We start from the raw sequence: 47,723 nt of genomic DNA on the forward strand, positions 1-47,723 counted from the left end.
CCACCCACGGACCCCTATGTGACGATTTGTGTGCAGGAGTAAATGTGAACGTAACCCACCCACTCACGTTGGTTGTGCTCAACAGTGAGCAGCTTGATATCAATTCTCAGGTGCAGCACCAGTTCGATCACCGCGGTGGCACGCTGGGCGCATCGGAAAAAGACCAGTGGCAACTGCGGGATCGGCTGGGCTCTGTCGTCCCGGCACATGCTCGTATCGACATGACCGATGGCTATTTCAGCCTGTGCGATCTGAGCGGACAGTCTTTTATTAACGGTTCTCTGTCGCCGATTGGGCGAGATCGCAAAGTCATTCTGTCGCACGGCGATGAGCTGGTGATTGGGCCTTTCCGGCTGGGGGTGTATATCGGCGATCCCACAACGGAACAGGATATTGATCAGGTTTTAGGACAGCGCACGGACGATGTGTTGGGCGGCTGGTTAAGTGAAGATAAAAAAAGGCGTTCTGCGGATCTTACCGATCCTACCGTTGTGTTGAATGACCCGCTGTGGGCGCTACAAAAAGAACAGAGCCAGTCACTTTTGCTATCAGACAATGAGACGGTCGGCGAATCACTTACGGCCTCTCTTTCTTCTTTTTCTTCTGCTGAGGACACCATGGATCAGAAATTTGTCGAATTACCGACTATCAACACACGCTATGCGGAAGATGGGCTAGAAGGGTACAGCGACGGTACTTCGTTGGCGCCACTGATGCGTGGGCTGGGGCTGTCGCTTCAGCCGGGCGATGATGCACAACTACGTGAAATGCTGGAAGAGATGGGAAAAAGTTTGCGCGCCATGGTTGAGGGTTTGCTGGCATTGCAGACAGAACAGGCGGCACTGGCGGACACGCACTTACGCCCGATTGAAGATAACCCGTTACGTCTGGGGCTGGGCTATACGGATACGCTGTCGGTGCTGTTTGCCGAAGGGAAAAGCCCGGTTCACCTGTCTGCGCCAGCCGCGGTGGAAGAGGTATTAAACAATGTACGGGTGCATCACATCGCGAACCAGCAGGCGATTGCCGTGGCGTTGGAAAATATTCTTCAGGCCTTTTCGCCAGCCGCACTGCTTAGCCGTTTTGAACACTATCGTCGCAGTGGCGAACCACTGGCGGCAGATGACGGCTGGGCGTGGCAGATGTATCAGCACTACTACCGAGAATTGACGTCACCCCGCCAGCAGGGTTTTCAGAAACTGTTCCATCAGGTGTATGCGCAGGCATATGACCGTGCCGTGCGTCAGCAGCAGGAGCAAAAATAATGCTGCGAGCATTGTGCTTATGTTCCCTGATGTTTCTGCTATCGGGGTGTACCACGCTGGGCAAGATGGCGCAGGTGGCGGCGAATCCTGATATTCAGGTAGGTAGTAATAATCATCAGCCTTCTACCGTGGGTTTTAGCCTGCTGGCGGAACCGGACGTTAACCCGAACGACAGCGGTGAAGCCGCCCCTATTGAATTCCAACTGGTTATGCTGGCGGAAGATTCGCGTCTGTTAGCGACCGATTACGACCAGATCACCACGGATATCGAAAAAGCGTTAGCCAAGAATTACATCAATCATCAGGACTACACGCTATTGCCGGGGCAGTTCAAATATCTGCCGCCAGAAGCGCTGGATGAAAAGGTGCACTACCTCGGTGTGGTGGCGCGATATGCAGATTCAGAAAGCGCGGAGTGGCGCAAAGTCATCAAGCTAAAGAATACCGGACAGACGTATCAGATCCTCGTGCACCTGCGCCGGGATGAAGTCGAAATCCAAAAAGACCAAGAAGAAGAATAATTATGTCGAGTCGCAATCGCATTATCTGGCGGGAAGGTTTGTTCATTAAACCGCAGCATTTTCAACAGCAGCAAAGACACACCGATTACGCACTGCATGCACGTCTCAGCGCTCTCAGTGATTATTTCTATGGTTTGCAGTCGCTGGCGATTAATGAGGAATACCTCAATTTTGGCCGTATCGCGCTGGTTAACGCCAGCGGCGTGATGCCTGACGGCACCGTGTTCAATATTCCGGGCGATGATGCCCTTCCGCTGCCTTTGGAGATCACCGACGTCGCGCTGGCAAACCAGAAAGTGTATCTGGCATTGCCGCTGGCGGTAAATGGCGTCAGTGAAGTCGGTCAGCCGGGGCAGGGGATCGCCAGCCGTCTGCAATCGCACCGGCATGACGTGCGCGATCTGCACAGCGACGGCGGTGATATCGTTTCTCTGGAGGTCGGCAAGGTCAGCCTGCGCCTGATGCTCGATCGAGACGATCGCAGCGCCTATGCCTCGTTGGCGATTGCCAACATTCTGGATAAGCGTCCTGACGGCGGATTGATTCTGGATCCTAACTTTATGCCGTGCAGCATCAGCGTTACCGCGATCCCTGCCTTAAAACGCTTTTTGGGCGAATCTGCGGGTCTGGTTGCTGAACGCGCACGCAGTCTGTCGCAGCGTATTGCTGCACCGGGACAACAGGGCGTGGCGGACGTGGCCGAATTCATGATGCTGCAATTGCTTAACCGTGCTCAGCCTAAGCTGTCGCATTTGGCGCGCCTCGGCACGTTGCACCCTGAACGCCTGCACGAAACGTTAGTTGAGCTATGCGGCGAACTGATGACGTTTACCGATGAATCGCGTCTGCCGCCGGAGTTCCCCGCCTATCGCCATGAACACCAGCAGACCAGTTTTGAGCCACTGATGATGTCGCTGCGTCAAGCTCTGAGCACCGTGCTGTCGCCGCGTGCCGTCTCCATCCAACTGAAGAAACAGCCGTATGGCGTGATGGTGGCGATGGTTGGCGATGCGGAATTGATGATCAGCGCCGAGTTTGTGCTGGCAGTGCGCGCGCGTATGCCGCAGGAGCATCTGCGCAAACAGTTGCTGCAACAAACGAAGATTGCCTCCAGCGAGAAGATCCGCGAACTGATCAGCCTGCAATTGCCGGGCATCCCGCTGCTGCCGCTGCCGGTTGCACCGCGTCAGTTGCCTTATCACGCGGGGTACAGTTATTTCCAACTGGACAGGCAAAGCCCTGCCTGGCAGGTGCTGGTGTCTGGTAATACGCTGGCGTTCCACATTGCTGGCGAATTCCCGGAACTGGATATGCAGCTTTGGGCCATCCGCGGCCAGTAGTCAGGAGAGGAAAAGATGAGCATCGAGGTTATTAAAAATGGTCAACTGGGCGATCTGCTTTTTGATCACGCCCGACAGCTGGATATGGATTCCGACTACTGGTTTCGCCTGCGTGGACAAAGCATTAACCCGATGGTTGATGCGGTCACACCGCTGCTGGGCATGGTGGAGCGAGTTCGCCAGCTCTCTGCCTATGACGGCGTGGAGGATCTTTATCAGCGCGTGGTATCTGAAATTCAGGCTATTGAGCAGGAACTGCATTCTCATGGCTATGAAAACGGCGTGATTTTGTCCTTCCGCTACATCCTCTGCACCTTCATTGATGAAGCCGTGATGGGACGGGAGTGGGGCGGGCAAAGCATGTGGTCGGCACATTCCCTACTGACCCGTTTTCACAATGAAACCTGGGGGGGCGAAAAGGTATTTGTCCTGCTGGAGAAGCTACTGGACGATCCCACCCGCTATCGTGACATCCTGGAGTTTATCTACCTTTGCCTCTGTCTGGGCTTTGAAGGGCGCTATCGGGTGATGACACAGGGGCGTGAGGAGTTGAACCGCGTCGTGAGTAAGTTGCATGACACGCTGCGCCCTGAGCCTGCTCATTCGCCGACAGTATTTCACCTGAATCTGGGGCAACAAGCCTCGCGTTATCAACTGCGCAGGCAGGTGTCATTACGCACGCTGTTTATCGGTGTGTGTGTCGTTCTGGTCGCCGCATTCGGCCTGTACCGTTACGAGCTAACTCATCAAACCCAGGACGTACTGCGTCAACTGGGAGAATTATTACAATAACAGGAGCTACACCGTGATTCGAATTGAACTGCCGACACTGGTTGAACGACTCAACCCAGTGTGCCGTCATATGCTGGAAGAAGCGGCAGCACTCTGTATTCAACATCAGGGTGCGGAAATCCGCATTGAGCACCTGTTGATGAAAATGCTGGAAACGCCGCTGTGTGATGTGCGCCAGATTCTCAAGCGTGCTGGCGTCGATGCGGATGAGCTGTCTTCGTTGCTGCTACCTTCCTCCGTAGATAAAGAATTTGATGCGGGCTATCCCTCATTCTCTCCTCTGCTGGTGGAATGGTTACAGGACAGCTGGCTGCTGGCCTCGGCTGAATTCCAACATGTGCGCCTGCGCAGCGGCATCTTGCTGCTGGTTTTGCTGCTGACGCCAAATCGCTATGTGGCAGGCGCGATTTCCCGCCCGCTGGCACAGATTAACCGTGAGCTTTTACGTCAGCAGTTTGATGAGTGGGTGAAGGACTCTGTTGAAACGGAAGTCGCGGTGCAGTCTGCCACGGCGGAACAGGCTGTCGCGGCAAGCACACAGCTGTCTCGCTATACCCAAAACGTTACTGAGTCCGCCCGACAGGGGCAGTTGGATCCGGTGCTGTGCCGCGATCATGAAATCGATCTAATGATCGATATTCTCTCTCGTCGCCGTAAAAACAACCCGATTGTAGTGGGGGAAGCGGGCGTCGGTAAAAGCGCGCTGATCGAAGGGCTGGCGCTGCGTATTGTGGCGGGTGCTGTACCGGAAAGATTACGTGATGTAGAGCTGCTTACGCTCGATCTGGGGGCGATGCAGGCTGGTGCATCAGTTAAAGGCGAATTTGAGAAACGCTTCAAAGGTGTGATGCAGGAAGTGAAGGATGCGCCACGCCCGATCATTCTGTTTATCGATGAAGCGCATACGCTAATCGGCGCTGGGAATCAGGCGGGCGGGCTGGATGTATCCAACTTGCTCAAGCCAGCGCTGGCGCGTGGTGAACTGCGTACCATCGCGGCGACCACCTGGAGCGAGTATAAAAAATACGTCGAGAAAGATGCGGCGCTTTCCCGTCGCTTCCAGCTTGTCAAAGTCGGCGAACCGAATGCGGAAGAAGCCACGATTATTCTGCGTGGGCTGCGTGGCATCTATGAAAAAGCGCACGGCGTTCTGATTGATGAAGATGCGCTTCAGGCGGCGGCGCAGTTGTCGGCGCGCTATATCTCTGGTCGCCAACTGCCCGATAAGGCGATTGACGTGCTGGATACCGCGAGTGCGCGCGTGGCGATTAACCTGACGACACCACCGCGTGCGGTCAGCCAGCTACAGACTCGCCTGCGCCAGCAGGAAATGGAAATCACCCAGCTTGAGCGTCAGGCGCGCATCGGTCTGGGCAATACCGAAGAGCGGTTAGTCGAACTGCGCGACGCCCGCGAAGCGGGGGCGGCATCGCTGGCACAACTGGAAGCCGATTGGCAGCAGCAAAAAACACAGGTTCAGCGCGTGATTGAATTGCGCACGGCGCTGTTGGATGACGAGCAAACCGTCGACTTTGATGCGGTATCGGCAGCGGCAGAACTGGCTACCTGTGAGCAAGCGTTGGAAATACTTCAGCAAGCTTCCGTACTGGTCTCTCCCCACGTCGATAAAATGCAGATTGCGGCAGTGATTGCCGAATGGACGGGCGTGCCGCTGAACCGAATTTCACAGGGTGAAATGGATGTCGTCACGCGCCTGCCTGAATTCCTGGGTGAGTCGATTAAAGGGCAGCAGTTGGCGATTGCTCAATTGCATAAACACCTGCTTACTGCGCGTGCGGATCTCCGTCGTCCGGGGCGTCCGCTAGGCGCTTTCCTGCTGGTAGGGCCGAGCGGAGTCGGTAAAACGGAAACGGTGGTTCAGATTGCCGACCTGATGTTTGGCGGACGTAACTATCTGACTACCATCAACATGTCGGAATATCAGGAAAAGCACACGGTTTCACGCTTGATCGGTTCACCTCCGGGCTACGTCGGATTTGGCGAAGGGGGCGTGTTGACCGAAGCCATCCGTCAGAAGCCGTACTCCGTGGTACTGCTGGATGAAGTAGAGAAAGCGCACCCGGATGTTCTGAATTTGTTCTATCAGGCGTTTGATAAAGGTGAACTGGCCGATGGTGAAGGCCGGGTTATCGACTGCCGCAACGTAGTGTTCTTCCTGACGTCCAACCTCGGGTTCCAGACGATTGTTAACTACGCTGAACAGCCAGAGGTGTTGCTGGATGCGCTCTATCCCGAACTGGCGGCTTTCTTCAAACCTGCGCTGTTAGCACGTATGGAAGTCATCCCTTATCTGCCGCTGGCACATGACACCATGGTCGAGATCGTACAGGGCAAATTGTCGCGTCTGGTTTCTCTGCTGCAACAGCGCTTTGGTGCGGAAGTCATCATCGAAGACGAGGTGCCGGAAGAAATTCTACGGTTGGCAAACCGCAGCGAAAACGGAGCGCGTATGCTCGAATCGGTGATTGATGGAGCCTTGCTGCCACCCGTTTCGCTACAGTTGCTGCAACGTATGTCGGCGGGTGAACCCGTCAGCCGTATTCATTTCCGCGTCGAAGCCGGCCAGTTCCAGACTGAGGTGGAGGGCTGAGTATGCAACATGCCCTCGAACTGGCGCTGGCACTCACCCGACAGCATGATGAAGCCAGTCTGTGTGACTGGCTGCTGGAGACGATGCAGGCTGCCTGGCAGCCGCAAGGAATGCTGTTGGGGATGGTGGATGTCAGCGGCAGGTTACTGACCTGTCAGGGCCGGGTGCATGAGACGCCAGTGGCGCTGAGTCTGGGGGTGGATGATTTTAGCCACCCGCTGGCTTATGCGCTGCATAAGAATCAGGCACGCACCTGGGATTCTCTCTATGGCGGTGCCCGCATTGAGCACCATGAGTTTCGGCAGATGCTGGTTTCTGTTGGGACGAATTGCGGGCTTCACGCGTTGCCGCTGCTGTCGGACAGCGGTAAGCCGCTGGCGGTATTGGCGCTGTTGGATACGCCGACACGCCTGCGAACGCTGCATCAGCAAGGGGAATGCGAGCGGCTGGCGCAGGTGTTTTGCCGGCAGCTTATGCTGTTGCGTGAGCTGCTACACACCCGACGGGAACAGGCCGCGTTAAGAGATTCACTCCGCCAGATTAAGCATGAGGGACAGAGTCGCCGCGAACAGGAAACGCGGGTGGAAGCCACTCTGATTGGCCAGTCTGTGGTGATTAAAGAGCTGCATCAGCAAATTTATCAGGCGGCAAAACACCGCCTTTCGGTGCTAATTCAGGGCGAAACCGGTTCAGGGAAGGATGTCGTGGCGCGCTTGCTTCATGAGTGTTCCGAACGTGCCGACAAACCTTTTATTGCTATCAACTGTGCCGCAATTCCCGAAAATCTGATTGAAAGCGAACTGTTTGGCTACCAGAAAGGCGCGTTCTCCGGCGCACAAAGTAACAAGATTGGTCTGGTCGAGCAGGCTAACGGCGGAACCCTGTTTTTGGATGAAGTCGGCGATATGCCGCAATCCATGCAGGCCAAGCTGTTAAGGGTATTGGAGACGCACAGCTTCCGTCCTCTGGGAGCGGAGAAAGAAGTACATTCCGATTTCCGCCTGATTGCCGCGACCCATCAGCCGCTGGAACAGCAGGTGTCTGACGGCGTATTTCGGCAGGATCTCTATCATCGCCTTTGCCAGTGCCTGTTGCAGGTCGCCCCGCTGCGCGAGCGGCCGGACGATATTCGTCTGCTGTGCGAGCACTTCATCGGTCAATTTGCAGATAAACAGCAAAAGCACGTTGGGCCATTGAACCGCGCTTTCCTACGCCAACTGGTGGGGTATGACTTTCCCGGTAATGTGCGAGAGCTACGTAACCTGCTGGAAGTCGCCTGCGCACATACGCCGGACGGTGAAGCGCTGTCTCTGACATCGCTGCCACCTGAACTGCGCGATCGGCTGACGAGCAGTTCGGCTGAAGACCAGGATTGTTATCAGCACATCCACGATTTGCGTATAGCCACACAGCGGTATGAAGCCGCTGTGATTGAGGCTCGCCTGCGCCAGTTTCAGGGCAACCGTCTGCTGGTGGCCGACAGCCTCAATATCCCTAAACGTACTCTTGACCACAAATGCCAGAAGCTGGAGGTAAATTGATGTTTCTGACGATGGCTCCCCTACTGTTGGCAACGGCCGCGACGCCCGATCCTGCCTGGCAGTCGTTGTGGGAACAGTGCCGCAATGAGAAGGCTACAGAGCTCCGGCTGGCCTGCTATGACGCGCTGGGGCGGGAAGTTGAACGCAGCGGCACGCTGTCTCCGCAGAGCGATAAAACAGCGGCTGGCGGAATGTTTCAACTGGGACGAGAAGCGGACAGCGGCGATATGACGCTCACCCGTGTGCTGGCTGATGGCAATACGCTGGTGATTAGCTGTGCCAGCAATATTACACACCTGCGCATTACCCTCGGCACCCCCTGGGCTGGTGAGTCCGTCACGTCGCAGCTTGATGGTGTAGCGGTGTCTGATAGCTGGTTTATCCGTAACCGCGGGCTGCTGCTGGAGTCAGGGCGCGGCCTGCCAGCGATTGATGCGTTAAAGCGCTGGATTGGGCATCGTGAGCTGGTACTTAACGGCACTGACGGTCACGTGCTGCGTATCGAACTTGCTGGGTTAGGCGAAGCAGTAGCACCGCTGCGTCAGCAGTGTCACTGGTAAAGGAGGTGTTCATGCATGCACATCCCTGGTGTAAACGTCTGCAAACCTCATTGCCGGATGAGATGTTGCGCGCGGCGGTATTGGCTGACGATCCGCTCTGGGAAAAGGTAGAAACGGAGTTGGTCAAGCTAGGATCGCTGGCTCATAACCAGGTCGATCTCAACGTGGTGGCGGGTTATTGCCTGACGTTACTGGAAAGCAAAACCAAGGACATGCGGGTGCTGGTGCAGCTATTGCGCTGCTTACAGCACCCGGCTAAAGCGGCATCGTTGTCTACCGCGCTGATGCTGCTGGATAGCTGGCTGGAGAGTTACTGGGTCACCGCCTGGCCTGCCAGTCTGGTGCAGAAACAGAAGTTGATGATCCAGATTGTTCGCCGTTTTGAGAGCGCGATCCCTCGCATTGCAGAAAGTGCATCCAGCACCGAATTGGAGCAATTACAGCAGTTAATGGAGCAGGTAGCGACCCGTTGGGGCGAACTGGCCAGCGACAAAGCGGCGCTGATGGAGGAACTGGTACAGGGCTTTAAGCGTGCCAGACAGCGGCAGCAGGCGCAGGAACAGGCGAATCAGACGGCGAAACCGACTCCGATAGTCAGCGGTAGTGGTAGCTCAGGCGGTAGTGAAACCAGCGGCGGTACTGCCTCGACGCCAGCCAGTTCGGTGGAGATTAATTCATCCGATGAGCGCAGTTGGCGACAAACCCAGTTGAATGTCGCGGCGCTGCTGGTTGAACGTCATCCTGATTCACCGATGGGCTATCGTCTGCGCCGCCATGCTATCTGGTCCGGTATTGCTACACCGCCGATGTCGTCGAAGGGGCATAAAACGCAACTGGCACCCGTCTCGTCAGACCGCGTGGATGAATACCAAAGCGCGCTGGCACAGGCTGATTTGGCGCTGTGGGAACGTATAGAGCAGAGCCTGATGCTGGCACCTTACTGGTTTGATGGGCACATGCTGTCTGCTTCTGTGGCCACCAGACTGGGATATACCTCTGTTGCCACCGCGATAGCTGAAGAGCTGTCTGCGTTTATTCAGCGTTTACCGGAACTGCGTGAACTGGCGTTCAGCGATGGCGCGCCATTTTTGACCGGAAAGTGTAGTCAGTGGTTGCAGTCCAGCCAGCCCGTTCGCGGCGGTGGCGGCGCGCGGCAGGACGATTTGGCGACGGAGGCAGCCGCCTGTCGGGATGAGAACGGTATCGGTGCGGCCATGCTGTTGCTGGATGAACGAATGCGCCGGCTGAAAGAACCACGCGATCGCTTTTATGCCGAGTTGGTACTGGCGGATTTACTCGCCGAAGAAGGGATGAAATCACTGGCAGCACAGCACTATCAGCACATGTGGCAGGAAAGCCAGCAATTGGGCCTGATGCAATGGGAACCGGGAATGGTCAGCCGCGTGGAGCGGTTGGCTGCATCCCGCAAAAAATAAGACATTCGGAGTGAATGGTCACTTATGTTTAAAACAATCATAACCTTTCTACGCAAGCAGTTGCCTAAACTGAAACCCTCCTGGCTGCTTTTGGGGGCGGTACTGTGGATCGTGGTGTTGGTTCTGGCCTGGTGGCTGGGACCACGTTTGACCGTGGGCGAGTCACGTCCGTTACAGGGAATCTGGGGCCGCGTGGTGTTCACGTTGATCTGGCTATGGCTGGTTTTCTCCTATAGTGCCTGGCTGGTCTGGCGTCGCGTACAGCAGATGCGAACGGAACGTCATGAACAGCAGGTGATTGAACAGGATCCCTTGCAGGTGTATGTCGACAGCCAGCAGACGTTTCTCGATCGCTGGCTGGAGGCGTTTCAGACCCAATTGGGTAAAAAAGCGCTGTATGCGATGCCCTGGTATCTGACGATTGGCTTGGCTGGCAGCGGCAAAAGCAGCCTGATTCATCGTGCTAATCCAGCAAACAAAATGAATCCGAAGCTAGATGCAGAGCTGCGAGACGTGGCGGCAGGTCAGCAGGTGAGTAGTTGGGTCGGGGAATCCGCCGTCATTTGGGATCCTAGTGGACAGCTACTTGCGCAACCTGAGCTGGAGGGCGATTCGCTCGGACAGCGTCATGCCCGACTGTGGCAGCACCTGCTACAGTGGCTCAGTGAAAATCGCCGCCGCCAGCCGCTCAATGGGCTGGTTCTCACGCTGGATATTTCATGGCTGGCACAGGCCGGTGTCGCGGATCGTAAAGCTTATGCGCAGGTCATGCGCGCGCGGTTGCAGGAAATTTCGGTGAACATCAATACGCGCTTACCGGTGTATATCGCGCTGACCCGGCTGGATATGCTAAGCGGCTTCGACAAGGTCTATCGCCAGTTAAACCGCGACGCGCGTCAGGCCGTTTTAGGCGTGACGTTTACGCCGCAAGCCAGCAACAGCAAAGGTTGGCTGGAAGAACTGGAGCGTTTCTGGGACGAATGGGTCACTAATCTGAATGACAACCTGCCAGATATGCTGCTGACGCAATCGGACAGAAGCGTGCGCAATTCGCTGTTCTCGTTTGTCCGCCAGTTAGCAGGGGTGAAAGACTACGTGATGGAAGTGCTGACGGAAACGTTAGCGACCGGTGAAGATCGCGCATTCATGATCCGTGGTGTCTACGTCAGTTCTGTCTATCAGCAAGGGGTGCCGTTTGATGCCTTTGCGCAGTCGGCTTCCAGACGCTATCAACTGCCAGAGCCGATTAACGCTGCGCTGCGCGGTGAATCGAATACGTTCTTTGTGCAACGTCTTTTCCCTGACGTCATTTTCCCTGAGGCCAGTCTGGCGGGGGAGAATCGGCTGCATAGCCTTTATCGTCGGCGTCGGCTCAGTATCGGCGTGGGCTGCATGCTGCTCGCCAGTCTGGCGCTGGTCGGCAGTTGGCACCATTTCTATCGAGTCAATGAAGAGGCTGGGCGCAACGTACTGACGAAAGCACAGGCATTTATCGGCACCAATGAGCTGGAAGGGCAGCCAGGCTACGGCTATCAGCAATTGCCGCGTCTGAATTTGATTCGCGATGCGACCTTGTCCTTTGGTAATTACCGCGAACGTACACCGCTGCTGGCCGACTTAGGTTTGTATCAGGGCGATAAGATTGGCCCTTATGTGGAAGGCACCTATCTGCAAATGCTGAACCAGCGCTTTCTTCCTGCGGTGATGCAGGGGCTGCTGGAGGACTTGAATCAGGCACCTGCCAATAGCGAGCAAAAGCTGACGATTCTGCGCGTAATGCGGATGCTCGATGATGTGTCAGGACGTAATAAAGCGCTGGTCGAACAGTTTATGGCGCAGCGCTGGCAGAAGGCGTTTCCTGCACAGGGCAATGTGCAGGAACAACTGATGCAGCATCTGGATTACGCCCTTGAACATACTGACTGGCATAAGGCTCGTGAGCAAAAAGATGCGGTGGCAATCAGTACCTTTGCGCCATTTAATCAGCCGATTACGCTCGCTCAGCAAGAACTGAGCAAGCTGCCAATGTATCAGCGCGTTTATCAGAGTCTGGTGATGAAGGCGACGCAGGTGCTGCCTCCGGATTTAGCGATTCGTGATGAAGTTGGGCCGACGTTTGATCCTGTGTTTTCTCTGCGTAATGACAAAGCGGGAAGCGTGCCGCGGCTGCTGACGTATCCCGGTTTCAGTGATTACTATCTAAAGCAGGACAAAGCGCTGTTAGAGCTGACGGCGCTGGATGCCTGGGTGCTGGGGCAGCGTGAGCGTGCGCAGTTCAGTGAGGCCGATCGGCGGGAAATTCTGCGTCAGGTAAACGATCGTTATATTACGGATTACATCAACCAGTGGCAGAAAGTGTTGGCGAACATTGATGTGCAGACGCTCGATACGCCGGAACAGGCACTCGACATTCTCACGGATATTACCGGCAACGATCAGCCCTTCCAGCGTGTGCTAACGACGGTCAGTGATAATACCCGCATCCGTAAGCTGGGCGATGATGATAACGATACGGCACAGAATATCAACACGCGGATTGGTCGTCCGTTTATGACCATCAATGCGGCGTTGAGCGGACGTGGTGAGCAGGGGCCGCTGGTGCAAGAGGTCAATCAGAAGCTGACCGATCTCTATCACTACCTCGATCAGATCGTTAATGCGACCGATCCGGGACAGGCGGCATTGAAGGCGGTGCAGGCGCGGCAGGGAAATAAATTTTCCGATCCGGTGTTCGCCTTACAGCAATACGCTCGCAGCCTCCCCGCGCCGCTGGATCGCTGGGTAGGACAGTTAGCCGGAGAAAGTGCCAGTCTGGTAACCGGCCTTGCGATGTCGTCGCTAAATCAAGAGTGGCTGGATAAGGTCGTGACGCCATTCAATGAGAAACTGGCGGATCGTTACCCCTTCGACCCTTCATCGAACAAGGATGTGCCGTTATCGGAAATGGAAAGGTTCTTTATGACTGGCGGGACGCTGGACAGCTTCTATCAAACCAACCTCAAGGCGATGATGGAAAGCGGCATGCTGGAAGAAGGCATGGCCTCGCCGTTGCAGGCTGAATTGGTGAAGCAGCTTGAGCGCGCTACCCGCATCCGTCAAACCCTGTTCAATGCGCAGGGTAGCCTGGAAGTGCACTTTGTTCTGGAACCGCTGGAATTGACGGCGAATAAGCGTCGCAGCGTACTGAATCTGGATGGACAACTGCTGGAATATAGCCACGGTCGTCGCCAGAAAACGCCGCTGGTATGGCCAAACAGCATGCGCGACGGGGCTGAGAGCAAGCTGACGCTGGTGCCGGACGATCGTGAGCGTTCACCACGTAGCCTGAGCTTTAGCGGTCCGTGGGCGATGTTCCGGTTAATCAACAGCGACCAACTGACGCAGGTTAATGAGAATACCTTCGACGTGCGCTTCTCGCTGGAGAACGGGGCGATGACCTATCGCGTGTATACCGATGCCAGCCACAACCCGTTTGCTGGTGGTCTGTTCAGCCAATTCACGCTGCCTGACTCGCTTTATTAATTAACTCTCGGGAGTCCGTTCAGGCTAATGCAGGTCACTTAGGTATGGATTTAGGGGGAAACACGGTGATGAGGTTCTCGCAGAGATGCCTCACACCGTGGTCGCCCCCGGTATCTCGCTCTTAAACGATCGACATTACCCACTCAGGCTCCCTATTGCTGGATGATGTGATATGCAAGATGCACAACAAGCCCTGAAAGTGGGCCGGGATCCACGGACGCTGCCGGAGTTTGATGCACTTCGGGCGGAAATTAACAAGCTGAGTCACGCGTCTCGTCCCGATGTGGATTGGAAACTGGTGCACGATATGGCCACTACCATCTTTGAAAAGCAGGGCGTTGATCTCCAGACCGCAATCTACTTTACGCTGGCGCGTTCACGGCTGGCCGGATTGACGGGTTTCACGGAAAGCTGTGAGTTTCTGGCAAACCTGATCGTGACGCAGTGGGATAACTTCTGGCCACCGGTGCATCAGGAACGGGCGCGTATCGAGATGTTGGACTGGTTCATTGCCCGCATCAGCGAAGTGGTGCGGCAGTACGCCATCAGCCATGAACATAAGCGGCTGGTTTACCGTTGCGAACGCGCGCTGCAATTGATGAGTGAAAAGCTGCACAACTCGGGGCTGAGCCGCATTCCTCGCGTCGAGAATCTGCTGCACTTCGTCGAAGGCTATACCCATTTGTTTGATGAAACCGAGATTGTCATTGTGTCGGACGATCAGGAACTGAAAAAGCAGGATATGCAGATTCCCCCTATGGTGTTCTTTCATTCAGATATGGAGCCCGGTGCGACGGTGCAAAGCGATAGTTCATCAGGCTCGGGTCAGGCTGCATTGCCCGCGGGTAGCATTCTCATCGGACGGGAGAAAGGGCAAATGAAACCGACGGTATTGAAAATTGAGGCGCATAAAAAGCCGAAGCCAGCCTGGTTCTGGTTTGTCTCCGGTCTGCTGACTTGCGCGTTACCTGTCGCAGCTATTACCGGCTGGCAGTATTGGCAGGAACAGAAAGCCGATGCGCTGGCATTACTGCAACAGCCTGCGTACGCCTTGCCTACCGCTCCTGACCATAATGACATTCGTCGGGTACGTATTGTCCTGGGTGAGCAGAAATTGCAGGGCATGGAAGGCGAACTGATCAACCGCTATCAGGCACAGCTGGAACAGGTGAAAAATGCGTCACCGTTCTACCTGTATCAGTACGGTAATGGGTTGAAAAACGTGATGCAGCAGCTCTATCCCGATTCGCTGGCAGTGAAAGAGATGGAACGCCAATGGCAAATTGCGTTTGAACGTCAGCAGGGTGATGAACCGAAAACGCTGGGTTACGAACAGGCTCGTGCCAGAGTCAATGAGACGTTGCAGCAGCTGCTGGAACTGGAGCGTCAGCGCCGGACGGTGACGATCTCCTACCTGAAATCAAAACTCTACGATATGCAAAAAGATCTGATGTCAGATGTCCCTTTCGGGATACGTTTACGTGAACTTGAGGCGCGCAAGATCAAGAACCAGTCGCTGACGCCAGCAGAGCTACGTGGTATGGAAGATGAACTGCGCGCCTTCAATATTCGCTTGTACCGTTTGCAGCAGGGTAATTCTGCCAGCTGATTATCGTGAAGGGAAAACCGCTGAGCACATGATGAAATACAAAAAATTATTGGTGGTTCTGTCGGCCTGTTGGCTGGCGTCATGTCAGGCACCGGTCACGTCGCTGTCTGAACCGGAATTAGTCGCGTCAGCAAACCGGGGAAACGGTGAGGCGCAATATCAACTGGCAAAGACGCTAGCCGCGCGTGAGCAGTACACCGAGGCGATGCAATGGATGCAGAAGGCGTCTGGGCTGTCTGAACTTCCGGGCAATCGGGAAATGCGCGCTGCTGCTGCGCTTCAGGTCGGCGATTGGTATCAGGCCGGGTTAGGCGCGCCAAAGAACAGCCCGTCTGCCCGTCAGTGGTGGGCAACATCCTCACGTCTGGGAAATGGTGAAGCAGGGCATCGGCTCGGCATGGATTGTCGGGTTCAACATCAGGGAAAACTGGTGGCGGCCTGCCTGAGTGCGTTTGAATCTTCGGCGGCAAATGGCTATTCCCCCGCTCAACTGATTGTTGCTCAGTGGCACGCAACGTATGCGGGCGGTGAAAAAGAGGCAGTAGCGTGGTTGCTGAAGGCTTCTGAACTCGGTAATCGAGATGCGCAGTATCAACTGGCGCAGCGCTATGAACAAGGTAGTGGTGTGGTGATTCGTCGCGATCTGGCCGAACGCTGGTATTTCCGTGCGGCGACGTTAGGTCAGGCACAGGCGCAACTGTGGATGGCTCGACACGAAGACGGCGAGAATGCGTTGGGTTGGTATCAAAAATCTGCGTCATCAGGTGATGCGGAAGCCCAGCTTTGGCTGGGCAAAGCATACCGAGAAGGTAAGCGCTTACCTTGGGATGAACAGAAGGCGCGTTACTGGCTGGAGCGTGCCGCTGCTGGAGGATCGGGCGAGGCCGATTATTTACTTAGTCAGAGTCAGACAATTCATGAAAAGCGCGAACATTATCTGGTTCAGGCGTCCTCTGCTGGCTATATCCGTGCGCAACGTGAACTGGGTGAACGGCTATTTAAAGCGAACGAATTCGTGCGTGCGCGTGAAGAATATGCCAAAGCGGCAGCGGCAGGAGACAATGAATCCCAACTGGCCTATGGCGAGATGCTGCGGCTGGGGCAAGGTGGCAAAGAGGATTATGTCGAAGCAATGAAGCAGTATCGTCTGGCGGCTAATAACGGTAACCGTATGGCTCAGTACCGTATGGGGGTGATGCGTCAGGATGGACTGGGCGCATCCCGCAATCGTATTCATGCTTACGCCTGGTATGCCATGGCGGCGACGGAGGGGATGCCCGAAGCCATTCATGCGCGTAACGATCTGGAAGCGACAATGCAGCCGGATGAAATCAAAGCTGGACAACGGTTGGCGATGCACTGGTCATCGGGGAAAACAGAGTAATCTGCGTCGATGCGTTGGTGGTAAATTGCTGATAGTGAGTTATTAGGTTGAATCGACAGATCATCACGTTTTAATCAGATAACAATAGCAATAAACAGGCGGGTGTTGCGTGATAGCAGCCCCCGCTTTTTTGTTGTCGGCAAGCGGTAGTAACGGATAGATCGTCAAAGACGCTGTGAATACACCCTTGTACGCTCGGCTTGCGCAGATATGAGCCTCATCCCTGAGATTCACCCTTTTTGTCCCTGGCGCAAACGCTTTACTCTTCTATTCCGTTACTCCCGTTTTCATTTAGGAAATAGGTTTGTCAATGGTCTGAGGCTCCCTAGAAGGGAGCCTCACTTTAAAGCCACCTCTTCAAGAGGTGGATTTTTACTGTTATAGCCTTTTATCGGTCAACAACGCGACCTTGCTGGCTGTTGATACGCGCTCAAGATACGCACGGACGTTAGGGCCGAACTCCACGTCTTTCACAATCGTGAGCGACAGTAAAATAGGGAATAGAATAAAGTCGGTGGTGGAAATGGTATTGACGTTTGCCAAGAGCGCTTCCAATTCTTTGAGTTTCTGCTCCACTTCTGCAATTAGCTCTGGTGTTTTTGCTATCAGCGCATCCAGGTCGCCGAAGGCTTTTTCTTCACGAAGAATGTAGGCATGGCGCGCCTCTGGTGTGGAAAGCTCTTTGAAATCGGCCTTTGTGAAGCGAGGAACCGCAAGGTTAAATACCGCGCTGGAAACGGACTTACACCAGGCTTCAATCTCAGCATCAACCGGTTTATCGGCGATTAACGGCGCTTGCTTACTGTCTACATAGTGGACGATATCCATGCTTTCCGGCATAAAGCTGCCATCTTCTTTCTGAAGGATTGGCACCACTTTACGACCCACCATGCGCGTTGGCGTGTCAACATCTCCTTCCATAATGACGGATTGCTCAACAGACAGATCTTTCAGGCCAAAAATCATTCTGGCTCTAACACAGAATGGGCAGTGTTCGTAAACGAAAAGTTTCATGCATCGCCTCGTAATATTTTGAAAAAGTAGGCAAAAGTTTGCCAGTCCGGTCATGACAATTCATGCCACCAGAGTAATACTGGACGCAGTCGGCGGCAAAGTGAATGTGGCTCACCTCTGCGGATTGCTTGCTGCGCTGATGAACACCAAAAAAGTGGAATTATGTTCGGAAAAGCAGGCTGGAATAGCCATATATTGCAGTAAGGCAATAGCGCCAATGTTGTTTTACAACCGACAAATTAACCTTACTTGCTGATGACAATACTATACATTTGGCTTGCTATAGTCCCTGCATCCCTTGTCAGTACCTCACATCTCTGTGAGTGTTGTGTAGTTAACCATCCCTGTCATTAGAATGACCTTACCCGCCTTGTGCGGGTTTTTTTTGGTGTGCCGAGCATTGCACAGCAGCTCGCGAGATCAGCCTCTATCCCGATCTATGTATCAGCTTGTTGAATTAGCGCAGAAGCGTAGCTTAAACGTACCGTTCTTAGTTTAATGGCCGGACACTGTTACAGCCGAGGCCTGATTTTTGCTTTCATTTTAGCCTGTAAAGGGCGTTATCCGCAGTTTTCATGGCTCGTTCACATTGTGATAGCCGCGAACTCGTGTTGAATTTCCGCACCTTCAGATCAATGGAGAGAATGCACGATCTCCAGTGTGCCGTTAATAATGAACTGCACACCCATGCAAACCAGCAAAAATCCCATCAGTCGTGAAATGGCTTCAATACCACTTTTTCCGATCAGACGCATAATCAGGCCAGAACTTTTCAGACTGAGCCAGACGATCAGGCTGATCAACATAAAAGTGAGTACGGGGGCAACGGTAATAACCCATGGCGTGATGTCTACACCGCTCTTGATTTGTGATGCAGAACTGATGATGAGGGCAATGGTTCCGGGGCCTGCGGTGCTAGGCATTGCCAGTGGAACAAAGGCGATATTGACTTCATTGGCGGAGAAGCTGTCGTTAATTTCTTCTTTCTTACTTTTGACTTCAGGTGCATGTTCTGGCTTTTGCTGAGGAAAAAGCATGCGAAAACCAATGAAAACCACAATAAGTCCACCGGCAATACGCAATCCGGGAATGGAAATCCCGAAGGTATTCATAACGATTTGGCCCGCGTAGTACGCAACAGTCATAATGATGAACACATAGAGCGAGGCCTGAAAGATCTGACGATTTCGCTCCCCCTGACTCATATTGCCGGACATCGCCAAAAATACTGCTACCGTGGTCAGTGGGTTCGCGAGTGGCAGGATTAACACCAGACCAAGACCAATGGTTTGAATCAATTCCAGCATTCTACGTTCCTTTATATTAGGGCGCTTTTATCAGTTCAGGAAAACGGTTAATGACGATCTGTCGCGATGGTATCTGGCGTAGTTTAGGCCAGCCCATCCTCCGCTAATTTCTTAAAACGATGGAGTGTTTTTATCAGCATGTCGCGAGAAAACATATCAAACATTTGTCCGATTTTTTTCCCGATCAACCCCCCTGGAGGATTGTAGCGGATCGTTAGTGTCACGATCGTGCCTGCTTCCGACGTAGCAGGTTGAAAAGAAAGCCTGCCTTCATTGGGAACCCGTGCTCCTTCCAGAGAACGCCAGTGGATGTACTCTGCCGGTTTTTCGTCAATAATACGAGCCTGCCACTCAATGAGCGCGCCAATCGGTGTGTTTATTCGCCAATTGGAATCGGTATGGTTCAGTATCTCAATACTGGCGAAATGGCCCATCAGAATCGGCAACGTTTCCGGTTTACGCCAAAGATCAAACAAGCGTTCTGCTGGGCGATTAATAGTAATGCTGCTGCTGATTTCATTGGCATAACTGCCATTTTTCGCTGCGGTTCTTCTTAAGAAAGAGGGAAACACCCGTCATTCTCCCTAATGGATTGTTACCCTTTAATGGGCATATGCACGCCATTCTGACCGATATCGACCAGCGAAGCAAAGTTGGAGATGGTGGCGACAGTGTTAGTACAGGCTATCACAGCAATAGGCAGAACTTTTACACGCCTGTTAATGTTCGTTTGATACTGTAAGTATCAGACAGAAGCCAAATGAATTGCCGCAAAACACCAGGGTTTTTACATAACGATAATAGTAGTACCCCGCCCCCTATTTTTAGTGGGCTTTTTTTATTTGTATTTCTCTGGTTAGGTATTTTATTTTTATATGAATTGATGTTTGTCAATTTATCGTTAGCCGGCCTGTACTTATTAAAATGTAATATACCCCAAATAATTCGAGTTGCAGGAAGGCGGCAAGAGAAGGACAAATTTGTCGGGAACGAATTTGACCAGCCAGCGGCTGGCCTTCGGTGAGAGACAGGATGTCTCTCATTTCATCCCGATGAGCTTACTCAGGTAAGTGATTCGGGTGAGTGAACGTAGCCAACACACATGCAGCTTGAAGTATTACAGGTATAGGTATTTATCCACATATTCTGGGTTGTAAATAACGTGCTAATGGTGGGTGATTTACTTTATAGATATGTCTGATACGTTTATAGCCAGCTTTTATGCTGGCAGGAATAAAAACGAATAACCATTTATTGCCAAGTTGTCATTATTAATTCTTTCCAAACGATCATCTATTAAGCTAGAGCTGTTCTCTGCCAGATTATTTGATAGCGTTTTATAGAATCTTTCTCGCTTTTCATTTCTTTTTAATCGTCTTTGCTATACGCCTCGCATACTGTGCAGCGGGGCGTCTTTTTTAGGGAAAAGTGTTACCCTGACTAAACAATCCTTGATTAAGATGAGGCGGTAATGACGGAAACTGACATTCTGCGGTTGAGTGCTTTGGTGGGTGAGAAACTGAAAGCGCGTGGTGCCACGTTGACGTGTGCAGAATCCTGCACCGGAGGCTGGCTGGCTAAGTCTATTACTGATATCGCTGGGAGCTCTGGCTGGTTTGACTATGGCTTTGTGACGTACAGCAATCTGGCTAAGCAGCGTCTGGTGAATGTGAGTGCCGAGACATTGGAAAGACATGGTGCGGTAAGTGAAAATGTCGTCAATGAAATGGCCGCAGGAGCTTTGTTAGCCGCCAGCGCAGATTTTGCCGTATCGGTAAGCGGTGTTGCCGGGCCAGATGGTGGGACGGAAGAGAAACCAGTCGGCACGGTGTGGTTCGGCTTCACCGACAAGCAGGGCGGGGCATTCGCACAGACAATGCGGTTCAGCGGAGACCGAAATGCGGTTCGCCTGCAATCGGTCCATTTTGCGCTGCAAACGCTTCTCGACGCGTTTCTGAAAAAATAACCTTGATGCTGTATGTGTATACAGTATAATGTCAGTGATTATTCAGCAATTCATGATTAAGCCGCCGCGTAGAGACAGTTGCTTTACGCCGCATGACAGGAGCAGAAATGGCTATTGATGAGAACAAACAAAAGGCACTTGCGGCAGCACTGGGCCAAATCGAAAAGCAATTTGGTAAAGGTTCTATCATGCGGTTGGGCGAAGATCGCTCAATGGATGTTGAAACCATTTCTACAGGCTCTTTGTCCCTTGATATTGCTTTGGGGGCTGGCGGTTTACCTATGGGGCGCATCGTTGAGATTTATGGCCCTGAATCTTCTGGTAAAACTACGCTGACTTTACAGGTGATTGCTGCCGCCCAGCGCGAAGGCAAAACCTGTGCGTTTATCGATGCTGAACATGCACTGGATCCAATTTATGCGAAAAAGCTTGGCGTAGATATTGATAATCTGCTGTGTTCTCAGCCAGATACAGGTGAACAAGCACTGGAGATCTGTGATGCGTTAACACGCTCTGGTGCGGTTGACGTTATCATCGTTGACTCCGTTGCAGCCCTGACGCCGAAAGCCGAAATTGAAGGCGAGATCGGCGACTCCCACATGGGACTGGCTGCACGTATGATGAGCCAGGCTATGCGTAAACTGGCGGGTAACCTTAAGCAGGCCAATACGCTGCTGATCTTCATCAACCAGATCCGTATGAAAATTGGTGTGATGTTTGGTAACCCTGAAACCACTACTGGTGGTAACGCCCTGAAATTTTACGCCTCTGTTCGTCTGGATATTCGCCGTACCGGTGCAATTAAGGAAGGCGAAGAAGTCGTTGGTAGCGAAACCCGTGTTAAAGTCGTGAAGAATAAAGTCGCAGCACCGTTCAAACAGGCTGAATTCCAAATTCTGTACGGTGAAGGCATCAATATCCACGGCGAGCTGGTTGATCTAGGTGTTAAGCACAAGCTGATCGAAAAAGCGGGAGCCTGGTATAGCTATAACGGCGACAAGATCGGTCAGGGTAAAGCGAATGCCTGTAATTTCTTGAAAGAGAATCCAACGATTGCTGCTGAACTGGATAAGAAATTGCGTGAAATGCTGTTGCATAAAGGTAATGAACTGACACCTGCCGCAGCGGGAAATAGCCATGACGAAGGTGAATTCGCTGGTGAAGGCAACGAAGAGTTTTAATGGTGGTTGAATTATCTGTGGCAGAACACTATCAGCGGATAGGTAGATGAATAAACCATTACGCTATGCGATGAATGTGCTTTCTGTTCGCGATTATAGTGAAACCGAAATACGCCGCAAATGTGCGGCGTATTTATATAAGTCAGAAAGTACGGAAAGTGAAGCAGATGAAGCGACTGCCCGCGTTGCGGCAGAAGACGTAGAAGCCGCCATTGCCTACTGTAAAGAACACGGTTGGCTGGATGATGCACGTTATGCACGCCGCTATATCAGCAGCCGGAGCCGCAAAGGCTATGGTGTCCAACGGATCAGAGTGGAGTTAAGCCAGAAAGGAATCGATAAGACAACGTTAGCCACGGCATTGAACGAAAGTGATATCGACTGGTGCGCGCTGGCGAAATCTGTTGTGGAACGAAAATTCGGGTATCCTCTGTCCGATGAATGGAAAGACAAAGTCAAATATCAACGATATCTGCTCTATCGTGGCTTTTTTCATGAAGAAATCCAGTCAATTTACACGAATTTTTCAGATTGAACGCACACGGGATTTTACTTCCCATCGAAGAAAATTTATCTTATTCCCACTTTTTTGTTCGTGAGTTGCTCGGTAACGTCAGCATGCTGGACTAACCTTGCCCGCGATCTGTTCTTCTAGCTTGATTCCAGGACAATTATGAGCAAGAGCACCGCTGAGATCCGTCAAGCGTTTCTCGATTTTTTCAACAGTAAGGGACACCAGGTTGTTGATAGCAGCTCTCTGGTGCCGAACAACGATCCGACATTGTTATTCACCAATGCGGGTATGAACCAGTTCAAAGATGTGTTCCTCGGGCTGGATAAACGCAGCTATGTTCGAGCGACGACCTCACAGCGCTGTGTGCGTGCCGGCGGTAAACATAATGACCTGGAAAACGTAGGTTATACCGCTCGTCATCACACTTTCTTTGAAATGTTGGGTAACTTCAGCTTCGGTGATTACTTCAAGCATGATGCGATCCGCTATGCGTGGGAATTGCTGACCTCCCCTCAGTGGTTCAATTTACCGAAAGAAAAACTGTGGGTGACGGTATATGCAACGGATGATGAAGCCTATGGTATTTGGGCTGATGAAGTTGGTGTACCGCGCGAAAGAATTATTCGTATTGGTGATAACAAAGGCGGACCTTACGCGTCTGATAACTTCTGGCAGATGGGTGAAACGGGGCCGTGTGGTCCATGTACCGAGATTTTCTACGATCACGGTGACCACATCGCGGGGGGCCCGCCGGGAAGCCCTGATGAAGACGGCGATCGTTATATCGAAATTTGGAACCTGGTGTTTATGCAGTTTAACCGTCAGGTTGATGGCACAATGCTGCCGCTGCCGAAGCCTTCCGTCGATACCGGTATGGGGTTAGAGCGTATTTCTGCCGTGTTGCAGCACGTCAATTCAAACTATGACATTGATTTGTTTAAAACGCTGATTGATGCGGTAGCGAAAGCAGTCGGTACGACGGATTTAGCCAATAAATCGTTGCGCGTTATCGCCGACCATATCCGTTCTTGCGCGTTTCTGATCGCGGATGGTGTTATGCCATCTAATGAAAACCGCGGTTATGTTCTGCGCCGTATTATCCGCCGCGCTGCGCGTCACGGTAATATGTTGGGCGCTACGGATGCCTTCTTCTACAAACTGGTCGCGCCGCTGATTGAAGTCATGGGCCCGGCGGCTGAAGAGTTGAAAAAGCAGCAGTCTGTAGTTGAGCTGGCGCTGAAGACGGAAGAAGAGCAGTTTGCCCGCACACTTGAACGCGGTTTGTCTCTGTTAGACGAAGAAATTAAAAATCTGAAAGGGGATACGTTGGATGGTGAAACTGCCTTCCGTCTGTATGACACCTACGGTTTCCCTGTCGACCTCACTGCGGATGTGTGCCGCGAGCGTGGTCTGAAAGTCGATGAAGACGGTTTTGAAGCAGCGATGACGGCTCAGCGGCAGCGCGCACGTGATGCCAGCGGATTTGGCGTGGATTACAACAGCCTCATCCGTGTGGATGAAAATACGCCATTCTGCGGCTATGAAAAAACGCAGCAGCAAGCCAAAGTCATTGCGCTTTATCACAATGGGAACGCGGTTGATCAGATCGCGGCAGGTGATGAAGCCGTGGTGATTCTGAACGAGACTCCGTTCTATGGTGAATCCGGCGGTCAGGTTGGCGATCAGGGCGAACTGACAAATGCGGACGTCAGCTTTGCCGTTCAGGATACTCAGAAATACGGTCAGGCAATCGGCCACGTTGGTAAACTGACTCAGGGGACGCTGCGTGTTAACGACAGCGTTGATGCTAATGTTGATAACCAGCGCCGCGAGCGTATTCGCCTTAACCACTCTGCGACGCACCTGCTGCATGCCGCGCTGCGTCAAGTGCTGGGCGAGCATGTCGCACAGAAAGGTTCTCTGGTTAATGACAGCTATCTGCGCTTTGACTTCTCACATACTGAGGCGATGAAGCCTGAGCAGATTCGTCAGGTTGAAGATATCGTCAACGCACAAATCCGCCGTAACCTTACCGTACAAACGGATGTCATGGCGCTGGATGATGCGAGAGCGAAGGGCGCGATGGCGCTGTTCGGTGAGAAGTATGACGACCATGTCCGTGTTCTGACGATGGGTGATTTCTCCATTGAGCTTTGTGGGGGAACGCACGCAAGTCGTACTGGTGATATCGGCCTGTTCCAAATCATTTCTGAATCAGGCACTGCTGCTGGGGTGCGTCGTATTGAAGCGACCACGGGTGAGAATGCGTTATCCGCGCTGCATCGCCAGAGCGACGTTTTGCAAGACATCGCGCAACTGCTGAAAGGGGATAGTCACAACCTGACGGATAAGGTACGCTCTGTTTTAGATCGTGCCCGCGTGTTGGAGAAAGAGCTTCAGCAGTTGAAAGCTCAGCAAGCGGCGCAGGAAAGCTCATCACTGTCCGGTAAGGCAAAAGAGATTAACGGTGTGAAGTTGTTGGTTACGCAACTGGACAACGTGGATCCTAAGCTGCTGCGTACGATGGTTGATGACCTGAAGAATCAGCTTGGGTCGGCTGTTATCGTTCTCGGAACGGCGTCAGAAGGTCGGGTTAGCTTGATTTCTGGTGTAACGAAAGATCTGACTGACCGCGTCAAAGCCGGTGAGCTGATTGGGTTTGTTGCTCAGCAGGTTGGTGGCAAAGGCGGTGGTCGTCCAGATATGGCTCAGGCCGGTGGCTCAGACGTATCTGCGTTGCCTGCTGCGCTGGCAAGCGTTGAATCTTGGGTTGCAGCTAAGCTATAAACGATAGATAACGTTTTTTCGCGTTATCCAACAAAACGCCATAACTTCCTGGTTGTGGCGTTTTTGTCTGCGGAAAAGGATCCGGCAAACAGGAGATAAAGTGTGTTACCTTCAGATATTCTGAAGCTTTATATGCTCAGTCCTGTTGTTGTGATAACAAAAGCACAAGCTACTGATATCGACTAAACTAACAAGTAGTGACACCGGAGTGTGACGGTGGTGGTTATACCATCGTCTAGGTTTACGTTTTCACGGCACATGATGGATAATGGCGGGGAGACAGAGAGACCCGACTCTTTATAATCTTTCAAGGAGCAAAGAATGCTTATTTTGACTCGTCGAGTTGGCGAAACCCTCATGATCGGCGATGAGGTAACGGTTACCGTATTAGGAGTGAAAGGCAACCAGGTGCGTATTGGTGTTAATGCGCCTAAAGAGGTTTCTGTCCACCGTGAAGAGATCTATCAGCGTATTCAGGCCGAAAAATCTCAACCGACGTCATATTGATTGACAATGCGTCTCGTGTTCGCGGGACGCAATTGTTATTTCCTGCTTTTCCCCACACATTTATCGATGCATCTGCTTTTACTATGCGCTTCTTGTCGCAAGGTAACCGCCTGTTTTTCTGTCGATAAAACAGACTTTTTGTTGTGAAAACGTGCGTCTTGGATGCGAATTGTTCAAACGAACGCAAGGTGGGAAAAATTGTTTGACTTATAAGTCTGGGAAAGTAATATGTGCGCCACGCAGTACCGGTGAGCACTAACAAGAAGTACTTAGTAGCGAAACAGGTAATGTAAGGTGAGGTGGCCGAGAGGCTGAAGGCGCTCCCCTGCTAAGGGAGTATGCGGTCAAAAGCTGCATCGAGGGTTCGAATCCCTCCCTCACCGCCATTTAATATGCATCCGTAGCTCAGCTGGATAGAGTACTCGGCTACGAACCGAGCGGTCGGAGGTTCGAATCCTCCCGGATGCACCATTAAATAATGCCTTTGCGAGGCAAGCAGTATGAGTTAAAGCAAGTTTGTCGTAGATGAAGAATTAGTAATGCATCCGTAGCTCAGCTGGATAGAGTACTCGGCTACGAACCGAGCGGTCGGAGGTTCGAATCCTCCCGGATGCACCATTCTTAAGTCTCTCGTTTAATTGCTCTCCCCTTGTTTTTCTGCACCACACTCTGCATCCGTAGCTCAGCTGGATAGAGTACTCGGCTACGAACCGAGCGGTCGGAGGTTCGAATCCTCCCGGATGCACCATATTCTGATATAGTAAAAATCTTTTCCTTAGTTTTATAATCCACCATCTTGGTTTGTAAAAACGAGGGAGGAAAACGTTGCTTTAGCAACGGCCCGCAGGGCGAGGCAAGTCAGACAATTCCTTCAGCCGCCTCATCTTTGTTTTACCACTCGCTTTCTACCATACTTTTTAGTGCTACAGTGACATTGTTCTCTGTTCTGCCAATTCAGACTGATATTTTTCTAAGCACGCCCGTGCATGAGTTTTTATCCTCTCCTCCTATCTATATATTGAGATTTAACCTGCGAATAAATGAAGGTTACCTTACTACTATGGTGGTAATAACCTGTTTTTTATAAGGTTATTGAGTAAGCGACAACGTTTTAACTTTGCGATAAAGTAAGCTCTCTTTTCAGTGGTCATGGAGTCATGATGTACGATCGCTATCAAGGGCTGATCTTTGATATGGATGGCACCCTACTTGATACGGAGCCGACGCACCATAAAGCGTGGGATCTGGTTCTTGCCCGATATGGTATGCGTTATGATGCCAGTGCCATGACCGCATTGAACGGTTCGCCTACCTGGCGTATTGCGCAGCGTATTATCGACAGCCATCAGGCTGATATTGATGCTCACCAACTGGCCGCTGAAAAAAACGCCATTGTTGAGGAAATGCTGCTGGATACGGTTAAACCACTACCGCTGATTGATGTTGTTAAACATTATCGCGGGCGTCGTCCTATGGCAGTCGGCACGGGTAGCACGCATGGTATGGCTGACAGATTACTAACGCATTTGGGTCTGCATAATTATTTTGATGCGATCGTTGGGGCTGATGATGTCACGCAGCATAAGCCTTTCCCCGATACTTTTCTGCGTTGTGCGGCGTTGATTTCTGTCGCTCCGGAACACTGTATCGTGTTTGAAGATGCTGACTACGGTGTTGAAGCCGCTAAGCGAGCCAATATGGCCGTGGTTGATGTCCGAACATTGTGAGTGAGTTCTGGGCTGTTTTTTCTCTTTTCTGGAGTAGCCTGCTCAGTGCAACATTGTTGCCCGGCAGTTCGGAAGTACTGCTGGTGACATTATTGCTGGCTGACAGCGCAAAACCCTACCTCTTGATTGCAATCGCAACGGTAGGAAATACGCTGGGTGGGTTAACAAATATTTTTATAGGGCGCTTACTCCCTCAGCCAAAAAAACAAGCTGGGTATACAGTGGCCATGCGCTGGTTACAGCGCTATGGTTGCGTTGCGCTGTTATTTAGCTGGGTGCCGGTAGTTGGCGATTTATTGTGCGTGTTAGCGGGTTGGCTACGTATGCCTTGGATGAAATCGGCGGTTTTTATCGGAATTGGAAAAGCGCTGCGATATATCGTATTGGCAGGTATAACGTTACAGGGTATGGCGTGGTGGTCTTAGCCAGATTGCAATGCAAACTGGTGAGTGCTGCTGAGTTTCAATTATGCTTACAACCATTACATTTTAACAACGGGAGGTCGATTTGATCCCGGACATTTCAGAAGCACTTTCTTGGCTGGAAAAACACCCACAGGCGGTGAAGGGGATTCAGCGTGGAATTGAACGCGAAACATTGCGCGTAACGGCAAATGGACATCTTGCTGCGACAGGGCACCCTGAAATATTGGGCTCAGCGTTAGCACATCCGTGGATTACGACGGACTTTGCAGAAGCGTTATTGGAGTTCATTACGCCGGTCGACAAAGATGTCGATCACTTGCTGACGTTCCTGCGCGATATTCATCGTCACGTTTCCCGTAACCTGGGCGATGAACGGATGTGGCCATTGAGCATGCCGTGTTTTATCGACAGCGAGCAAAATATAGAGCTGGCGCAATATGGCTCTTCGAATGTCGGGCGCTTCAAAACGCTTTACCGCGAAGGGCTAAAAAACCGCTATGGTGCGTTGATGCAGACCATTTCCGGTGTGCATTATAACTTCTCTCTTCCGCTGTCATTCTGGCAGGCGCGAGAAGGCGTTGCTGACGCAGAAAGCGGTAAAAAGGCTATATCTGCGGGATACTTCAGACTGATTCGCAACTATTACCGCTTTGGCTGGGTGATCCCTTATCTGTTTGGTGCGTCTCCGGCGATCTGTTCGTCTTTCCTGAGAGGGCGGGAAACTGCACTGCCGTTTGAGCGTACGGAAAAAGGCATGCTTTACCTGCCTTATGCGACCTCTCTACGGCTCAGTGATTTAGGCTATACCAATAAATCACAGAGCAATCTGGGGATTACGTTTAACGATCTGGATACCTATGTCGCCGCGTTAAAACGAGCGATAAAAACGCCGTCTGAGGAATATGCTCAGGTTGGTATGAAGAAGGATGGTCGTTATCTACAATTGAATACGAACGTCTTGCAGATTGAGAACGAGCTCTATGCGCCGATTCGTCCTAAGCGTGTGACGCGTGCGGGTGAAACGCCATCTGATGCTTTGCTGCGTGGAGGAATCGAATATATCGAAGTTCGCTCGCTGGATATCAACCCGTTCTCTCCTACTGGGGTGAGCGAAAGTCAGGTGCGTTTTCTGGATTTATTCCTGATCTGGTGTGCGTTGGCGGATGCTCCAGAAATGAGTGCGGATGAGCTACTGTGTACACGTAAAAACTGGAATCGAGTGATCCTTGAAGGCCGTAAACCAGGGCAAACGGTAGGTATGCGGTGTGAAACCATCCAACAACCGATTGCCGAAGTGGGGAAATCCCTGTTTGCGGATTTACGTCGTGTTGCGGAAGTGATGGACGCGGAAAACGATCAACCACACTACCAGCAGGTATGTGATGAGCTGCTCGTTGGTTTTGACGATCCTGAAACGACGTTCTCTGGTCGACTATTAGCGTTGATGAAGCAAGAAGGCAATGGTAGCGTGGGGCTGAACTTAGCGGAAGAATACCGCCAAATGCTCAGTGGTGAGCCGTTGCAGGTGTTGACGGAAGAACAATTGGCATCTGAGAGCGAGCGCTCTTGGCAGCGTCAGCGTCAGGTTGAGTCGGAAGATAAGATGGATTTTGACGATTATTTGTCGACGCATTAAAAAGAAAAGGCCACAGAAACTGTGGCCAAAATAAACATCTCTAATAGGGATGATGATAATAAATGCGCGTCTTTCAATAAGTCAGACTCGCATAAAAAGGAAAAGTTTCCCGGAAACGAGAAAAAATGAATTTTTTCTATGAGGAGGAGGCATTATGCCGTTACTAGATAGCTTTACTGTTGACCACACTCGTATGGCTGCACCCGCCGTTCGGGTTGCTAAAACCATGAAAACCCCTCATGGCGACAATATCACGGTATTTGACCTGCGTTTCTGTCGTCCGAACATCGAGGTCATGCCGGAGCGTGGCATTCATACGCTAGAACACCTGTTTGCCGGTTTCATGCGGGATCATTTAAACGGTGATGGCGTTGAAATTATCGATATTTCACCGATGGGATGCCGCACTGGTTTCTATATGAGCCTGATCGGTACGCCGGATGAGCAACGTGTTGCTGCTTCCTGGAAAGCGGCGATGTCTGACGTCCTGAAAGTGACAGACCAGCGTAAAATCCCTGAGCTGAACGAATTTCAGTGTGGCACCTATGAGATGCATTCGCTGGTGGAAGCACAGGAAATCGCCCAGCATATTGTGGATCACGATATTGGTATCAACCAAAATGGCGATCTTGCGCTGCCGAAAGATAAACTGGCTGAGTTGCATATCTAGTTTTTTGGGTATGACCAGATAAAAAAGAGAGCCGAAAGTGGGCTCTCTTTTTTTTTATGCTCGCGAACGCGTCAGACTGCGAGAAAGTGCTGTATAACCCGGCTGCCAAAGTAGGAAAGTGTTAGCATCAGTGCACCAACCAGGCTAAACCAGACGACGCGCCGACCCCGCCAGCCTTCATGATAATGTCCCCAAAGCAACAGAATATAGATGAACCAGGCAAATAAGGAGAATACAGCCTTGTGCAGGTTCTCTTTGTTATCAATCAGGTTATCCATATAGAACAAGCCAGTACAGAGCGTCAGAGTGAGCAGGATGACGCCAATCTGCGTGATGTGAAACATCTTACGTTCAATGCTCATCAGCGGCGGCATGTCAGCGGCAAAACCGAGCTTTTTGTTCTTAAGAAGATAATCAAGCCAGGCAAGCTGGAGCGCGTAAAGTGCCGCAATCAGCAAGGTTGCATAGGAGAAAAGTGCCAGGCCGATATGGATCATCAAACCCGGTGACGCTTCCAGATGCGTAATGAACTCACTTGGCATGAAGCTGACGAAGGCGAGATTGATCAGCGCAAAAGTATAGACGATAGGGAGAATAAACCAGCCGCGATCGCGCGCAGCGACAATCGTCATCACCGTACAAATGATGAGGCTGACAAGCGAGCCGATATTCAGCAGGCTAAGGTTTTGACCCGCCTGAACATCGAAAATGCGTTGATAGAGCGCCACCGCATGGCAGATTAGCGCAGCGCTGGCCGAGAGTATTGCCAGCCGACGATATGCACTGTTCTTACGCAGCAGACTGGGGATAATCAGTCCGAGGCTGAGAGTGTAGGCGACAAGCGCCACAATAGCGAAAACAGACATACAAATAGGTTATTAAATATCAACTAGGTAAAATAGAGAATCAGTATAGCGTTAGTCGCCGTGGGTACCAACAGTTCTCCGTCAGCAGCGCTGAGATCGTTCCCGCTTTTGTGTATAATCTCTTCCATTCGTGTCGCGCTGGCGGCCTGTCTTACGTTGAGCATGAGATATGTTTGAAAATTTAACCGATCGACTCTCGCGCACATTGCGCAATATCAGCGGCCGCGGGCGGTTGACTGAAGAAAACATTAAAGAAACGCTGCGTGAAGTACGTATGGCATTGCTGGAAGCCGACGTCGCGTTACCTGTGGTACGTGATTTTATCAATCGCGTAAAAGAACGTGCTGTTGGGCATGAGGTCAACAAAAGCCTGACTCCGGGTCAAGAGTTCGTCAAGATTGTTAAAAATGAACTCGTCAGCGCAATGGGCGACGTCAATGCCGAGCTGAACCTCGCCGCTCAGCCGCCAGCGGTGGTTCTGATGGCGGGTCTGCAAGGTGCGGGTAAAACGACCAGCGTAGGCAAGTTGGGTAAATTTCTGCGTGAAAAACAGAAGAAAAAAGTGCTGGTGGTTTCTGCTGACGTCTATCGCCCTGCGGCGATTAAGCAATTGGAAACGCTGGCACAGCAGGTGGGTGTTGATTTCTTCCCGTCCGATGCACAGGAGAAGCCGCTTGCTATCGTAGAACGGGCGTTACAACACGCTAAGCTGAAATTCTACGATGTCCTGTTGGTCGATACCGCCGGCCGTCTCCACGTTGACGACGCGATGATGGACGAAATAAAACAGGTTCATGCGGCGATTAAGCCGGTTGAAACGCTGTTTGTGGTTGATGCCATGACGGGGCAGGATGCGGCGAATACGGCAAAAGCCTTTAATGAAGCGCTGCCGCTGACGGGGGTGATCCTTACCAAAATTGATGGTGATGCCCGTGGCGGTGCGGCGTTATCTATCCGCCATATTACTGGCAAGCCGATTAAATTCCTTGGCGTTGGCGAAAAAACCGAAGCGCTGGAGCCGTTCTACCCCGATCGCGTTGCATCACGCATCCTTGGCATGGGCGATGTGCTTTCACTGATTGAAGATATTGAAAGCAAGGTTGATCGTACACAGGCTGAGAAACTGGCGAAGAAGCTGAAGAAGGGCGACGGATTCGATTTGACCGACTTCCTGGATCAGCTCAAGCAGATGCGCAACATGGGCGGCATGGCAAGCATGATGAGTAAAATGCCAGGCATGGGCCAACTGCCTGATAATGTTAAATCACAAATGGATGACAAGGTGCTGGTGCGTATGGAGGCGATCATTAATTCGATGACGCGTCAGGAACGTGCTAAACCCGAGATTATCAAAGGTTCGCGTAAACGCCGTATCGCACAGGGCTCGGGCATGCAGGTGCAGGATGTGAACCGTCTTCTGAAACAATTCGATGATATGCAGCGAATGATGAAGAAGATGAAAAACGGCGGCCTGGCGAAAATGATGCGCGGTATGAAAGGGATGATGCCACCAGGATTCCCAGGGCGTTAACTACCGAAACCGATGGTGTAGAGAAACTCTTGGCGAGATTATACGCTTTAGATTGCTTTTTGCGCCAAAATGAGTAAAATTTTCGGGCTTTTTATATAACATACTGGGCTCCGTTCCTCGATGGGGCCCAGTTGTTTTATTCACTAAAGAGGATGTTATGGTAACAATTCGTTTGGCTCGTGGCGGCGCTAAAAAACGCCCTTTCTATCAAGTAGTCGTGACCGACAGCCGCAATGCGCGTGATGGTCGTTTCATCGAGCGCGTAGGTTTCTTCAACCCAATCGCGTCTGGTCAAGCAGAAGCCCTGCGTCTGGATCTGGACCGTATCGAGCACTGGCTTGGTCTGGGTGCAACTGTGTCTGATCGCGTATCTTCGCTGATCAAAGACGCTAAAAAAGCAGCATAATCTGTCGCGGTGGTGATAATGAGCAATCAACTCAGTCCAAAACCTCCCGTTAACCCGATTGTGATGGGGAAAATTGGGTCGGCGTATGGCATCCGAGGTTGGCTCAGAGTGTTTTCATCCACCGAAGATGCCGAGAGCATTTTTGATTATCAACCTTGGTTCATCCAGAGCAAAAGCGGTTGGCAGCTTGTCGAGATTGAAGGCTGGAAGTATCACAATCAGGATCTGATCATTAAAGTGAAAGGTGCTGATGACCGTGATGCGGCTAATTTACTGACTAATTGTGAAATTGTCGTAGATTCGTCACAACTGCCCGATTTGGGCGAAGGTGATTATTACTGGAAGGATCTTATTGGCTGTCAGGTCGTAACTGTAACGGGTTATGAGTTAGGTAAAATCATCGACATGATGGAAACTGGCTCGAACGATGTGATGGTGATTAAAGCTAACCTGAAAGATGCCTTCGGGGTCAAGGAGCGGCTGGTCCCGTTCCTCACCGAACAGGTTGTTAAGCGCGTCGACCTTTCTGCTCAAACTGTTGAAGTGGATTGGGATCCTGGTTTTTGAACTCTGAATCGACCAGTAGTACCCAGCGGAACGAAGCTATGTGGATTGGGGTGATTAGCCTGTTTCCAGAGATGTTCCGGGCAATTACTGATTACGGAGTCACTGGCCGGGCAGTTAAAAATGGCCTGCTGAACGTACAGTATTGGAGTCCTCGTGATTTCACTTACGATCGGCATCGCACCGTGGACGACAGGCCTTATGGCGGTGGTCCTGGAATGCTGATGATGGTGCAACCTTTACGGGATGCGATCCACGCAGCAAAAGCAGCGGCAGGCGAAGGCGCTAGAGTGATTTATTTATCACCTCAGGGTCGTAAATTAGATCAGCAAGGCGTACGTCAACTCGCTATGAACCAGAAGATGATTCTGGTCTGTGGACGGTACGAGGGGATTGATGAGCGCGTAATTAAAACCGAGATCGATGAAGAATGGTCGATAGGGGATTACGTACTCAGCGGTGGGGAACTGCCAGCGATGACCCTGATTGACTCCGTTGCCCGTTTTATTCCGGGCGTTCTGGGGCATCAGGCTTCAGCAGAAGAAGATTCTTTTGCCGATGGGTTGCTGGATTGTCCTCATTTCACTCGCCCTGAAATACTGGAAGGCATGGATGTTCCGGCAGTTTTACTGTCTGGTAATCATGCAGAAATACGTCGCTGGCGATTGAAGCAGTCGCTGGGCCGAACCTGGCTTAGAAGACCTGAACTTCTGAAAAGCCTAGCTCTGACTGACGAGCAAACAAGGTTGCTGGCTGAATTCCAACGTGAATATCAGTCTGAGCAACAAGAGTATTAGATGGTTACGCCAGTCTACTGTGCGAACCCAACTATCAGTTTACCTAGGGTAAGAGACATATTATGAGCAACATTATTAAGCAAATCGAAGACGAACAAATGAAGCAGGACGTACCTGCATTTCGTCCGGGTGATACCGTAGAAGTGAAGGTATGGGTTGTTGAAGGCAGCAAAAAACGTCTGCAGGCATTCGAGGGCGTGGTTATCGCTATTCGTAACCGCGGTCTGCATTCTGCATTCACTGTTCGCAAAATTTCTAACGGCGAAGGCGTGGAGCGTGTATTCCAGACTCACTCTCCTGTTGTTGACAGCATCGCTGTTAAACGTCGTGGTGCCGTTCGTAAAGCCAAACTGTACTACCTGCGTGAGCGTACTGGTAAGTCTGCTCGTATCAAAGAGCGTCTTAACTAAGATAGCGCTTTCGCAACATCCGAAAGTTGTTATGAATAAGGGGTTTAGCCAAAGGCTAAGCCCTTTTTTTGTGCTTTATGCCAGTAAAAAGCCCACCATTTTGGTGGGCTTGGCTTTCCCTGGTGCCATCATTATTTTTTGAATTTCAGTACCATGATGACATTAGATATGGTTATTTTATAAACGTTTATACAGATCAATTTTCTAATATTGATCGGTTAAGGCGATCAAAATACCGCGTTTACCCTGTTCAGAATGGCTTATTAGCGATGACTGTTGGGTACATGTGCATACGATCGTTAATAAACTGAATATCTGTGAATCCGGCCTGCTCTAACTGCGACTGTGTTTGTTTGTGGGTGCGAAATGCTGTCCACGTTGCCCCAATAATGCGTGAGAAAAGTACATATTGAAGCGCCAGCAATTTTGGGTCGGTGTTTGTCCATGGAGAGTCTGGCGACTGCGTAGGAGGCGGCGTCATAAAGCTAGTGATCAGCGTGCCTCCCGGCTTCAATCCAGAGTAGAACACGCGGTAAAGCTCGGTGACTTTGTCATCATCTTGCTCGTAAACATTGAGTCCATTGCTGGTAATTACATCTGCTTGTGCTGCTAGATCAATTGTCCAGGCATCAGCAAGAACCAATGATATCTGGTTTTCTAACCCTTGCTGACTGGCAAGTTTATATGCTTCTTCCAGCGCTTGTTTATCCAGATCGATCCCGATTAATTTCACATCTCGATGCCGCGTATAATCCAGCAGCAGTAAATCTGCCATGACGCCGCAAGGAACGGATACCATGACGGCGTTGGGGCGTAAGAGTTCTTGAAGCAGGCGTTGGAAAATACCGAATCGCTCACGAGTCGCCAAAACGCTGGGTAACTGTGTGTAGATGATTTCTTCTAGTGGGTTAACATAATGAGCTGGCCGATGGGCTATCACATTATGTGTCCAGTACGCATTTAGCCCATGATGATTTAGTAAAAATTGGCCTAACTCAAGGTGGGAGAAAGCGTCCAGAAGCGCCAACTGTTCTTCTACAGAAATGCCGAGGTGAGCGCCTGACTCGAGAATTTTGTTTTTTACCGAAGCGATCCGTTCATCATGGCCTTCTGTCGATGATTTTGTGTGTGATAAGAGTCTGGAACTGTTATTTGAAGATGAGTTATAAGACTTGTTTGAATCGGACATATGAGCACTCCATAATATAATCGCGATTAGCAATAATGGGATTAACTCGCTGTGATCTATGATCTTTCGTTATCCCAGCTCCAGGTTATTAATAACTAGATGTGATTATTTATGTGAGCGATAATAGAGGCGAGGTATGTCTGGCGTATTTCGGTGAGGATACTAAAGTAAGTTGAATTGTTACCAAATACGATGAACTCTAGCTTTCTGTCAGCCACGCGGCGTATTAGCATGGATCATCGTTATTTAGGAAGATGTTAAGGTAGGCTCTGTTGCCAGCTAGCTCGTAGTGTCTCCGCAGATTCTACCCCATCGCAACTGGCGGGAAAGTTTTTCCCTGCTTTTCCCCATTCCTCCATGTTGTCTGCACGGCAAAAAGCCGATTGCCCAGCTTGGTAACCACGTAGATAGGTTTCACGGTCAACCTGTGGGTTACCAAACCATTCCTGTAAGGTGCCATCGTCTTTTACCACCATGCCAGAGGTCGAATCCTGATAACCTGCTTCATACCAGAATCCTGACTCACTTTTAGCCGGTAGCGACGTTATGTTGCTTTGGCAGGCTGTCATTAAAAGAATTACAGCCAAAACATAACTGTATTTCATCATCAAACCTTCAATATATGCGGCCATTGGCCCGAATGAACATCTCGTCAGGCGATACCCAGTTTTTCTTTCAGTAACTTAAGGTAGCGGCGACTGACGGGGATGTGCTTTCCCGTATGTGTCAGCACTTCTGCTGCACCATTTTCCATTAACTGGATTTCTTTCAGTTGCTCCGTGTTAACCATATATTGACGATGGCAACGGACAAAAGGCGTTTTCTCTTCCAGCGTTTTCAGCGAAAGTTGGGTGTAGCCAGACTGGCTAACGCCCACTACGTGCACGCCACTGAGTTCAGAACAAAGATACTCGACTTCTTCAATCTTGAGCAAAAAAATACGATTGTGTCCGTTACAGGGAATATGGCGAAGCAGGGGCTCTGAAATTAACTGTACGTTTTTATTTACACTGGTGCCGCGACGTAAACGGTTTAGCGTTTTACTCAGCCGCAGTGCATCCAGTGGTTTAAGTAAATAGTCAAAAGCATGTTCTTCAAATGCTCTCACCGCGTACTCATCATAGGCTGTCACGAAGACGACGTAAGGCATGTTTTCTGGATCCAACATGGCAACCAGCTCTAACCCACTGACCTTTGGCATCTGTATATCCAGAAAAATCACATTCGGTTGCAGCCTGTGGATAGCGGGTATTGCCTCCAGCGCATTGCTGCACTGTGCAATGATGGTGATATCAGATTCATTTTCCAACAGCAGACTGAGCTCTTCGCGTGCCAGTTGTTCGTCATCGATGATTATGGTTTTCAGCATCCTTCCCCCTTGTTGGCGTGATTCTATCATTTTTCACGTCAGGGATTAGCATGGTTGTGTCGGGAAGTGATAGAGCATGCAAAAATCGTTTTTCTGGCAATATTTAGGATGGTAATTTTTTATTTACACTTGCTGGATTGAAATCTTTACGGTTCGTGTTATGGTGTAAACATCACGCGTAGGTTGTAAAGACGATCGCGAACATACCGAACTCTTCAGGAATGGGATCATGCAAAAAGATTCACTTAACAATATTAATATCAGCGCAGAACAGGTTTTGATTACTCCCGATGAATTGAAAGCCAAGTTTCCGCTTAACGACGCAGAGCAGCACGATATTGCGCAAGCGAGAGCGACTATTGCGGATATCATTCATGGCCGCGATGATCGGCTGTTGATTGTCTGCGGGCCTTGTTCGATTCATGATACGGATGCCGCGCTGGAATATGCGCGCCGTTTGCAGTCGCTTGCCTCTGAACTGAGCGATCGCCTCTATATTGTGATGCGCGTTTATTTTGAAAAGCCTCGTACAACCGTGGGTTGGAAAGGACTCATTAACGATCCATTTATGGATGGTTCATTTGATGTGGAGTCTGGGTTGCATATTGCTCGTGGGCTGCTGTTGGAACTGGTAAATATGGGACTGCCGCTGGCGACAGAAGCGCTTGATCCGAACAGCCCGCAGTACTTGGGCGATCTATTTAGCTGGTCAGCTATCGGCGCACGTACGACGGAATCACAAACACACCGCGAGATGGCTTCTGGACTGTCTATGCCTGTTGGATTCAAAAACGGTACTGATGGCAGTCTGGGGACGGCGATCAACGCAATGAGAGCTGCCGCGATGCCTCACCGCTTCGTTGGCATCAATCAAACGGGGCAAGTTTGTTTGCTGCAAACGCAAGGGAACGTCGATGGCCACGTGATTCTGCGCGGTGGTAAAAAACCAAACTACAGCGCGCAGGATGTCGCTGAATGTGAAAAACAGATGCAGGAAGCGGGACTGAGACCTGCTCTGATGATAGATTGTAGTCACGGCAATTCGAATAAAGACTACCGCCGTCAGCCACTTGTTGTTGAATCTGCGATTGAACAAATCAAGGCGGGAAATCGTTCAATTATTGGGCTTATGCTGGAAAGCCACCTTAATGAGGGGAGCCAGTCTTCAGAACAACCGCGTTCAGATATGCGCTACGGTGTATCGGTCACGGATGCCTGTATCAGTTGGGAAAGTACAGAAACGTTGCTGCGTTCCGTTCATCAAGATCTGAGTACCGCACGTGTGAAACATTCAGGAGAGTAACAAGATATGGTAGCTGAACTGACCGCATTACGTGATCAGATAGATGAGGTAGATAAGGAGCTTGTCGCGCTCTTATCACGTCGGTTGCGTTTGGTGGCGGAAGTGGGTGAAGTGAAAAACCGCTATGGTTTACCCATTTATGCGCCCGACCGTGAAGCGGCCATGCTCAGCTCACGTCGCAAAGAAGCCGAGTCGATGGGGGTTCCGCCGGATCTCATTGAAGATATCCTACGGCGCACCATGCGTGAATCCTATACCAGCGAAAACGACAAAGGCTTTAAAACGCTGTGCCCACAGCTGCGTCCGGTTGTCATCATTGGTGGCCGTGGTCAAATGGGAAATCTGTTTGAGAAAATGCTGACGCTGTCGGGATATCAGGTGAGGATCCTGGAGCAAGATGACTGGCCTCACGCTGATGAGCTGTTGTCTGATGCGGGTATGGTGATTGTCAGCGTGCCGATTCATGTTACCGAACAGGTTATTGCACGTCTGCCTGTTTTGCCAGATGACTGTATTTTAGTTGATTTGGCATCAGTAAAAAATGGCCCGCTTCAGGCGATGCTGGCGGCGCATAATGGTCCGGTACTTGGTTTGCATCCTATGTTTGGGCCAGACAGCGGCAGCCTTGCCAAACAGGTTGTCGTTTATTGCGATGGTCGACAGCCGGAAGCTTATCAATGGCTGCTGGAACAAATTCAGGTATGGGGCGCACGCCTACACCGTATTAGCGCGGTTGAACACGATCAGAATATGATGTTCATTCAAGCGCTGCGTCACTTCGCAACATTCGCCTATGGCCTGCATTTAGCGGAAGAGAATGTGCAGATTGAACAGCTATTAGCTCTGTCATCGCCAATCTATCGTCTGGAGTTAATCATGGTTGGGCGACTGTTTGCACAGGATCCACAGCTGTATGCCGACATTATTATGTCCTCAGAGGATAATCTGGCGTTAATTAAGCGTTATTACAAACGTTTTGGCGAAGCCATTGAGTTACTGGAGCAGGCAGATAAAGCGGAATTTATTAGTAGTTTTAAGAAGGTCGAACACTGGTTCGGCGACTATGCAAAGCGCTTTCAGGCAGAGAGCCGCGTGCTTTTGCGTCAGGCAAACGACATTCGCCAGTAAGTACGTTTGAGCTTAAGATTGTGCTTGAGAAGCCATCCCGGTGGAAACTGGGATGGCTTTTTCAATTATTCGTTCACATCGACTATTCGTTTACATCAACAGGGACGATGTTTTCACTGGGATAACAGCCCAATACTTTCAACGAGCGGGTAATCGGGGCTAATCCTTTTAGCGCTTTCTGCATAGCATCGCCGCGCAGGTTGGCCTGCACATCAAGATAGAACATCTCTTCCCACGGGTTACCGTTGATCGGTCTCGATTCCAGCTTGGTCATTACAATGCCGTTATCTCGCAATACCAGCAGTGCTTCCACCAGTGCGCCCGACTGTTGACCGGTTGCCACAATCAATGTGGTTTTGGCTGGCACTTGTTCAGTCACATCAATCGGTTTACGGGCTAATACAATGAAGCGGGTGATGTTTTGCGATTGATTGGCCAGATTATGTTCCAGCACTTGTAGTTGATAAAGCTGACCACCGGCTTCACTGCCGAGTGCTGCTGCTTTTGGTGAATTGAGCGCAGCCACTTTTTCCATCGCGGCAGCCGTGCTCTCACAATATTCAATTTTCCAGTGCGGAAAACGATTGATGAAATGGCTGCACTGCTGGAATGGTTGAGGGTGGCTGTAAACTATTTCGATCTGTGCTAATGACGTATCGGTGGCAACTAAGACACAGTGATTTATCGGGTTAGTTAATTCACCGACGATGGATAACCCTGTGTGTTGCAGCAGGTCGTAGACATCGTTAATCGAGCCGGAACTGGTGTTTTCAATGGGTAAAACGGCATAGTCGGCTTGCCCTGTTTCCACCATGTTGAAAATATCCTGAAACTTCTGGCAACCGCATTCAATAAATTGCTCGAAATGTCGTGCAGCATATTGGCGCGCCGCTAGATGGGAATAAGACCCCTTCGGTCCGAGAAAGGCGACGCGGGCAGAGTGTGACGTTGTTTGATTGAGGTGGTGCTGTAAGAGAGCCTGCTGCGTCAGTACCGAATCTTCAATGATGAGCTGGAATAAGCGGGTGATGTAATGACCATCAAGGTGGTGTTTTTTCCCTACGGTTGTCAGCTTGTCCAGCAAATCACGCTCACGATCTTTATCTCGGATTGGGCGATGCGAATGTAATTTGCTGCGGGCAACGTCCAACGCCAGTTCTCGCCTTTGTGCCAACAGTTCAATTAATTGCAGATCCAATGCGCTGATGCGTTCTCGCAGTACCAGTAATGGGTTGTCTGTCATGATGCTGTTACCTGTCTTATGTTCTTATATAAAAAAAGCCTCCTGGTCAGGAGGCTTTTTTGTTCGTCTTCGTATTCTTGCTCTTACGACGAATCGCCTCCCAAATCAGGGGAAGGTGAAAAAGAATACGAAGAAGAACAGTTTATTTATCATATTTACTCGGTTAGTCAGGAAGATATCCAGATTCTGAGCAGGTAAGGTAACTGTTGGCTTTTCATCCTGTCAATACAAAATCGCCGAGTGCACTGTTAAACGGTGTATCGCATTGGCTCTTTAGGACGCAGATAGCAGTGCTTAGTATACAAAAACGCGCCCTTGGGCGCGTTATATTGAGATAAAGAAAGTTGAGGTTACTCTTCTTGCGTCGGTTGTAGATTCGCTTCTTTGACACCTGTTATCGCACGTCTGGCTTCACCTTTATGTTGGAGTTTATCCAACTGGCGCTCGAGCTTGGTAATCAGCTCATTGATGGCGGCATACATATCGTCATGTTTGGCGCTGGCAACCAGTGGGCCATTCGGTGTACTGATCGTGGCATCGGCTACAAAACCCTGAGGTTCTTTTGACAGAATGATATGTGGGTTAATCAACTGGGTTTGCCACTTATCCAGCTTAGTAAGACGGTCTTCGACATGTTGACGAATTGCGGGGGTGATATCCATTTGCTTACTGGTAATATTAATAGTCATATAAACTTACCTCTCTGCCTATGTCCGTCTTGGATAATTTCAGCATACAGTGAGTTGCGGCAAAAAGCGTGATTTTGATCGCTTTTTTTCGTCACTTTTTGTCAAGAAACCGCGATTTGTGAAGCACCATCGGGAATAGGAGGGAAGTACTTGAGGGGGCATCTGGCCTGTGCCATTATTGATAGGATGTATTGATGTTACCGCGTTAGTTGTTGATTCCTCCACCCCTGTTTTTCTGTTCATTGATATATAACGAACCGATAGAGCCATAAAAAAACGGCAACCGAAGCTGCCGTCTCACTATGGGTGTCACTAACCATTTATGCCGGATTAGCGGCGATGACTTTTGCGACTTTGTCCGCTTGTGCGGCCAGTTGTAGTTCACGGTAGGCATTTTCCATCAACGGCAGGGCATTTTTTGTTGCCTGGGTATCTGGGTAATCACGCAGCATTTGCTCAACGCGATTAACTACTGCCACATAAGCGCCGCGTTTCGTGTAGTATTGCGCGACAGAAAGTTCATACTTGGCCAGACGCTCTTTGAGGTAAACCAAACGCTTGTTTGCGTCGGTGGCGTATTGGCTGTTCGGGTATCCCTGAATGAGCTTGCTGAAATCCCGAAATGCGGTGCGGGCATACTGCGGATCGCGATCTGAACGATCAACGCCGAAGAAGCCTTGTAACGCACTATCATCCAGCGCCATGTCGGTCAGGCCGCGCATGTACAGGACATAATCCACGTTTGGATGGGTCGGATTGAGTCGCAGGAAGCGGTCAATAGAAGCTTGGGCCAATGGCAGCTCTGCGGATTTGTAATAGGCGTAGATCAAATCCAACTGTACTTGCTGCGAATAGGGGCCAAAGGGATACCGGTTATCCAGTGCTTCCAACTGCGTGATGGCTGCTTTAAAGTTGCCGTCCTGCAGTTTTTGTTGAGCATTGGCATAGATTTCAGATGGCGGACTATCAGGAACCGCATCTTTGGAATTGCTGGAGCAACCAGCCAGCGCCAGGCTCAACGTGGCGGCAGCCACCAGATATTTCATACGCGTCATGACGTTTTGATTATCCTCAGAATGTTATTCCGGGAGGCTGTCCGTTAAGCTCCCGATTTAGACCAGCTACAATAGTACATTATTTTAAACGGCGTCGCCGTCAAAACCCAACGTTAACGAAGAAGCTGCATAATATGGCACAACAAGTACAACTCACCGCAACGGTGGCCGAATCTCAACTCGGACAACGTTTAGATCAGGCTTTGGCCGAATTGTTCCCTGATTATTCACGATCCCGCATAAAAGAGTGGATTCTTGAGAATCGAGTACAGATTAACGGCAATGTCATCAATAAGCCAAAAGAGAAAGTACTTGGCGGCGAATCGGTAGCCATTGATGCATTGATTGAAGAAGAAGCACGCTGGGAAGCGCAAGATATCAAGCTGGATATCGTGTATGAAGATGAGGACATTCTGGTCATCAACAAACCCAGAGATCTGGTGGTTCACCCCGGTGCGGGTAATCCAGATGGCACTGTATTAAATGCCTTGTTACATCACTATCCTGAAATTGTCGATGTGCCACGTGCTGGGATTGTGCATCGACTAGATAAAGATACCACCGGGCTCATGGTTGTTGCGAAAACCGTACCCGCACAGACGCGTTTAGTTGAAGCATTGCAAGCGCGTGAAATTACCCGTGAATATGAGGCTGTTGCGATTGGTTCGATGACGGCGGGTGGCATGGTTGAGCAACCTATCGCCCGCCACGCAACAAAGCGTACTCACATGGCGGTGCATCCGATGGGCAAGCCTGCCGTGACACACTATCGCATTATGGAACATTTCCGTGCGCATACCCGTTTGCGGTTGCGTCTGGAGACAGGCCGCACCCATCAGATTCGCGTGCATATGTCGCACATTGACCACCCGCTGGTCGGCGATCAGTTATACGGCGGTCGTCCTCGTCCTCCAAAAGGTGCGTCGGATGATTTCATTGAAACGCTGCGTGGGTTTGATCGTCAAGCACTGCACGCCACAATGTTACGTTTCTATCATCCTATCACCGGCATTCACATGGAATGGCATGCGGAATTACCACAGGATATGGTCGAGCTGATTGAGGCGTTGAAAGCCGATACCGCAGCGTTTCAGGATCAACTCGACTGGTAAAGCATTCAATACGATAAGTGCTGACTATAGAGGTGGCAGATTATGCTGATATACCCCGACTGGCCTTTGCCAGAAAGTGTGAAATCTTGCAGCACGACGCGTATTGGCGGGCGTAGTACGGCACCTTATGATTCGCTGAATTTGGGGAATCATGTGGGTGATGAGTCCGAACTCGTCAGCGCAAATCGGCAAACGCTGGTGGAGATGGCCGGTCTTCCTGCTATGCCGCACTGGTTGGAACAGGTTCATGGGACCGATGTGATCCGCATTGGTGGAGCATTTCCATCGTCCGTTTGCGGTGATGCTGCTTATACCGATAAGAAAGGTCAGGTTTGTGCGGTGATGACGGCTGACTGTTTGCCTGTGCTTTTTTGTTCAATCAACGGCGATGAAGTTGCTGCCGCACATGCTGGTTGGCGAGGATTACACGCAGGTGTGCTTGAAGAGACAGTAGCCTGTTTTCGAGCGAAGCCCGCGCAAATTATGGCATGGCTGGGACCTGCTATTGGGCCTGACGCGTTTGAAGTCGGCTCTGAAGTAAGGGATGCGTTTATTCAGTATAATGCGTCGGCGGCCTTTGCATTTCGGCCTGAAGGAAACAAATTTTTTGCTGATATCTACCAACTAGCAAGTCTGCGTTTACGCTCAGCAGGGATAACGCAAATTTTTGGTGGAAATTCCTGTACTGTGAACGAACCTCACAAATTTTTCTCTTATCGGCGTGATGGCGTGACCGGCCGTATGGCAAGTTTAATCTGGCTGATATAACCTATTGAATTAAGGCGATCCAAGACAAGTAGCGTTTAAATCCCGTCACGACTGGCAAAATAACCTTGAAATTTTTGAGGGATGACCTCATTTAATCTCCAGTAGCAATTTTGACCAGTGTACGGGAGGTGTTATGCGTCTGGATCGTCTTACCAACAAATTCCAACTTGCTCTTGCTGATGCCCAGTCTCTCGCCCTTGGGCGCGATCACCAGTTTATTGAACCACTTCATTTGATGAGTGCTTTGCTTCATCAGGATAGTGGAACTGTTGGTCCACTTCTGACTGTCGCAGGAGCCAATCTTAACCACCTGAAAACCGAAATCGACCAGGCAATCACACGTTTGCCGCAGGTTGAAGGCACTGATGGTGATGTCCAACCTTCAAACGAGTTAGTCCGTGTATTGAATATGTGCGACAAACTCGCGCAAAAGCGTGGTGACACCTTTATTTCCTCAGAACTTTTCGTGCTTGCTGCTCTCGAGTCTCGCGGCACGCTGGGGGATATATTGAAAAAGGCGGGTGTCACGCAGCAAGGTGTAACAAACGCGATTGATCAAGTGAGAGGAGGAGACCAAGTGAACGATCAAGGGGCTGAAGATCAGCGCCAGGCATTAAAGAAATTCACTATTGACCTCACAGAACGTGCTGAGCAAGGCAAGCTTGACCCAGTTATCGGGCGTGATGAAGAGATTCGCCGTACTATTCAGGTCCTACAACGTCGCACCAAAAATAACCCGGTATTAATTGGTGAACCCGGTGTGGGTAAAACTGCGATAGTTGAAGGGCTAGCCCAACGCATTGTTAATGGCGAAGTGCCTGAAGGCCTGAAAAACAAGCGCGTACTTTCGCTAGATATGGGCGCACTGGTGGCTGGTGCGAAATATCGTGGTGAGTTTGAAGAACGTCTGAAAGGCGTGCTTAACGATCTGTCTAAGCAGGAAGGCAATGTCATTCTGTTTATTGATGAACTCCATACGATGGTAGGGGCCGGTAAAGCCGATGGTGCGATGGATGCCGGCAATATGCTAAAACCCGCGCTGGCTCGCGGTGAACTGCATTGCGTTGGGGCGACGACGCTGGATGAGTATCGTCAATATATTGAAAAGGACGCCGCTCTTGAGCGTCGTTTCCAGAAAGTATTTGTCGCTGAACCTACTGTTGAAGACACCATTGCGATTCTGCGCGGACTGAAAGAGCGTTATGAGTTGCACCATCATGTGCAAATAACTGATCCCGCGATTGTTGCAGCAGCAATGTTATCCCATCGTTATATTGCAGATCGCCAGCTACCGGATAAAGCTATTGATCTAATTGATGAGGCGGCATCCAGTATTCGTATTCAGATCGATTCAAAACCAGAACCTCTCGATCGGCTTGAGCGACGAATCATCCAGTTAAAGTTGGAACAACAGGCTCTGAAGAAAGAATCTGATGAAGCCAGCCAAAAGCGTCTTGAATTGCTAAGCACGGAACTTGACCAAAAAGAGCGTGAATATTCCCGACAAGACGAAGAGTGGAAAGCGGAAAAAGCGTCACTCACGGGAACGCAGAATATTAAAGCCTCTTTAGAGCAGGCTAAAATTGCGTTGGAACAGGCTCGACGTCAGGGAGATCTGGGGAGAATGTCTGAGTTGCAATATGGCAAAATCCCCGAATTAGAGAAACAGTTGGCAGCAGCAACGCAGCAGGAAGGAAAAACGGTGCATTTGCTGCGTAATCGAGTCACTGATGTTGAAATTGCTGATGTATTGGCGCGTTGGACAGGAATTCCTGTTTCTCGCATGTTGGAAAGCGAGAAAGAAAAGTTATTACGAATGGAAGATGAACTGCACCATCGAGTAATTGGGCAGAACGAAGCTGTCGAGGCGGTAGCGAATTCTATTCGTCGTAGCCGGGCAGGGTTATCCGACCCTAATCGTCCGATTGGTTCGTTCCTGTTCCTCGGGCCAACAGGTGTGGGGAAAACGGAACTCTGCAAAACGCTGGCGACTTTCCTTTTCGATAGTGACGACGCCATGGTGCGTATCGATATGTCTGAGTTTATGGAGAAACACTCTGTTTCGCGTCTGGTCGGTGCACCTCCTGGATATGTCGGTTATGAGGAAGGGGGCTACCTGACGGAAGCTGTACGCCGTCGCCCCTATTCGGTCATTCTGCTGGATGAGATCGAAAAGGCACACCCTGATGTATTCAATATCCTTCTTCAGGTTCTGGATGATGGTCGTCTTACTGATGGGCAGGGCAGGACAGTCGATTTTCGTAATACTGTTGTCATCATGACGTCAAACCTGGGATCTGACCTTATCCAGGAACGTTTCGGTGAGCGCAGTTATACCGAAATGAGAGATATGGTTCTTGAAGTCGTTAGCCATAGCTTCCGCCCTGAGTTTATTAACCGTATTGATGAAGTCGTCGTATTCCATCCACTGGGAAGGGCGCATATTACGTCGATCGCACAAATTCAGCTCCAGAGACTGTACAAGCGTCTTGAAGAGCGTGGGTATAGTGTCACAATTACAGATGCTGCTTTAGATATGCTCGGAGAGGTCGGGTTTGATCCCGTCTACGGTGCACGTCCGCTTAAAAGAGCGATACAGCAACTGATAGAGAACCCGCTTGCTCAGCAGATCCTGGGGGGAAAATTGATACCCGGTAAACCGATCGTATTAGATGTTGAAGGTGAACAGATAGTTGCACGACAAGAATAAGGTGAAACGGTAAGTAATCGACGGGGGATTTACTAACGAATGTCCCCGTTTTACGTCTTAAGCTCATATTATATTCATACTCTGTATGGAGAATGTGCTAGATGATATTTTTTGGCTTGTTTTTGAACACTTGGAAAATAATTTGCATTTAGCGCTTGTCAGCCGCCGAGAAGTCCCTATAATGCGCCTCCACTGACACGGCAACAGCGACACGCAGTTGCGGTGACAGGAAAAAGATTTACTAAAGGCGGTCAGTAATGACTTGACT

General features: G+C 50.7%; 41 protein-coding genes, 4 tRNA genes and 1 other annotated feature (1 of these 46 only partly in view). Of the genes, 35 read left to right on the forward strand and 10 right to left on the reverse strand.

The window, feature by feature from the left end; translation table 11 throughout:
* The 12 genes from tssG to KP22_RS16515 form a co-directional block, all read left to right on the forward strand.
* On the forward strand, window positions 1-42 hold the final stretch of the coding sequence (gene tssG / locus KP22_RS16460; protein WP_039307971.1) for a type VI secretion system baseplate subunit TssG. Its footprint begins 957 nt before the window's first position; 42 of the gene's 999 nt are visible here — the last part of the coding sequence; the start codon falls outside the window, past its left edge; its stop codon occupies window positions 40-42.
* A gap of 2 nt (window positions 43-44) precedes the next feature.
* Window positions 45-1,265, forward strand: coding sequence for a type VI secretion system-associated FHA domain protein TagH (gene tagH, locus KP22_RS16465; protein ID WP_039307968.1), 1,221 nt, complete (start codon window positions 45-47; stop codon window positions 1,263-1,265).
* On the forward strand, window positions 1,265-1,786 hold the full coding sequence (gene tssJ / locus KP22_RS16470; RefSeq protein WP_039307966.1) for a type VI secretion system lipoprotein TssJ: 522 nt from the start codon (window positions 1,265-1,267) through the stop codon (window positions 1,784-1,786). Before tagH ends, tssJ begins: the two co-directional genes overlap by 1 nt.
* A gap of 2 nt (window positions 1,787-1,788) precedes the next feature.
* The gene (tssK, locus tag KP22_RS16475; RefSeq protein WP_039325246.1) at window positions 1,789-3,126 is read left to right on the forward strand and encodes a type VI secretion system baseplate subunit TssK; all 1,338 of its coding nucleotides are present in this window, start codon (window positions 1,789-1,791) and stop codon (window positions 3,124-3,126) included.
* Between the two features lie 15 nt (window positions 3,127-3,141).
* The gene (gene icmH, locus KP22_RS16480) at window positions 3,142-3,918 is read left to right on the forward strand and encodes a type IVB secretion system protein IcmH/DotU (RefSeq protein WP_039307963.1); all 777 of its coding nucleotides are present in this window, start codon (window positions 3,142-3,144) and stop codon (window positions 3,916-3,918) included.
* 13 nt (window positions 3,919-3,931) lie between these two features.
* Entirely contained in the window at window positions 3,932-6,529 is a 2,598-nt protein-coding gene (gene tssH / locus KP22_RS16485) for a type VI secretion system ATPase TssH (protein WP_039325247.1), read from the forward strand.
* 2 nt (window positions 6,530-6,531) lie between these two features.
* Window positions 6,532-8,070 (forward strand): sigma-54 interaction domain-containing protein, encoded by a 1,539-nt coding sequence (locus KP22_RS16490; protein WP_039325248.1) that lies wholly within the window; start codon window positions 6,532-6,534, stop codon window positions 8,068-8,070.
* On the forward strand, window positions 8,070-8,630 hold the full coding sequence (gene vasI, locus KP22_RS16495) for a type VI secretion system-associated protein VasI (protein ID WP_039307957.1): 561 nt from the start codon (window positions 8,070-8,072) through the stop codon (window positions 8,628-8,630). The genes KP22_RS16490 and vasI overlap by 1 nt, the downstream gene beginning before the upstream one ends.
* 11 nt (window positions 8,631-8,641) lie before the next feature.
* Complete coding sequence (gene tssA / locus KP22_RS16500; protein WP_039325249.1) at window positions 8,642-10,066, forward strand: type VI secretion system protein TssA; 1,425 nt, start codon at window positions 8,642-8,644, stop codon at window positions 10,064-10,066.
* Between the two features lie 24 nt (window positions 10,067-10,090).
* The gene (tssM, locus tag KP22_RS16505; RefSeq protein WP_039325250.1) at window positions 10,091-13,588 is read left to right on the forward strand and encodes a type VI secretion system membrane subunit TssM; all 3,498 of its coding nucleotides are present in this window, start codon (window positions 10,091-10,093) and stop codon (window positions 13,586-13,588) included.
* A gap of 172 nt (window positions 13,589-13,760) precedes the next feature.
* Window positions 13,761-15,197, forward strand: coding sequence for a VasL domain-containing protein (locus KP22_RS16510; protein ID WP_039325252.1), 1,437 nt, complete (start codon window positions 13,761-13,763; stop codon window positions 15,195-15,197).
* Between the two features lie 28 nt (window positions 15,198-15,225).
* Window positions 15,226-16,581 carry a tetratricopeptide repeat protein gene (locus tag KP22_RS16515; protein ID WP_039325254.1) on the forward strand — a complete coding sequence of 452 codons (1,356 nt, stop codon included), beginning with the start codon at window positions 15,226-15,228 and terminating at the stop codon, window positions 16,579-16,581.
* A 378-nt stretch (window positions 16,582-16,959) separates the two neighbouring features.
* Here the strand turns inward: KP22_RS16515 and grxB are convergent, their stop codons facing one another.
* The 3 genes from grxB to KP22_RS16530 all read right to left on the reverse strand — a co-directional run bounded on the left by grxB (window position 16,960) and on the right by KP22_RS16530 (window position 19,474).
* On the reverse strand, window positions 16,960-17,595 hold the full coding sequence (grxB, locus tag KP22_RS16520; protein ID WP_039325255.1) for a glutaredoxin 2: 636 nt from the start codon (window positions 17,593-17,595) through the stop codon (window positions 16,960-16,962).
* Window positions 17,596-18,227: 632 nt separating this feature from the next.
* Window positions 18,228-18,902: a MarC family NAAT transporter gene (locus KP22_RS16525; RefSeq protein WP_039307942.1), complete on the reverse strand. Its 675-nt coding sequence runs from the start codon at window positions 18,900-18,902 to the stop codon at window positions 18,228-18,230.
* An 83-nt stretch (window positions 18,903-18,985) separates the two neighbouring features.
* On the reverse strand, window positions 18,986-19,474 hold the full coding sequence (locus KP22_RS16530) for an SRPBCC family protein (RefSeq protein ID WP_039307940.1): 489 nt from the start codon (window positions 19,472-19,474) through the stop codon (window positions 18,986-18,988).
* Between the two features lie 899 nt (window positions 19,475-20,373).
* Between KP22_RS16530 and pncC the strand changes: the two genes are divergently transcribed.
* The 13 genes from pncC to luxS all read left to right on the forward strand — a co-directional run bounded on the left by pncC (window position 20,374) and on the right by luxS (window position 30,315).
* A complete protein-coding gene (gene pncC / locus KP22_RS16535) occupies window positions 20,374-20,868 on the forward strand; it encodes a nicotinamide-nucleotide amidase (RefSeq protein WP_039325257.1) in 495 nt (164 codons plus the stop codon).
* A 107-nt stretch (window positions 20,869-20,975) separates the two neighbouring features.
* Window positions 20,976-22,049: a recombinase RecA gene (gene recA / locus KP22_RS16540; RefSeq protein ID WP_039307937.1), complete on the forward strand. Its 1,074-nt coding sequence runs from the start codon at window positions 20,976-20,978 to the stop codon at window positions 22,047-22,049.
* Between the two features lie 46 nt (window positions 22,050-22,095).
* Window positions 22,096-22,584 (forward strand): recombination regulator RecX, encoded by a 489-nt coding sequence (gene recX / locus KP22_RS16545; RefSeq protein WP_039307935.1) that lies wholly within the window; start codon window positions 22,096-22,098, stop codon window positions 22,582-22,584.
* A 138-nt stretch (window positions 22,585-22,722) separates the two neighbouring features.
* Window positions 22,723-25,350: an alanine--tRNA ligase gene (alaS, locus tag KP22_RS16550; protein WP_039325260.1), complete on the forward strand. Its 2,628-nt coding sequence runs from the start codon at window positions 22,723-22,725 to the stop codon at window positions 25,348-25,350.
* Window positions 25,351-25,671: 321 nt separating this feature from the next.
* Window positions 25,672-25,857, forward strand: a complete 186-nt coding sequence (gene csrA, locus KP22_RS16555) for a carbon storage regulator CsrA (RefSeq protein ID WP_005972168.1) — start codon at window positions 25,672-25,674, stop codon at window positions 25,855-25,857.
* 293 nt (window positions 25,858-26,150) lie between these two features.
* A tRNA-Ser gene (locus tag KP22_RS16560) sits at window positions 26,151-26,243 on the forward strand.
* A gap of 8 nt (window positions 26,244-26,251) precedes the next feature.
* Window positions 26,252-26,328, forward strand: a tRNA-Arg gene (locus KP22_RS16565).
* Window positions 26,329-26,398: 70 nt separating this feature from the next.
* Window positions 26,399-26,475: transfer RNA gene (locus tag KP22_RS16570), tRNA-Arg, on the forward strand.
* 53 nt (window positions 26,476-26,528) lie between these two features.
* Window positions 26,529-26,605 (forward strand) — tRNA-Arg (locus tag KP22_RS16575).
* Window positions 26,606-27,017: 412 nt separating this feature from the next.
* A complete protein-coding gene (gene yqaB, locus KP22_RS16580) occupies window positions 27,018-27,584 on the forward strand; it encodes a fructose-1-phosphate/6-phosphogluconate phosphatase (protein ID WP_039325262.1) in 567 nt (188 codons plus the stop codon).
* Window positions 27,581-28,009 carry a YqaA family protein gene (locus tag KP22_RS16585; RefSeq protein WP_039325265.1) on the forward strand — a complete coding sequence of 143 codons (429 nt, stop codon included), beginning with the start codon at window positions 27,581-27,583 and terminating at the stop codon, window positions 28,007-28,009. Before yqaB ends, KP22_RS16585 begins: the two co-directional genes overlap by 4 nt.
* A gap of 82 nt (window positions 28,010-28,091) precedes the next feature.
* Window positions 28,092-29,645: a glutamate--cysteine ligase gene (gshA, locus tag KP22_RS16590; protein WP_039307923.1), complete on the forward strand. Its 1,554-nt coding sequence runs from the start codon at window positions 28,092-28,094 to the stop codon at window positions 29,643-29,645.
* Between the two features lie 154 nt (window positions 29,646-29,799).
* Window positions 29,800-30,315 (forward strand): S-ribosylhomocysteine lyase, encoded by a 516-nt coding sequence (gene luxS, locus KP22_RS16595; protein WP_039307920.1) that lies wholly within the window; start codon window positions 29,800-29,802, stop codon window positions 30,313-30,315.
* A 71-nt stretch (window positions 30,316-30,386) separates the two neighbouring features.
* Here luxS and KP22_RS16600 read toward each other — a convergent pair whose 3' ends face one another.
* Window positions 30,387-31,181, reverse strand: a complete 795-nt coding sequence (locus tag KP22_RS16600) for a cytochrome C assembly family protein (RefSeq protein ID WP_039307917.1) — start codon at window positions 31,179-31,181, stop codon at window positions 30,387-30,389.
* Between the two features lie 169 nt (window positions 31,182-31,350).
* Here KP22_RS16600 and ffh point away from each other — a divergent pair, with 169 nt between their 5' ends.
* The 5 genes from ffh to rplS all read left to right on the forward strand — a co-directional run bounded on the left by ffh (window position 31,351) and on the right by rplS (window position 34,889).
* Window positions 31,351-32,712 carry a signal recognition particle protein gene (gene ffh / locus KP22_RS16605; protein ID WP_039307914.1) on the forward strand — a complete coding sequence of 454 codons (1,362 nt, stop codon included), beginning with the start codon at window positions 31,351-31,353 and terminating at the stop codon, window positions 32,710-32,712.
* Window positions 32,713-32,869: 157 nt separating this feature from the next.
* On the forward strand, window positions 32,870-33,118 hold the full coding sequence (rpsP, locus tag KP22_RS16610; RefSeq protein ID WP_010285998.1) for a 30S ribosomal protein S16: 249 nt from the start codon (window positions 32,870-32,872) through the stop codon (window positions 33,116-33,118).
* A gap of 18 nt (window positions 33,119-33,136) precedes the next feature.
* Complete coding sequence (rimM, locus tag KP22_RS16615; protein ID WP_010285997.1) at window positions 33,137-33,685, forward strand: ribosome maturation factor RimM; 549 nt, start codon at window positions 33,137-33,139, stop codon at window positions 33,683-33,685.
* 38 nt (window positions 33,686-33,723) lie between these two features.
* Window positions 33,724-34,479, forward strand: a complete 756-nt coding sequence (gene trmD / locus KP22_RS16620; RefSeq protein ID WP_039307910.1) for a tRNA (guanosine(37)-N1)-methyltransferase TrmD — start codon at window positions 33,724-33,726, stop codon at window positions 34,477-34,479.
* A gap of 62 nt (window positions 34,480-34,541) precedes the next feature.
* On the forward strand, window positions 34,542-34,889 hold the full coding sequence (gene rplS, locus KP22_RS16625; RefSeq protein ID WP_010285987.1) for a 50S ribosomal protein L19: 348 nt from the start codon (window positions 34,542-34,544) through the stop codon (window positions 34,887-34,889).
* 250 nt (window positions 34,890-35,139) lie between these two features.
* On the opposite strand, the gene KP22_RS16630 is transcribed toward rplS, so the two are convergent.
* From KP22_RS16630 to btsR, 3 genes are all read right to left on the reverse strand, one after another.
* Window positions 35,140-36,078, reverse strand: coding sequence for a class I SAM-dependent methyltransferase (locus tag KP22_RS16630; protein ID WP_039325268.1), 939 nt, complete (start codon window positions 36,076-36,078; stop codon window positions 35,140-35,142).
* Between the two features lie 257 nt (window positions 36,079-36,335).
* Complete coding sequence (locus tag KP22_RS16635; protein ID WP_039308016.1) at window positions 36,336-36,683, reverse strand: DUF2799 domain-containing protein; 348 nt, start codon at window positions 36,681-36,683, stop codon at window positions 36,336-36,338.
* A 47-nt stretch (window positions 36,684-36,730) separates the two neighbouring features.
* The gene (btsR, locus tag KP22_RS16640) at window positions 36,731-37,447 is read right to left on the reverse strand and encodes a two-component system response regulator BtsR (RefSeq protein WP_039307905.1); all 717 of its coding nucleotides are present in this window, start codon (window positions 37,445-37,447) and stop codon (window positions 36,731-36,733) included.
* A gap of 229 nt (window positions 37,448-37,676) precedes the next feature.
* Here btsR and KP22_RS16645 point away from each other — a divergent pair, with 229 nt between their 5' ends.
* Complete coding sequence (locus KP22_RS16645) at window positions 37,677-38,750, forward strand: 3-deoxy-7-phosphoheptulonate synthase (protein WP_039307902.1); 1,074 nt, start codon at window positions 37,677-37,679, stop codon at window positions 38,748-38,750.
* Between the two features lie 6 nt (window positions 38,751-38,756).
* Window positions 38,757-39,878 carry a bifunctional chorismate mutase/prephenate dehydrogenase gene (gene tyrA / locus KP22_RS16650; protein WP_039307899.1) on the forward strand — a complete coding sequence of 374 codons (1,122 nt, stop codon included), beginning with the start codon at window positions 38,757-38,759 and terminating at the stop codon, window positions 39,876-39,878.
* Between the two features lie 82 nt (window positions 39,879-39,960).
* On the opposite strand, the gene pheA is transcribed toward tyrA, so the two are convergent.
* The 3 genes from pheA to bamD all read right to left on the reverse strand — a co-directional run bounded on the left by pheA (window position 39,961) and on the right by bamD (window position 42,865).
* A complete protein-coding gene (pheA, locus tag KP22_RS16655; protein WP_039325269.1) occupies window positions 39,961-41,121 on the reverse strand; it encodes a bifunctional chorismate mutase/prephenate dehydratase in 1,161 nt (386 codons plus the stop codon).
* Between the two features lie 28 nt (window positions 41,122-41,149).
* Window positions 41,150-41,275: a sequence feature (Phe leader region), on the reverse strand.
* A gap of 196 nt (window positions 41,276-41,471) precedes the next feature.
* Window positions 41,472-41,810, reverse strand: coding sequence for a ribosome-associated translation inhibitor RaiA (gene raiA, locus KP22_RS16660; RefSeq protein ID WP_039325272.1), 339 nt, complete (start codon window positions 41,808-41,810; stop codon window positions 41,472-41,474).
* A 320-nt stretch (window positions 41,811-42,130) separates the two neighbouring features.
* Window positions 42,131-42,865, reverse strand: a complete 735-nt coding sequence (bamD, locus tag KP22_RS16665; protein WP_039325274.1) for an outer membrane protein assembly factor BamD — start codon at window positions 42,863-42,865, stop codon at window positions 42,131-42,133.
* 134 nt (window positions 42,866-42,999) lie between these two features.
* Here bamD and rluD point away from each other — a divergent pair, with 134 nt between their 5' ends.
* The 3 genes from rluD to clpB all read left to right on the forward strand — a co-directional run bounded on the left by rluD (window position 43,000) and on the right by clpB (window position 47,455).
* Complete coding sequence (gene rluD, locus KP22_RS16670; protein ID WP_039307888.1) at window positions 43,000-43,977, forward strand: 23S rRNA pseudouridine(1911/1915/1917) synthase RluD; 978 nt, start codon at window positions 43,000-43,002, stop codon at window positions 43,975-43,977.
* Between the two features lie 42 nt (window positions 43,978-44,019).
* Complete coding sequence (gene yfiH, locus KP22_RS16675; protein WP_039307886.1) at window positions 44,020-44,745, forward strand: purine nucleoside phosphorylase YfiH; 726 nt, start codon at window positions 44,020-44,022, stop codon at window positions 44,743-44,745.
* Window positions 44,746-44,878: 133 nt separating this feature from the next.
* Complete coding sequence (clpB, locus tag KP22_RS16680; protein ID WP_039325277.1) at window positions 44,879-47,455, forward strand: ATP-dependent chaperone ClpB; 2,577 nt, start codon at window positions 44,879-44,881, stop codon at window positions 47,453-47,455.
* Window positions 47,456-47,723: the final 268 nt, after the last annotated feature.

This window comes from Pectobacterium betavasculorum (assembly GCF_000749845.1).
GTDB lineage: Bacteria > Pseudomonadota > Gammaproteobacteria > Enterobacterales > Enterobacteriaceae > Pectobacterium > Pectobacterium betavasculorum.

What these genes read in the sequence shown, in the direction of transcription:
- clpB (WP_039325277.1), top strand. Translation starts at nt 44,879, where the DNA reads ATGCGTCTGGATCGTCTTACCAACAAATTCCAACTTGCTCTTGCTGAT.
- tssM (WP_039325250.1), top strand. Translation starts at nt 10,091, where the DNA reads ATGTTTAAAACAATCATAACCTTTCTACGCAAGCAGTTGCCTAAACTG.
- KP22_RS16645 (WP_039307902.1), top strand. Translation starts at nt 37,677, where the DNA reads ATGCAAAAAGATTCACTTAACAATATTAATATCAGCGCAGAACAGGTT.
- yqaB (WP_039325262.1), top strand. Translation starts at nt 27,018, where the DNA reads ATGTACGATCGCTATCAAGGGCTGATCTTTGATATGGATGGCACCCTA.
- KP22_RS16515 (WP_039325254.1), top strand. Translation starts at nt 15,226, where the DNA reads ATGATGAAATACAAAAAATTATTGGTGGTTCTGTCGGCCTGTTGGCTG.
- tyrA (WP_039307899.1), top strand. Translation starts at nt 38,757, where the DNA reads ATGGTAGCTGAACTGACCGCATTACGTGATCAGATAGATGAGGTAGAT.
- bamD (WP_039325274.1), bottom strand. Translation starts at nt 42,865, where the DNA reads ATGACGCGTATGAAATATCTGGTGGCTGCCGCCACGTTGAGCCTGGCG.
- KP22_RS16525 (WP_039307942.1), bottom strand. Translation starts at nt 18,902, where the DNA reads ATGCTGGAATTGATTCAAACCATTGGTCTTGGTCTGGTGTTAATCCTG.
- trmD (WP_039307910.1), top strand. Translation starts at nt 33,724, where the DNA reads ATGTGGATTGGGGTGATTAGCCTGTTTCCAGAGATGTTCCGGGCAATT.
- btsR (WP_039307905.1), bottom strand. Translation starts at nt 37,447, where the DNA reads ATGCTGAAAACCATAATCATCGATGACGAACAACTGGCACGCGAAGAG.
- tssJ (WP_039307966.1), top strand. Translation starts at nt 1,265, where the DNA reads ATGCTGCGAGCATTGTGCTTATGTTCCCTGATGTTTCTGCTATCGGGG.
- rimM (WP_010285997.1), top strand. Translation starts at nt 33,137, where the DNA reads ATGAGCAATCAACTCAGTCCAAAACCTCCCGTTAACCCGATTGTGATG.
- alaS (WP_039325260.1), top strand. Translation starts at nt 22,723, where the DNA reads ATGAGCAAGAGCACCGCTGAGATCCGTCAAGCGTTTCTCGATTTTTTC.
- KP22_RS16630 (WP_039325268.1), bottom strand. Translation starts at nt 36,078, where the DNA reads ATGTCCGATTCAAACAAGTCTTATAACTCATCTTCAAATAACAGTTCC.
- KP22_RS16490 (WP_039325248.1), top strand. Translation starts at nt 6,532, where the DNA reads ATGCAACATGCCCTCGAACTGGCGCTGGCACTCACCCGACAGCATGAT.
- pncC (WP_039325257.1), top strand. Translation starts at nt 20,374, where the DNA reads ATGACGGAAACTGACATTCTGCGGTTGAGTGCTTTGGTGGGTGAGAAA.
- vasI (WP_039307957.1), top strand. Translation starts at nt 8,070, where the DNA reads ATGTTTCTGACGATGGCTCCCCTACTGTTGGCAACGGCCGCGACGCCC.
- rpsP (WP_010285998.1), top strand. Translation starts at nt 32,870, where the DNA reads ATGGTAACAATTCGTTTGGCTCGTGGCGGCGCTAAAAAACGCCCTTTC.
- luxS (WP_039307920.1), top strand. Translation starts at nt 29,800, where the DNA reads ATGCCGTTACTAGATAGCTTTACTGTTGACCACACTCGTATGGCTGCA.
- KP22_RS16510 (WP_039325252.1), top strand. Translation starts at nt 13,761, where the DNA reads ATGCAAGATGCACAACAAGCCCTGAAAGTGGGCCGGGATCCACGGACG.
- icmH (WP_039307963.1), top strand. Translation starts at nt 3,142, where the DNA reads ATGAGCATCGAGGTTATTAAAAATGGTCAACTGGGCGATCTGCTTTTT.
- rluD (WP_039307888.1), top strand. Translation starts at nt 43,000, where the DNA reads ATGGCACAACAAGTACAACTCACCGCAACGGTGGCCGAATCTCAACTC.
- pheA (WP_039325269.1), bottom strand. Translation starts at nt 41,121, where the DNA reads ATGACAGACAACCCATTACTGGTACTGCGAGAACGCATCAGCGCATTG.
- csrA (WP_005972168.1), top strand. Translation starts at nt 25,672, where the DNA reads ATGCTTATTTTGACTCGTCGAGTTGGCGAAACCCTCATGATCGGCGAT.
- recA (WP_039307937.1), top strand. Translation starts at nt 20,976, where the DNA reads ATGGCTATTGATGAGAACAAACAAAAGGCACTTGCGGCAGCACTGGGC.
- recX (WP_039307935.1), top strand. Translation starts at nt 22,096, where the DNA reads ATGAATAAACCATTACGCTATGCGATGAATGTGCTTTCTGTTCGCGAT.
- KP22_RS16600 (WP_039307917.1), bottom strand. Translation starts at nt 31,181, where the DNA reads ATGTCTGTTTTCGCTATTGTGGCGCTTGTCGCCTACACTCTCAGCCTC.
- rplS (WP_010285987.1), top strand. Translation starts at nt 34,542, where the DNA reads ATGAGCAACATTATTAAGCAAATCGAAGACGAACAAATGAAGCAGGAC.
- KP22_RS16635 (WP_039308016.1), bottom strand. Translation starts at nt 36,683, where the DNA reads ATGAAATACAGTTATGTTTTGGCTGTAATTCTTTTAATGACAGCCTGC.
- yfiH (WP_039307886.1), top strand. Translation starts at nt 44,020, where the DNA reads ATGCTGATATACCCCGACTGGCCTTTGCCAGAAAGTGTGAAATCTTGC.
- grxB (WP_039325255.1), bottom strand. Translation starts at nt 17,595, where the DNA reads ATGAAACTTTTCGTTTACGAACACTGCCCATTCTGTGTTAGAGCCAGA.
- raiA (WP_039325272.1), bottom strand. Translation starts at nt 41,810, where the DNA reads ATGACTATTAATATTACCAGTAAGCAAATGGATATCACCCCCGCAATT.
- tssK (WP_039325246.1), top strand. Translation starts at nt 1,789, where the DNA reads ATGTCGAGTCGCAATCGCATTATCTGGCGGGAAGGTTTGTTCATTAAA.
- ffh (WP_039307914.1), top strand. Translation starts at nt 31,351, where the DNA reads ATGTTTGAAAATTTAACCGATCGACTCTCGCGCACATTGCGCAATATC.
- tssA (WP_039325249.1), top strand. Translation starts at nt 8,642, where the DNA reads ATGCATGCACATCCCTGGTGTAAACGTCTGCAAACCTCATTGCCGGAT.